This window comes from Streptomyces sp. NPDC059371 (genome assembly GCF_042751995.1).
Taxonomy (GTDB): domain Bacteria; phylum Actinomycetota; class Actinomycetes; order Streptomycetales; family Streptomycetaceae; genus Streptomyces.
The window spans coordinates 89,000-146,670 of record NZ_JBHYXD010000007.1 but is presented as its reverse complement, the minus strand read 5'-3'; the positions used below and the strand labels follow the sequence as shown (position 1 = coordinate 146,670).

Below are 57,671 nucleotides of genomic sequence, written 5' to 3'. Positions count from 1 at the left end.
TCGTCCGCATGGCGGGGGAGAGCTGCCGCCTGCTGCTCACCTTTCATCACATCGTCGCTGACGGCTGGTCGCTGCCCGTGCTGCACCGTGAGCTGATGGCGGGCTACGGGGACGCCCCCGCCCCGCTGCCCGAGGTCACCCCGTACGGCTCTTACCTGCGAAGTCTGGCCGGCGCCGACCGGGACGCCGCCCGTACGGCCTGGCGTGCGGCCCTCGCCGGGACCGAGGACGCGACCCGGCTGGTCGAGACCCCCGCCGACGGCGGCCCGATCGAGCCCGCACAGGTCCGCGTCGAACTGTCCGAGCGGGTCACCGCACGGCTCACCGCCCGCGCCCGGGAACTGGGCGTCACGCTCGGCACGGTCGTGCAGGGCGCCTGGGGCCTGCTCGTCGGCCGGCTGACCGCCCGCCAGGACGTGCTGTTCGGCACCACGGTCTCCGGCCGGGACGCCGAGGTCGAGGGCATCGAGTCGATGGTCGGTCTCTTCATCAACACCCTTCCCACCCGGCTGCGCTGGGAGCCCGCCGACACCCTCGCCGGGCTGCTAGGCCGCCTCCAGGACGAACAGGCCCGGCTGCTCGACCACCAGCACCTCGGCCTCGCCGAGATCCAGCGCGTCGCCGGACACGCCGGTGGCGGCGAACTCTTCGACACCCTGGTCGTCTTCGAGAACTACCCGGCCGCGAACGGCCTCGCCGACCCCACCGGCACCGTCCGCGTCACCGGACACGAATTCCACGACACCGTCCACTATCCGCTCGCCCTCGTCGTGAAGCCGGGCCGCCGGCTCGACCTGCGGCTCAAGCACCACACCCGGCGGATCGGCACCGAGGAGGCGCGGCGCCTCGCGGACCGGCTCACCCTGGTGCTGCGGGCCCTGGCCGACGACCCCGGGCAGCGTGCCGCCGACATCGGCCTGCTCACGGAGCCGGAGCAGGCCGGTGCCCACCTGGCGGGGGAGTCCGTCCCCGTCCCGGACACCACGCTCGCCGCCGCCTTCGAGGCCCAGGTGGCCCGTACCTCCGAGGCCGCCGCGGCGGTCGACGAGGGCGAGACCCTCAGCTACCGCGAACTCGACCTGCGGGCCGACCGGTTGGCGCGGCGGCTGCGCGCCCGCGGCGCCGGTCCCGGCACGGTCGTCGCGGTCGCCGTGCCGCGCTCGACGGACCTCCTCGTCGCCCTGCTCGGCGTGCTCAAGGCGGGGGCCGCCTATCTCCCGGTCGACATGGACTACCCCGCCGACCGGGTGACCCACATGCTGGCCGACTCCGGTGCCGCCACCGTCGTCACGACCACCGGGACCGCGCCCCGGCTGCCGTCGCTGCCGGGCCTGGTCCCCTTGCTGGTGGACGCCCCGTCCGAGCCCTCGGTCGCGAGCGCGCCGCCCCCCGCTCCGGCCGGCCCCGACGATCCGGCCTACCTGATCTACACCTCCGGCTCCACCGGCCGCCCCAAGGGCGTCGTCGTCACCCATCGCGCGATCGTCAACCGGCTCGCCTGGATGCAAGACCAGTACCGGCTGACCGCCGACGACCGGGTGCTCCAGAAGACCCCCGCCAGCTTCGACGTCAGCGTCTGGGAGTTCTTCTGGGCGCTGTGCGAGGGAGCCTGCGTCGTCCTCGCCCGCCCCGACGGACACCGGGACCCCGCCTACCTCGCCGGGCTCGTCCGCGAACAACGCGTCACCACCCTGCACTTCGTGCCCTCCATGCTGGAGGCCTTCCTCCGGTCCGAGGAGATCACCGCCGACCCCACCTGGTCGCGCTCCCTGCGCCGCGCCTTCAGCAGCGGCGAGGCCCTGCCCGGCTCGGCAGCGGCCGAATGGCACGAGCTCACCGGCGTGCCCCTGCACAACCTCTACGGCCCCACCGAGGCCGCCGTCGACGTCACCCACCACCCCTACGACGGCACCCCCGGCACGACCGTGCCCATCGGCCGCCCGGTCTGGAACACCGGCCTGCACGTCCTCGACGCCTGCTTGCGCCCGGTCCCCGAGGGCGTCCCCGGGGAGCTCTACCTGACCGGCGTCCAGCTCGCCCGCGGCTACCACGCCCGGCCCTCCCTGACCGCCGAGCGGTTCGTGGCCGACCCCTACGGCGGCCCCGGCGAACGGATGTACCGGACCGGCGACCTGGTGCGCCGCCGCGCCGACGGCGTCGTCGAGTACTTCGGGCGCACCGACCGCCAGGTCAAGATCCGCGGCAACCGGATCGAACTCGGCGAGATCGAGGCCGCGTTGGCGCGGCACCCCGCCGTCGCCCAGGCCGCCGTCACCGTCGCGGACGGCACCCTCGTCGCCTACGCCGTCCCCGCCCGCGGCGCGGCCCCCGAGCCGGCCGAACTGCTCGCCCGGCTCGCGCGGTCGCTGCCCGCACCCATGGTCCCCGGCGCCTGCGTGGTCCTGGACACCCTGCCCCTGACCCCGAGCGGCAAGCTCGACCGGGCGGCCCTGCCCGCCCCGACGACGGTCCGCGCCGAGCCGCGCGCCCCGCGCAGCGACCGCGAGCGGACCCTGACCGAGATCTTCGCGGCGGTGCTCAAGCTCGACGAGGTCGGGATCGACGACGACTTCTTCATGCTCGGCGGCGACAGCATCACCTCGATCGGCGTCTCCAGCCGCGCCCGCCGGGCCGGACTGGAGGTGAACCCCCGTGACGTCTTCGAGCACCGCACCCCGGCCGCCCTCGCGACCGCCGCCGTCCCCGGCGCCGGACCCGCCCGCGCCGCGCGTTCCGCCTTCGCCCTCACCCTCGAGGAGACCGAACGCGTCCACCGGCTCAGCCCCGGCCCGGTGGAGGACATCTGGCCGCTCGCCCCGCTCCAGGAAGGCCTGTTCTTCCACTCGACGTACGACAGCGGCGCCCTGGACGTCTACACGGTCCACGAGTCCTTCGACCTCGCCGTCCCGCTCGATGCGGACCGGCTGCGCGGGGCCGTCGCGGTCCTGCTGGAGCGCAACCCGGGCCTGCGCGCCGGATTCACCAGCGAAGGACTGCGCCAGCCGGTGCAGTTCATCGTCGCGGACCCGCCCGTCCCGCTCGAAGAGGTCGACCTGTCGGCCCTGACAGCCGGTCAACAGGACGCCAGGCTCGTCGAGTTGACCGAGGCCGAACGCGCCCGGCGCTTCGACCTGACCCGCCCGCTGCTCTTCCGTGTGCTCCTCGTGCGGCTCGGTGCCGGACGCGGCGACCGGCTGATCATCGGCCGCCATCTGCTGCTGTGGGACGGCTGGTCCGCCTGGACCTTCCTCGACCAGCTCTTCGCCCTGTACGAGTCCGGCGGCGACCCCGGATCGCTGCCCGCGCCCGGTTCGTACCGCGACTACCTGACCTGGCTGGAGGTGCAGGACGACGCCGTCGCGACCGGCGCCTGGCGGACCGCGCTCGCCGGCCTCGACGAACCCACCCTGCTCGCCGCCGCCGACCAGGGCCTCGAACCGGGCATCCCGGACCGCCTCGACGCGGTCCTCACGGCGGAACTCGGCGAACGGCTGCGCGGGCAGGCGCGCCGTCACGGCCTGACCCTCAACTCGGTGCTCACCGCCGCCTGGGGCCTGACCCTGGCCGCCGCGACCGGCCGCACCGACGTCGTCTTCGGCACCACCGTCGCCGGCCGGCCCAGCGAGGTGCCGGACATCGAGCACGTCATCGGCATGTTCCTCAACACCGTTCCCGCGCGCATCGCGTACGACCCGGCCGAGTCCGTCCTCGAACTGCTGCGCCGGGTGCAGGACGAGCGGCTGGCCGTGATGCCGTACGAGTACCTGGGCCTGGGCGTCCTCCAGGCCGAGACCGGTCACCGCAGGCTCTTCGACACCCTCTTCGTGCTGCGCAACAGCGACACCGAGGAGCGGCTCGCGGAGCTGGCGGAGCGGCACGGGGCCACCGCCGTCGCCAACGTCGACGCCACCCACTACCCGGTGAACCTGGTCGTCACCCCCGGCCGGTGCATCCAGGTCATGCTCACCCACCGCCCCGACGTCGTGCCGCGCCCGAGGGCCCAGGCACTCCTGGACCGCTTCACCCTGCTGCTGGAACGCCTGGCCGCCGATCCGGACGCTCCCGTGGGCCGCCTCGACCCGCTGCTGCCGGACGAGCAGGCCGCGCTGGCCGCCGAACACGCCACGAGCCGTGTTCCGGCCCCCGAGGACACCATCGCCGACCTGCTCGCCGTACAGGCCGCCGCGACCCCCGACGCCGTGGCCCTCGTCTTCGGCGACAGCACCCTCACGTACGCCGAACTGGACACCCGCATCAACCGGACGGCCGGGCTCCTGCTGGCCCGGGGTGCCGGGCCCGAGCGGGTCGTGGCACTCGGCCTGCCGCGCTCGCCCGACATGGTCGTCGCCCTGTTCGCCGTCCTGCGGACGGGCGCCGCCTATCTGCCGCTCGAACTGGACCACCCGGACGACCGGTTGGCGGCCATGCTCGACGACGCCCGCCCCGCCCTGATCCTGTCCACGGCCCCGGTCGCCGCTCGATTCCCTGGCGCGGCCGCCGGAACACCCCGCGTCCTGCTCGACGATCCGGCCGTCGAGGCCGAACTGGCCGCTCTCCCCGCCGACTTCACCAGGCGACGGTTCAGCCTGGAGCACCCCGCGTACGTCATCTACACCTCCGGCTCCACGGGACGGCCCAAGGGCGTCGTCACCCCGTACCGCGGTCTGACGAACATGCAGCTCAACCACCAGAGGGAGATCTTCACCCCGGCCATCGCCTCGGCCGGCGGACGGCGGCTGCGGATCGCGCACACCGTCTCGTTCGCCTTCGACATGTCGTGGGAGGAGCTGCTCTGGCTCGTCGAGGGCCACGAGGTGCACATCTGCGACGAGGAGCTGCGGCGCGACGCCGAGGCGCTGGTCGCGTACTGCGAGACGCACCGCGTCGACGTCGTGAACGTGACCCCCACCTACGCCCATCTCCTGATGGAGCAGGGCCTGTTGGAGGGGCATCGCCCCCCGCTCGTCCTGCTCGGCGGCGAAGCCGTCTCGGAGACGGTGTGGAACCGGCTCAGGGACACCGAGGGCACGTACGGCTACAACCTCTACGGACCCACCGAGTACACGATCAACACGCTCGGTGGCGGCACCCTCGACAGCGCCACTCCGACCGTGGGCCGCCCCATCCGCGGCACCCGTGCGCACATCCTGGACGCCTGGCTGCGGCCTCTGCCCGAGGGCGTGCCCGGTGAGCTGTACATCGCCGGGATCGGCCTGGCCCGCGGCTATCTCGACCGGCCGGGCCTGACCGCGGAGCGCTTCGTCGCCGACCCGTTCGGCGAACCCGGCGAACGCATGTACCGCACCGGCGACCTCGTCCGCCGCAACCCCGACGGCAACCTGGACTTCCTCGGCCGCACCGACGACCAGGTCAAGATCCGTGGCTACCGCGTGGAACCGGGCGAGATCGAGACCGCGCTCGCCCAGCACCCCACCGTCGCCCAGGCCGCCGTCATCGCCCGCGACGACGCGACCGCCCCCGGCACGCAGCGCCTGATCGGCTATGTGGTTCCCGCCGAACGCAGTGGCGAGGAACGGGACGGGGTGGCGCGCGAACACGTCGGTGAGTGGCAGGACGTCTACTCCGACGAGTACGAGCGGATCAGCACCGCCCTGTTCACCGAGGACTACGCGGGCTGGGACAGCAGTTACGACGGCCGGCCGATCCCCTTCGCCGAGATGAGCGAGTGGCGCGAGCGGACCGTCGAGCGCGTCCGGGAACTGAACCCGCGCCGCGTGCTGGAGATCGGCGTCGGCTCCGGTCTGCTGCTGTCACGGCTGGCTCCCGACACCGAGGCCTACTGGGCGACGGACTTCGCCGCCCCCGTGATCCGCAAGCTCGGCGAGGAACTGGGGCGCGACCCCGCGCTCGCCGCCAAGGTCGAACTGCGCTGCCGGCCCGCCCACGATCTGACGGGCCTGCCAGAGGGCTGGTTCGACACCGTCGTCATCAATTCCGTCGTCCAGTACTTCCCCGGCGTCGACTACCTCACCGAGGTCGTCGAAGGAGCCATGCGGCTGCTGCGGCCGGGTGGGGCGCTGTTCGTCGGTGACGTGCGCAACCCCCGCCTCGCCCCCGTCTTCCACACCGCCGTCCAGCTCACCCGGGCGGCCACCGACGCGGACCCCGAGGACGTCCGCAGGGCCGCCGGGCGCGGACTGCGCCTGGAGAAGGAACTCCTCGTCGACCCCGACTGGTTCACCACCCTCGGACACGACGTCGACCTGCGCACCAAGCGCGGCCATCACCACAACGAACTCTCCCGGCACCGCTACGACGCCGTCCTGTACCGCGAGGGCGCCGACCCGCTCGACCTGTCCCGAGTACCCGCCGTCCCGTGGTCCGCCGACCTCGTGACAAGGCTCGGCGAACAGCGGCCCGGACGGCTGCGCGTCACCGAGGTGCCCGACGCGCGCACCGCGGGGGAACGCGCGGCACTGCGCGCCCTGGAGGACGGCCGCGTCGTCGCGCCCGACGCCGTCGGCGGGGGAGTGGACCCGGAGGACCTGCACGCGCTCGGCGCCGCCCTCGGCTACCGGGTGCTCACCACCTGGTCGGCCGAACCCGGCTGCTACGAAGCCGTGTTCGTGCGGGCGGACGACGAGGAGCCGGCGGACGGAAAGGGCCCGGACCGAGGAGCCGCGGCCACCCGCCCGGCCCCCCGGCCCGTCACGGGGCTGTACCGGCCCGGCGGCGGCGAACCCCCGTACGCCAACGCGCCGACGGCCGCCCGTGACAGGGACGCCCTGATCCGGCGGGTGCGCGAGGACCTGAAGACACGGCTGCCCGACTACATGGTGCCCGCCGCCTTCGTCGTCCTCGACCGGCTGCCCATGAACGACAACGGCAAGCTCGACGTCCGCGCGCTGCCCGAGGCCGAACCCGCCGCCGCGCCCGGCACCGGCCGCGGCCCGCGCACCCCCCGCGAAGAAGTCCTCTGCCGCCTCTTCGCCGAGGTGCTCGGACTGCCGGAGGTGGGCGCCGAGGACGGGTTCTTCGACCTGGGCGGCCACTCCCTGCTCGCCACCCGGCTGATCAGCCGCGCCCGTACCGAGCTGGGCGCCGAACTGGCGATCCGCGACCTGTTCGAGGCACCCACACCGGAACTGCTCGCCGCCCGCGCCGACGGCGGACGGCCCGCCCGTCCCACCGTCACCGCCGTGGCCGGGCGCCCCGAACGCGTCCCGCTCTCCGCGGCCCAGCGCCGGCTCTGGCTGGTCGAGCGGATCACCGGTGGCGGCGCCGCCTACAACTTCCCGCTGGTCTTCCGGCTGCGCGGCGAACTCGATCCGGACGCCCTGCGCGAGGCCCTGCACGACGTGGTGGCGCGGCACGAATCGCTGCGCACGCTCGTCGGGGAGCACGACGGCGAGCCGTACCAGTGTGTCCTCGACGCGCGCGAGGCCACCGTCCCGTTCACCGTGACCGACCGCGCCGAGGCCGAACTGCCCGCGCTGATCGAGGCGGAACAGCGCCGGCCCTTCGACCTCGCCGCCGAACCGCCCCTGCGGGCCACGGTGTTCCGCCCCGTGCCGGGCGGCGGGAACGAAGGCTGCGTCGTCGCGATCGTGCTGCACCACATCGTCACCGACGAGTGGTCCGACCGGCCGTTCCTGGCCGACCTGGACACCGCCTACCGGGCACGGATCTCCGGCACCGCGCCGGCCCTCGCGCCCCTGGCGGTGCAGTACGCCGACTACACGCTCTGGCAGACGGAGCTCCTGGCTCAGGTGGGCGAGCACCAACTCGCTTACTGGACCGAGACCTTGCGCGCCCTGCCCGAGGAACTGACGCTCCCCCTGGACCGGCCGCGCCCGGCCGAGCCGAGCGGACGCGGCGCCACCCTGCGCCGCGAACTGCCCCGCGAGCTGGGTGAGGCGCTGCGCGAGCTGTCGGCCACGACCGGCACCAGCATGTTCATGCTGTTCCAGGCCGCCACGGCCGCCCTGCTGCACCGCCTGGGCGCGGGTGACGACATCCCGCTCGGAGCACCCATCGCCGGACGCACGGACAGCGCGCTCGACGACCTGGTCGGCTTCTTCGTCAACACCCTGGTGCTGCGCACGGACCTGTCCGGCCCCGACCTGTCGTTCCGTCAACTGCTGTCCAGGGTGAAGGAGTCGGACCTCGCCGCCTTCGAGCACCAGGACCTCCCCTTCGACCGTGTCGTCGAGGCCCTCAACCCGCCGCGCGTGGCGGGCCGCAACCCGCTGTTCCAGGTCATGCTCGGCTACCACCACCGCCCCGACGGCGACCCGGACCTGCTGGGCCTGCCCACCGAGTGGTACGACATGGACACCGGCACCGCCAAGTTCGACCTCGACCTCACCTTCGTCGACGAGGGCACCGGCGGCCGCGTCACCCTGCTCCTGGAGTACGCCACCGATCTCGTCGACCCGGCCACCGCCGGGCTCCTCGCCGAACGCCTCGTCCTGCTGCTGCGCCGCGCCTCCGGCACCCCGGACCTGCCCATCGCGGCGATCGACCTGCTCACGGACGCCGAGCGGACGGCCGCCGAGGACACCTGGAACGACACCGCCCACCCGGTGGAGACCCGGTCCGTGCCGGAGATCCTGGCCGCCGCGGCGGCCGCGTACCCCGGGCGGACCGCCCTGGTCACCGCCACCGGCAGCTACACCTTCGCCGAGCTGTCCGCCCGCGTCGACGCCGTCGCAGGACTGCTCCTGCGCCACGGAGCGGGTGAGGGCACGGTGGTGGCCCTGGCCCTGCCCCGGGACGCGATGGTGCCCGCCCTGCTCGGTGTGCTCCGCGCGGGCGCCGCCTACCTGCCCCTCGACCCCGCGTACCCGGCCCACCGGCTGGAGCACATGCTCACCGACGCGGCCCCGGTCTGCGTGCTCACCACCACCGAGCAGGCCGCCCGGCTGCCCGAACGGCCTGGCCCGCCAAGGCTGTTCCTGGACACCCCGCTCCCGGCGGCCCACCCGGCTCCGCCGCGCACCCACCACCCGCTGTCCGCCGCCTACACGATCTACACGTCCGGTTCCACCGGCACCCCCAAGGGTGTGACCGGCACCCACCGCGGACTGTCCAACCTGTTCGCCTCCCATCGGCGCGACCTGATCGCACCCGCGGTCCAGGACACCGGCCGGAGCGTCCTGCGGGCCCTCCACGCGGCCTCGTTCAGCTTCGACGGGTCCTGGGAACCCCTGCTGTGGCTGCTCGCCGGACACGAACTGCACGTCGTCGACGAGACCACCCTGCTCGACCCGGCCGCGCTGCTCGCCACCCTGGACGAGCGGGCCATCGACTTCGTCGACCTCACCCCGACCTATCTGCGCGAACTCCTCCACCACGGTTTCCTCGCCCCCGGCAGCCGTGCCCCGGCCGTCATCGCGGTCGGCGGCGAGGCCACCCCCGCCGCGCTGTGGCGGCGCCTGGACGCCCTGCCGGGCGTAGCCGCGCACGACCTGTACGGGCCCACCGAGTGCGCCGTCGACGCGTACGGCTGGCACGGCGGCGGCACCGGCCGCCCCGCCTGGGCGGCGCCGCTCGACAACATCCGCGCCCACGTCCTCGACGACCGACTGCGTACCGCGCCCGTGGGCGTCCCCGGCGAGCTGTACCTCGCCGGTGAGGGCCTGGCCCGCGGCTATCTGGGCCGGCCCGCCCTCACCGCGGAACGCTTCGTCGCCGACCCGCACAGCCCGTCCGGCGAGCGCATGTACCGCACCGGCGACCTCGTGCGGCGCCGCACGGACGGCACCCTCGAATTCCTCGGCCGCGCGGACGAGCAGGTCAAACTGCGTGGATTCCGTGTCGAACCCGGCGAGATCGAGACCGCCACGACCGCGCACCCGTCCGTCGCCGCGGCGGCCGTCGTCGTCCGCGAGGACACACCGGGAACCCGCCGGCTCGTCGCCTACGTCGTCCCCGCCACCCCCGACGGCACCGACCCGGCGACGCTGCGCGCGCACCTCGCGGCCGTCCTGCCCGAGCACATGGTCCCCGCCGTCTTCGTCCCGCTCGCCACTCTGCCCCGCACGGTCAGCGGCAAGCTGGACCGCGCGGCCCTTCCCGCACCCGACACGACGGCGGCCCCCGGAGGAAGGCTGCCGCGCACCGCCCGTGAGGAACTGCTGTGCGACCAGTTCGCCGCGGTGCTCGGCGTGGACCGCGTCGGCATCGACGACGACTTCTTCGCGCTCGGCGGCCACTCCCTGCTCGCCATGCGCCTGGTCAGCCGGGTACGCGCCGCGCTGGACGCCGAACTGTCCCTGCGTACGGTCTTCGACGCGCCCACCGTGGCCCGCCTCGCCGCCCACCTGGACGCGGCCCGCCTCGCCGCCCGCCCGGCCCTCACCGCCGGCCGGGCCCGCCCCGAACGGCTGCCCCTCTCCTCCGCCCAGCGCCGCCTGTGGCTGCTCCACCAGGTCGACGGCCCCACCCCCGCCTACAACATCCCCGCCGCCTGGCGGCTCACCGGCACCCTGGACCGCGCCGCCCTGGAAGCCGCGCTCGGCGACCTCGTCGCCCGGCACGCCACCCTGCGCACGGTCTTCCCGACCGGCCCCGACGGCCTGCCCCACCAGCACGTCCTGGAACCGGAACAGGCACGGATCACCCTCCGCACGGAACCCGCGGACCGGCTCGCCGAGGCCGCCGCGCACCCCTTCGACCTGTCCACCGAACCCCCGCTGCGCGTCACCCTGTGCGAGACCGGTCCGGACGAGCACATCCTGCTTCTGCTGCTCCACCACATCGCCACGGACGAGTGGTCGGACCGGCCGCTGCTCGCCGATCTCGGCACCGCCTACGCGGCCCGCGCCGCCGGTCACTCCCCCGACTGGGCCCCGCTCCCGGCCACGTACGCCGACTACACGCTCTGGCAGGAGGAAGTGCTCTCCGCCGACGGCGACGCACTGCTCGCCCACTGGACCCAGCGGCTGGCCGGCCTGCCCGAGGAACTGACCCTGCCCACCGACCGGCCGCGCCCCCGCGAGTCCGGCCACGCGGGCGGCACCGTCGGCTTCACCCTCTCCCCGGCCCTCGAACGGAGGCTGCGGGAACTGGCCCGCGCCGAGGGCGCCAGCATGTTCATGGTCGCGCAGGCCGCCGTGGCGGCCCTGCTCCACCGGCTCGGCGCCGGGGACGACATCCCCCTCGGGGCGCCGGTCTCCGGACGCGGCGACGAAGGACTGGAGAACCTGGTCGGGTTCTTCGTCAACTCCCTGGTCCTGCGCACGGATCTGTCCGGCGCCCCCGGATTCACCGACCTTGTGCGCCGGGTCCGCGAGACCGACCTCGCGGCCTACGACCACCAGGAACTGCCCTTCGAGCGGCTGGTCGAGGCACTCAACCCGCAACGCTCCCTCGCCCGGCACCCGTTGTTCCAGGTGATGGTCGTCCACCTGGGCGAGCCCGGCGGTGTTCCGGAACTGCCCGGCCTGAAGGCACGACGTGAACCGGTCGGTCCGCCGAGCGCCAAGTTCGACCTCAGCTTCGACTTCGTCGAACAGGGCGAAGGGGCGGGCATCCAGGGCTGGATCGAGTACAGCGCCGACCTGTTCGACGACAGCACCGTCCAGCGGATGGCGCACCGCCTCGTCACCCTGCTGGAGCAGGTGGCCGCCGACCCCGCCCGCCCCGTACGCGATCTCGACGTGCTCGACGAGGACGAGAGCCGCGACGCGGTCGAGCGGTGGAACGACACCGCGCACGAGGTGCCGGCCACGACCCTCGTGGAACTGTTCCGGGCCCAGGCCTCCCGGACGCCCGACGCGTTCGCACTGATCGCGGGTGAACAGCGGCTCACCTACGGCGAGTTGGAGTCCAAGGTCGAGCGGACCGCACGGGTCTTGGCCGGACTCGGCGCGGGACCCGAGCGCACGGTCGCGGTCGCGCTGCCCCGCTCGGCGGATCTCGTCGTCGCCCTGCTCGCGGTGCAGCGCACCGGAGCCGCCTATCTCCCGATCGACGCCGAACACCCGCCGGAGCGCAGCGCGTTCATGCTCGCGGATGCCCGTCCGGTGTACGTGCTCGACGGTCCGCCGCCGGACGGCCCCGAAGGCGAACTGCCCGCCTCCGTGGACCCGTCGAACCCGGCCTACGTCATCTACACCTCCGGCTCCACCGGCCGGCCGAAGGCGGTGCAGGTACCGCACCGGGGCATCGTCAACCGCCTGCTGTGGATGCAGGACACGTACGGCCTGACGGACAGCGACCGCGTCCTGCAGAAGACCCCCGCCGGATTCGACGTGTCCGTGTGGGAGTTCTTCTGGCCGCTGATCACCGGAGCGGCCCTGGTCCTCGCCCGCCCCGACGGACACCGGGACCCGGCCCATCTCGCCGAACTGATCCAGGAACAGGCCGTCACCACGGCCCACTTCGTGCCCTCGATGCTCCGCGCCTTCCTCGACGAACCCACCGCCACGCGCTGCACCGGACTGCGCCGCGTCCTGTGCAGCGGCGAGGCGCTGTCCGCCGACCTCGCCGCACGTTTCCACACGCTCCTGCCGGTCGAACTGCACAACCTGTACGGGCCGACCGAGGCGTCCGTGGACGTCACGGCCGCACGGATCCTGCCGGGAGCCGACCGCGTCCCGATCGGCCGGCCGGTCTGGAACACCCGCCTGTACGTCCTGGACCAGGCGCTGCGGCCGGTGCCGCCGGGTGTCGCGGGCGAGCTCCACCTCGCGGGCGTCCAACTCGCCAGGGGCTATCTCGACCGGCCCGGCCTGACGGCCGAACGCTTCGTCGCCGACCCGTACGGCCCGCCCGGTACCCGCATGTACCGCACCGGCGACCTCGCCCGCCTGACCGGCGACGGAGTCGTCGAATACCTCGGCCGCACCGACGACCAGGTCAAGATCCGCGGCTTCCGCGTCGAACCCGGAGAGATCGAGACCGTCCTCACCGGGCACGAGACGGTGGCCCACGCCGCCGTCGTGGCCCGCGAACAGCGTCTCGTCGCCTACGTCGTCCCCGCCCCCGGCCACGCCCCCGACCCCGCCGGCCTGCGCACGCACCTCGCCGCCCTGCTCCCCGACCACATGGTCCCGGCCGCCGTCATCACCCTCGACGCCCTGCCGCTCACCCCGAACGGCAAGCTGGACCGGAGGGCCCTGCCCGCACCCGACTTCGCGGCGGCCACCACCGGCACCCTGCCGCGCACCACGCGCGAGGCCGAACTGTGCGGCCTCTTCGCCGACGTCCTCGGCCTCGAACGGGTCGGCGTCGAGGACGACTTCTTCAGCCTCGGCGGGGACAGCATCGTCGCGATGCAACTCGTGGCCCGGGCCCGCGCCGCCGGACTCGCGATCAGCCCCCGCGACGTCTTCCGGCACAAGACGGCCGCCGCCCTGGCCGCCGTCGCCGGTGACCTGGCGGACATCGCCGGCCCCGTGCCCGACGGCGACCTGTTCACGGCGCTCACCGACGACGAGCGCGCCGAACTCTCGGAACTCGGTGCCGCCGAGAACCTGCCACTGTCACCCCTCCAGGCGGGGCTGCTGTTCCACGCCTCCTTCGACTCCGGCGACGACGGCCCCGACGTCTACACCGTGCAGGTCTCCTACGACCTCGACGGACCCCTTGACGGCGGCCGGCTGCGCCGCGCGGGCCAGGCACTGCTCGACCGGCACGGCAACCTCCGGGCCGGCTTCCGCTACCTGTCCTCCGGCCGCCCCGTCGCGCTCGTCCCCCGCACCGCCGTACTGCCCTGGCGCCAGGTCGACCTGTCGGACCTGGACGACACCGCCCGAGAGGCGCGGTGGACCCACTGCCTCGACCAGGAGCGGCGCCGGTTCGACTCCGCCGAGCCGCCGCTGCTGCGCCTGATGCTCGTCAAGGTCGGGCCGACGGCACACCGGCTGGTCCTGTCCCACCAGCACCTCCTCCTCGACGGCTGGTCCGTCCCGCGCCTGTTCGCCGAGCTGACCGAGCTGTACGCGGGCCGGGAACTGCCCGCCCCGGCTCCCTACCGCGACCACCTCGCCTGGCTCGGCCGCCAGGACGCCGAGGCCTCGGCCGCGGCCTGGGCGAACGCCCTGGTCGGCCTGGAGGAACCCACCCACCTCGTGGCCGCAGACCCCGGCCGCGCCCCGGCCGTGCCCGAGACCCTGACCACACGACTGACCCCGGAGCTGACCGACGCCCTCACCGGCCTCGCCCGCGCGCGCGGCCTGACCGTCAACACGCTGGTCCAGGGCGCCTGGAGCATGCTGCTCTCCCGGCTCACCGGACGTGCCGACGTCGTCTTCGGCGCCACCGTCTCGGGCCGCCCCCCGGAGCTGGCCGATGTCGAATCGATGATCGGCCTGTTCATCAACACCGTGCCCGTACGCGTCAGGATCGACGAACGGGAGAGCCTCGGCGCGTTCCTCGACCGCCTCCAGGACGAGCAGTCGCGGCTGATCGCGCACCAGCACATCGGACTGTCCGACATCCAACGCGGCGCGGGTCTGGGCGAGTTGTTCGACACCCTCGTCGTCTTCGAGTCCTACCCGGACGCCGGGGGGCCCGGCCTCGGAGCCGGCGACGGGCTGCGCGCCGACGTGCGCGACCACCAGGACGCGACGCACTACCCGTTCGCCTGGGCCGTCGAGCCCGGCGAACGGCTGACGCTCACCGCCGAGTACCGCACCGACCTGTTCGACCGGACCGCCGTCGAGCGGATCAGGGCCGCGATGGTCCGCCTCTTCGAGGCGATGACCGCCGACGCCGGACAGCCGCTCGCCCGGACCGACATCCTCGGCCCCGAGGACCGCCACACCATCCTGGAGACCTGGAACGACACCGCCCTGCCCGCAGCCCCGGGCGCGCCGGAGACCGTGCCCGCGCTCTTCGAGGCGCAGACCGCCGCCGGTCCGGACGAGATCGCCGTCGTCTCGGGCACGGTCACCTGGACGTTCGCGGAACTGAACCGGCGCGCCAACCGGCTGGCCGGCCTGCTGGCCGAGCACGGCGCCGGACCCGAGCGGATCGTCGCCCTGTCACTGCCGCGTACGGCGGACTTCATGGCCGCCGTGCTCGCGGTGATGAAGGCGGGCGCCGCCTACCTCCCCATCGACGCCGACCTGCCCGCCGAACGCGTCCGCACCCTTCTCGACGACGCCCGGCCCCGGCTCGTCCTCACCACCGAGGCCCTGGCGGACCGCATCCCGGACAGCGACGTACCGCTGCTGATCCTGGACTCGGAGGAGACCGCCGGACGGCTGGCCCGCCAGTCGGCCGAGAACCCGGAACCCGGACCCGATCCGTACCACCCGGCATACGTCATCCACACCTCCGGATCGTCCGGCCGCCCCAAGGGAGTCGTCGTCTGCCACCGCAGTGTGGTGAACCTCTTCCACAGCCACCGGAGCATGCTCCACGACCTCGCCAAGCGCACCACCGGCCGGCACCGCCTCCGCGTCGGACACGCCTGGTCGTTCTCCTTCGACGCCTCCTGGCAGCCCCAGCTGTGGCTGCTCGACGGGCACGCCCTGCACATCCTGGACGACGAGACCCGCCGCGACCCGGAGCTCACGGCCGAGGCGATCCGGACCGAGGGACTCGACTTCATCGAGGTCACCCCCTCCTTCCTCGCCCAGATGGCCGACAGCGGCCTGATCAGCGACGGGTCCTGCCCGCTCGCCGTGGTCGGTGTGGGCGGCGAGGCCGTGCCGGACGCGCTGTGGAACGAACTGGCGGCGCTGGAGTCCACCGCCGCCTTCAACCTCTACGGGCCGACCGAGGCCACGGTCGACGCCCTCGCCGCCCGCGTCGGCGAGAGCGCGCGCCCCCTGGTCGGCCGCCCGGTCGGCAACACCCGCGCCTATGTGCTCGACGCGGCCCTGCGGCCCGTACCGCCGGGCGTGACAGGGGAGTTGTACCTCGCCGGAGAGGGACTGGCCCGGGGATACCTCGGCCGGCCCGACCTGACCGCCGAGCGGTTCCTCGCCGATCCGTACGGCGCTCCCGGCACCCGGATGTACCGCACCGGCGACCTCGCCCGCTGGACCGAGGACGGCAGGATCGACTACCTCGGACGGGCGGACGACCAGGTCAAGATCCGCGGCTTCCGCGTCGAACTCGCCGAGATCGAGGCGGTACTGGACCGCCACGAGGACGTCGGCCAGGTCGTCGTGGTCGCCCGCGAGGACCGGCCCAGGGTCAGGCAACTCGCCGCGTACGTCGTCCCCGCCGAGGACGCCGGCACCCCCGACCCCGAGGCGCTGCGCGCCCATGTGGCCGCCGTCCTGCCGGACTACATGGTCCCGGCCGCCGTGACCGTCCTGGACGAACTGCCCCTGCTCTCCAACGGCAAGCTCGACCGCAAGGCGCTCCCGGCCCCCGAATTCACCCCCGCCACGGGTGGCCGGGAACCCGCCAACGACCGGGAACGCACCCTGTGCGCCCAGTTCGCCGACGTGCTCGGACTGCCCGGGATCGGCGCCGACGACGACTTCTTCGCCCTCGGCGGAGACAGCATCGTCGCCATGCAGCTCGTCAGCCGGGCACGCGCCGCAGGGCTGCGGGTCACCCCGCGCCAGGTCTTCCGGCACCGCACGGTCGCCGCGCTCGCCGCCGTAGCCGTCGAAATCGGCCCGGATGCCCCGCACTTGGCACACGACGACGGCTCGGGCACCGTGCCGCCGACCCCGATCATGCACGCTCTGCGCGAACTGGGCGGGCCGATCGCGGGCTACCACCAGGTGGCCCTCGTCCAGACACCCGCCTCCCTCGATCCGGCCTCACTGCTCGCCGTGCTGCAGGCCGTCATCGACCGGCACGACCTGCTCAGGGCGCGCCTGGAGCGGACCGGCGGCGCGGGCGAGGAACGATGGGCGCTCCAGGTGCCGCCGCCCGGCATCGTGGACGTGGCCTCGTGGCTGCGACGCGTCGACGTCACGGGCGCGGACACCACCGCCCTGCGCGCCGCCGTCGGCGAGCACGCCCGCGCGGCCCAGGACCGCCTCGACCCGGACGCCGGACGCATGGTCCAGTGCGTCTGGTTCGACGCGGGCCGCGAGACACCCGGACGCCTGCTCCTGCTCGTCCACCACCTCGTCGTCGACGGTGTGTCCTGGCGCGTCCTGCTGCCCGACCTCGCCGCCGCCTGGCAGGACGTCTCCGCGGGACGGACCCCGGACCTCGCCCCGGTCGACCTGTCGTTCCGCCGCTGGTCGCGCCGGCTCGCCGAGCGGGCCACCGATCCGGCACGCGAGGACGAACTCCCCCTGTGGACACGGATCCTGGCCGACGCGCCCGCTCTCCCCACCCTCCGCGGGCTCGACAGCCGCCTCGACGTCACGGCCACTTCGCGGAGTCTGTCCCGCACCCTGCCGCCCGATGTCACGGAGCCGCTGCTCGGCCGGGTGCCCAGCGTCCTCGGGGCGACCGTCAACGACGTACTCCTGACCGCCCTGGCCCTGGCCTTCGCCGACTGGCGCCGCCGACGGAGCCGGGGACCGGAGACCGGCGGCGGGGTCCTGGTCGACCTGGAGGGCCACGGCCGCGAGGAGGAACTCGCCGGCGACGCCGATCTGTCGCGTACGGTCGGCTGGTTCACCAGCGTCGTGCCCGTGCGCCTCGACCCCGGCGCGATCGACCTGGCCGACGCCTTCGCGGGCGGACCGGCGCTGGACACGGCGCTGACCCGGGTCCGCGACCACCTGGCCGCCCTCCCGGCCGCCGGCGTCGACCACGGCCTGCTGCGCCACCTCAATCCGGTCACCGGGCCGCTGCTCGCCCGACTCGGCGGCCCCCAGGTCGAGTTCAACTACATGGGCCGCTTCGGGGTCCCCGAGGCCACCGACTGGTCGTACGCTCCCGAGGACGACGCCGCCGACCTCGACGGAGACCCGGGGATGCCGCTGAGCCACGTCCTGACCGTCAACGCCCTGACCGAGGACCGGCCCACCGGTCCCGAGCTGTCCGCCCACTGGACCTTCGCCCCCGGCGTGCTGCCCGAGGAATCGGTCCAGGACCTGGCGGACACCTGGTTCCGGGCACTGCGGGCCCTGGTCGTCCGGGCCGATTCCCCGGACGCGGGCCCGCGGAGCCCCGGAACCGGCACCGGGACCCCCTGACCGCTGACGCCCAGCCGCACTTGACCTCTGACGTCCCCACCGCACCTGACCCCGACCTCCCCACCGCACCGCCCGACCGAGAGGAACGACAGATGACCAACCCGTTCGAGAACCCCGACGGCCTGTACCGCGTGCTCGTCAACGACGAGGGCCAGTACAGCCTTTGGCCGGACTTCGTCGACGTGCCCGCCGGCTGGACCGTCGTGCACGGCCCGGGCCCCCGGCAGCAGTGCCTGGACCACATCGAGACCAACTGGACCGACATGCGGCCCAAGAGCCTGGTGGAGAGCATGCGGCGGACGGGCTGACCCGGACGATGCTCTGTACCCGACTGACGAACGCGCGCTTCCTCACCATGGACCCCGACCGCCCCGTCGCCCGTGAACTCGGCGTGTGGCGGGGCCGGATCGTGGGCCTGGACGAGGAGGTGGCCGCCCTGCCCGCCCGCCGGGTGGTGGATCTCCAGGGTGCCACCGTGCTGCCCGGGTTCATCGACGCCCATGTCCATCTGGCCTGGACCGGGTTGAAGGCGGCCACGCCGAGCGTCGCCGGACGCCGGACCGTGGACGAGGTGCTCGCCTTCGTGGCGGACATCGCGGCCACGGTCCCGGAGGACGGCTGGGTGAACCTCGCGGGATACGACCAGCGGCCGCTGGGGCGCCACTTGACCGCCGTCGAGCTGGACAAGGCGAGCGGCGGACGCAAGGTCTTCCTGATGCACGACTCCGGACACGGCTGCGTCGTCAGCACCGCCGTCCTGGAACTGCTGCCCACGGGACTTCCGCACGAGGAGGGGTTCCTGGCCGAGGGGGCGATGGGCGTCGCCCGCGCGCTGCGGCTCCCGCACGCCCAGGAAGATCTCGCGGACGCCATCGCCCGCGCCGCCAGGGAATGTCTCGCGGAAGGCGTGACGGCCTGCGCGGAGGCGGGGATCGCGGGCGCCCTGTTCGGACACAGCCCGGTCGAACTCGGCGCGTACCAACTCGCCCGCGAGAGCGGCAGGTTGCCGCTGCGGGTGCAGCTCATGGTGGCGGCCGACCGGCTGAATCCCGTCACCGCGCACATGTCCGACGGCATCCCCCGCGCCCTCGACCTCGGCCTGCGCACCGGGTTCGGCGACGCATGGCTGTCCGTGGGAGCGCTCAAGATCTACACCGACGGCGGCATGATGGCCCGCACGGCCGCCCTCAGCAGCCCCTACGAAGGACTCGACCACGCCGGTCAGTTGCAGGACGACCCCGAAGCGCTCGCCGACACCGTCGTCGCCGGGCATCTCGCCGGCTGGCAGCTCGCCGTCCACGCGATCGGCGACCGGGCGGTCGACGTGGCCCTGGACGCCCTCGAACGGGCCCAGCGCCTCAGGCCACGCCCGGACGCACGGCACCGCATCGAGCACGCGGGGCTGGTCCGCCCGGACCAACTGGACCGCTTCGCGCGGCTCGGCGTGATCGCCGTCGTCCAGCCCAACTTCCTGCGCTCCTTCGGGGACGACTACGCGGCGATCATGGGAGCGGGGCGCGCACCCTGGCTGTACCGAGGGAGGGGCTTCCTGCGGCACGGCATCACGCTCGTCGGCAGTTCGGACCGCCCCGTGACGGACGGATCGCCGCTGCGCGCCGTGCAGTTCATGGTGGAGCGGGCCTCCTCGTCGGGCCGGACGATCGGACCGGACGAGGGCATCACGGTGGAGGAGGCGCTGCGCGCGTACACCGTGGGCGGGGCCTTCGCCTGCCGCTGGGAGAACAGCCTGGGAAGCCTCACCCCGGGCAAGTACGCGGACCTGGCGGTGCTTTCGGACGACCCGACGACGGTGGAGACCTCGCGCATCGGCGACATCGACGTGGTCGCGACATTCGTCGGCGGCCAGGAGACAGAGGAGGCCGCGCAGTGAGCGCTCGGGTGGACGGCGACGACCCGCTTACGGAGCCGGAAGTGGTGTCCCCGGACCCGCTCCGGTGGGTGATCTGGAACTCTCCCACCGGGGTGATGGTGTTCGACCGGGACACCAACGGCCCACTGCTCCTGGACGACGAGTCGGCCCTGGACGAGGTGCTGAGCAGGATGCGGGAGGCGGGCGTCCCGGAGAGCGACGACTACCCGGGGCACCCCTGCTCCTGACACCGCCCGGCCCGATCGACAGCCGGTTCCGGCTCTGCCAGGGTGAACGGATGCGGATACCGAGGCAGGCGGCGAGAGTCGCGGTGCTGGACCCGGCGGGCGCCGTCTTCATGTTCCGGTACGAGAACGAGGAGGTCGGTGTCCACTGGGCGCTGCCCGGCGGCGGAATGGATCCGGGGGAGACCCCGCTCCAAGCCGCCCTGCGCGAGGTGCGGGAGGAGACCGGCTGGACGGACATCGCGCCCGGCGGCACGGCGCTCTGCTTCTGGGAACACGACTTCACCCGCGCCGGTGTCCCCGTGCGGCAGTACGAGCACATCTTCCTCGCGTACGGCCCTCGCAGGCAGCCGGGCGGCGAGCTGGGCGCCTCGCACGCGGCGGACGGCATTCTCGGGGGCAGATGGTGGTCGCCGCGCGACCTCTCGGAGCCCACGGAGCCGCTGTGGCCGCCCCGGCTTCCGGAATTGCTGGCCGCCGTGCGACGCGACGGCCCGCCCATGACACCCGTCGACCTCGGCTTCATGCCCAACGGCGGCCCGGGGCCGGTCTGAAGCTCCGCAGCGTCGCCCAAGAGCCGTACGGCCGGGTCGACAGCTTGACCGCGAACGTCCCCGACTTGCCCTGCTGACACAGCGGAATCGCGCGTCAGTACACGTCGCGCACGTACCGCTTCTCGGCCGTGAGCTGCTTGACGTACGCGGCGGCGCCGTCCTGGCTGTGGCCGCCGTGGGTGACCGCGATGTCCCGCAGGGCCTGGTCGACGTCCTTGGCCATGCGGGAGGCGTCGCCGCACACGTACAAGTGCGCCCCGTCGCGGAGCCAGGACCACAGTTGGGGACCGCGCTCCCGCATCCGGTCCTGGACGTAGACCTTGGCCCGCTGGTCGCGGGAGAAGGCCGTGTCCAGGCGGCTGAGCGTGCCGTCGGCGAGGAACGCGTCCAGCTCGTCCTCGTAGTAGAAGTCGGTGGCCCGGTGCTGCTCGCCGAAGAACAGCCAGTTGGGCGCGCGGTGGCCGAGCGCGCGTCGCTCGTTCAGGAAACCCATGAACGGCGCGATCCCGGTGCCGGGGCCCACCATCACCATGGGGGTGCCGGGGTCGGCCGGCGGCCGGAACCTCGGGGAAGGCTGGACGAAGACCGGCACCGGTGTGCCGAGGGGCGCGTCGGCGAGAAACGGCGAGCAGACGCCCTGGCGCGGCCGCCCGCCGGGGTTCTCGTAGCGGACGACGGAGACCGTGAGCGAGACGAGGTGGGGGTCGGTCAAGGGGCTGGAGGATATGGAGTACAGCCGGGGCTGGAGCGGCTTGAGCACCTCGGCCCACTCCTGGGCGTCGGCCCGTACCGGGTGTTCGGCGATGAGGTCGACGGCCTGACGGCCCCAGGACCACCGGGCCAGTTCGTCCTTGTTGTCGGGGCGCAGCAGCTTCTTCAGAACCCGGTCGTGGGTGCGTTCGGCGACGAAGCGCAGCAGGCCGGGAGTCATCCGGGTGATGTCCAGATGCCGGTGCAGCGCTTCGCGGAAGGGGATCTCCCCGGCGCCTTCCAGGCGCACGACGGCGTCCGGCGCGAGTCCGGTGGTGGCCAGCCATTCCGTGACCAGATCGGGGGAGTTGACGGGGCGTACGCCGAGGGCGTCGCCGGCCTGGTAGACGAGCGGGGTCTCGCTGTCGCGGGTGTCGAAGGTGAAGCGCCGGACATCCTTGCCCGCGCCCGGCAGACTGAGGAGCTGATTTCCGGCGAGCCGGGCCGTGACGGGGTCCGGCTTCCTCGGCGGTGCGGCGGACGGCGGTGCCGGGGGAACGGGCGCCCCCGCCACCCCCGCCGCCCCCGCGACCCCCGGTGCGGCCGGCGTGGCCGGTTCGGTGGCGTCGGTCAGGGAGGCGAGGACCTGGTCGAGCCAGGCCGTGGCCGAGGGCCCGTAGTCGGGTTCGCAGTCCGTGCGCGGGGCGAGGCGTACGGCCCCGAGTTCGTCGAGGCGCTGGTCGAGGCGTCGGCCGTGTCCGCAGAAGTCGTCGTAGGAGGAGTCGCCGAACGCGAGGACGGCGTAGCGCAGGCCGTCCAGGCGGGGCGTGTCGGGGGCGGCCAGGGCGTCCCAGAACCCCGAGCCGTTGTCGGGCGCGTCACCGTCCCCGAAGGTGCTGGTGATCAGGAGGACGTCGGCGCCGGCAGGCAGTTCTCCCGGGTGGGCGTCGTCCATGTCGACCAGCGTGGCCCTGTGCCCCGTCGTGGTGAGCCGGTCGGCGGCGGCCGTGGCGAACTCCTCCGCGTTGCCGGTCTGCGAGGCCCACAGGACGACGACCTCCCGGACGGGTCCGGAGGGCGCCGGGGCCGGGGCCGGTGTTCCCGGAGCGGCCCGTGAGTACATGCCGGCGAGCACGCCGTTCACCCACAGGGCGTGCTCGGGACTGAACGGGGCGCCCGGAGGCAGTACCGGCACGCCGGGAGCGCCCGATTCGAGACCGGCGAGGAAGCCGATCAGGTACTGCCGCTCATGCCCGGCCAGGACCGGCGGTGGGGCGGGCGCCAGCCCGAAGACACCGGCGGGGCCGGCGGGCAGGACAGGTCCCCCGGACAGGGTGGCCACCGCGACGGCCGGGAGCGCTTCGGTCCCGGTCCCGCGCACCGCTGTCGCCGTGATCGTCGCTGTCGCCGCGACCGAGGCCATGTGCGGCGCCGTCACCGACACCGGAGTCGCCACCTTGGCCAGTGACACCGCGCACACCTTGAACTCCGGCTGGAAGGACAGCGGGTCCACGGCGTCGCTGGTTACGGCGTTGACACTCAGGTACTCACCGAACAGGTCGTTCCAGTGGAAGGGCGCGAAACAGCAGCCGGGCCGGACCCGGTCGGTCACCACCGCGGGCAGCACCGCCCGGCCGCGCCGCGACGCGACCTCCACCGAGTCGCCCTCGGTGACCCCGAGCACGGCGGCGTCCTCCGGGTGCAGCTCCACGAAGGGCCCGGGGTTGAGTTTGTTGAGCTTGGCAACCCGGCCCGTCTTGGTGAGGGTGTGCCACTGGTGCTGCACCCGGCCGGTGTTCAGGACGTACGGGTAGTCGTGGTCCGGCATCTCGGCGGGAGGCAGATGCGGGCGGGCGTGGAACACCGCGCGGCCGCTCGCCGTCGGGAAGACCGGACCCCCGCCGTGCCCGTCCACGTAGCGGATGGGGTTGCGGTCGGGGCCGTCCTCCCGCGCGGCGGGCCACTGCACCGGGGTGGACCGCAGCCGCTCGTAGCTGACGCCCCGCAGGTCGTAGCCGGTCTTCGGGTTGTGGGCGCGCTTGATCTCCTCGAAGACCTCTTCCGCGCTGTCGTAGGTGAAACCCCGCTCGTAGCCCATCGCGCGGGCGACGGCGGCGATGATCCTCCAGTCCGCCGTGGCCTCCCCGGGGGGATCCGCCGCGGGCCGGGCGAGGGTCACATTGCGTTCGCTGTTGACGAGGACACCCTCGGTCTCGGTCCACAGCGCTCCCGGCAGGACGACGTCGGCGTACGCGTTGGTCTCCGTCTCGGCGAAGACGTCCTGGGCGACGACGAACTCCGCCCGCTCCAGACCCTCGATGACGGTCCTGCGGTTGGCCACGGAGGCGACCGGGTTCGTGCAGATGATCCAGCAGGCCTTGATGTCCCCGTCGGCCATTCTCCGGAACATGTCGACCGTGCCCTGGCCGGACCCGTCCTCGCGGAGTGTGCCGCGGGCCAGCTCCCACAGCTCCTCGACGAAGGCCCGGTCCTCCTCGACCAGCACCGACCGCTGGCCGGGCAGTCCCGGACCCATGTACCCCATCTCCCGGCCGCCCATGGCGTTGGGCTGGCCGGTCAGCGAGAAGGGGCCGCTGCCGGGCCGGCAGATCGCGCCCGTCGCGAGGTGCAGATTCACCAGCGCGTTGGTGTTCCAGGTGCCGTGCGTGGACTGGTTGAGGCCCATGGTCCAGCAGCTCGTCCACTCCCCGGCCTCACCGATGAGCCGGGCCGCCTCGCGGATGTCGTCCTCCGGCACACCCGTGATCCCGGCGACGGTGGCGGGCGGGTAGTCGGCCAGGAACTCCGGCATCGCCTCCCACCCCTCGGTGTGCGCGGCGATGAACGCGGGGTCGGTGTGTCCGTTCTCGTACAGCAGGTGCAGCAGACCGTTGAGGAGCGCCAGGTCCGTTCCGGGCCGCACCGGCAGGAACAGGTGCGCCTTGTCGGCGGTCGCGGTGCGCCGGGGGTCGACGACGATCAGCCTGGCGCCGCCCGACTTGACCCGCTCCATCATGCGAAGGAACAGGATCGGATGGCAGTCGGCCATGTTGGAGCCGATCACGAGGAAGACGTCGGCGTGCTCGAAGTCCTGGTACGAGCCGGGCGGGCCGTCCGCGCCCAGCGACAGCTTGTATCCGGTGCCCGCGCTGGCCATGCACAGCCGGGAGTTCGACTCGATCTGGTTGGTCCCGACGAACCCCTTGGCCAGCTTGTTCGCCAGGTACTGGGCCTCCAGGCTCATCTGTCCGGACACGTAGAACGCGAAGGCGTCCGGGCCGTGCTCGTCGATCAGCGCCCGGAGCCGGCGGGCCGTCTCGGCGATCGCGGTGTCCAGCGGGGCGGGCTCGGCCTCCGCTCCCCGCTCGGTCCGTACGAGGGCCGTGGTCAGCCGTCCGCGGGCGGCGAGCATGTCGGCCGTCGTCGCGCCCTTGGTGCACAGGCGCCCGAAGTTGGCGGGGTGCGCCTTGTCGCCGGACGCCTTCAGGACCGTACGCCGTCCGTCGGGACCCATCGCGACGTCGAGAACCATCCCGCAGCCGACACCGCAGTACGAGCAGACCGTCCGCACCTGCTGGGTGGTCGTGGTCACGAGCGGACCTCCGTGTGATCGGTACCTTGCTCCACCGACGCTACGAAGGCCCCATTACGCGGTTGTCACACGGCTCGATCACCAGCGGTTACACGCTCCACACACCGCCACCACGGGGCTTGTGAGGTGCTCCCCCGGGGGCATGGCCTGCGGCGATGACAGGGCGCCCGGTCCTGTGCCGGGCGCCCCGCCATCGCCTCAGTAGCCGAAGCCCGATGTGGTGTACGCACACTCCGTGTAGATGTAGCCCGGCGACAGCTTGGCGGTGTCCGAGGCGGGGGACTTGCCCGTGGCGCTATGGGACTTGTGCACGAAGTAAGTGGTGCCGACGGGCAGCCGGATGGTCCGCTGCGGGTAGTGCTTGCCGCTGTCGCTGCACGGCTTGAAGCCGATCCCCAGGGTGCTGCCCAGCGAGTACGAGGTGCAGTTCCCACAGGCCTTGAGGTTGAAGCTCCCCGTCACAGGTCCCGTGTACAGGACCGTGATCTCGTCGGGGCTGTCGTTCTTGACCGTGACGGCGATGCTCCCGCCCGACGCGGTGGTCGGCAGACGCTTGCCGGCCGCGGGCACGGTCTGCGCGACCTCCGCGGCGATGGCGATCTTCTGGGCCCGCGCCCGGTTCTTGTGGTGCGGGTTGTTCTTGGCGAAGTCGTTCATGGTGGTGACGGCCTCGCTGAAGCTCTTGTCCTTGTACTGGTCCACGCCGCAGGCGTAGGCGCCCGTACGCGCGCTGCCCGAGGCCCGGTCGGCGTCCTTGCCGAGGGTGTCGGACAGACCGGCCTCGTCCCCGGGCAGTCCCCGGACCTGGGTGGCGAGGCCGTCGAGCTGCTTCACGGCGGTACAGGGGTCGTCGCCGCCCACCGAGCCGACCGCTTCGTCGACCGCGCTCTTCACGGCGGGTTCGACCTTCGCGGACTGCGCGGACTTGGGGAAGGTCGACAGAAGCTCGCCGAACTGCGCGGTCCAGCCCGCCTCCCCGCCGCGCAGGGACGCCGCCGCGCACTCGTAGAGCGACGTCGCCAGCCGGTCGTCGGGCCAGTCGGCGAGACCTCCCAGTGCCTTCTTGTCCATGGTGCCCGGCACCGTACGGAGGTACTTCAAGGGCTGTACGGCGGCGCAGTAGTCCTTGCGTGCGAACGGGGCGCCGACGGTGGCGTAGTAGGTCTTGAGCCGGCCGGGCACGCGCCGGGCCGCGCGAGAGTCCGGGTGGTCGTCACGCAGCGCGCCGTAGGCGGCCAGGGCACGGCGATAGCCGGCCTCGCCGCTCGCGAAGTCCGACTTCCCGGACCGGACGACCAACTTGTCGGCCCGGTCGAGCCGGTCGAGGAGCATCTGCTCCGTCGCCTCGTCGCGCGCTCCGTCGTACAGGACGACGCCGGTGGCGGGCACGGCCAGCAGGACGAGGCCGAGCACCGCCGCGATCAAGGCGCTCGGCAGCAGTGCCAGACGGCTCCGCAGGCCCACGGACGCGCCGTGCGCGGCGGCCAGCACCAGGAAGACGAGGTAGAGCACGACGGCCGTACCGGGGACCCCGTCGGGGTCCGCGGGCAGCGCCACCAGAAGCAGGATCCCCGTCGCGACCCAGCACACGGCCATGAGCGCCCAGCGGCGCACGACGGCATAACCGAGCCCGAGCCCGCTGAGGTTCAGCAACGCCACCGCGACGGCCCGCCACGGATGAGCCGGACCGGGCGGTGGCGCGGTCGGCATCGGCGGCACAACAAAGCCGTCACCAGCACCTTGATGATCCCAGGACATGACGGTTCCCCCCGTCGATCACGCCTGAAGCTACCTGACTTGTCAGCGTACGGACAGTCAGTTACTCGCGACAGAGCCCGCATCGAGCCTGTACGACCCATCCACCACACCGGTCGACAGCCGTCCCCCACGTCACGCCACCCGCCCGGCACGTCGCGCCACCTGCCCCTCACCGCGCCGGCCGGCGCCATCGACGTCTCGGTCGGGGCTTTCGCGTCGTGTTCTGCGTCACGTGGGCCCGACATGGCCGGTGCTCCCTTTCGGCGCCGACCTGACGGGTGGTTCGTGACCCTGGGCCATGGGCCGGCCGCGTTCCGACGTCGCCGATGACCGCGGCCGTGCGCGGGTATCGAGCCTCGATGGGGCGTGTGTGGCTGTAGTGGCGCTCCACCTGACGGCCCTCGCTCTCTGGTGAGAGGCGCTTTCGCCGTGTAACGTCGCCGGCAGATGTCGTGGTTCGCAGTACCTGCCCGCGCCGTGGTGCGGGCGTTTTGCTGTGCAGTGCCCGAGGACCAGGACGACTACCTCCGGGTCCGCGCGGTGCGGACCCGTCATCGAGTGAGAGGCACTGGCATGGCCAGCGGAACTGTCAAGTGGTTCAACGCCGAAAAGGGTTTCGGTTTCATCGCGCAGGACGGCGGCGGCCCCGACGTCTTCGCGCACTACTCCAACATCAACGCCAGTGGCTTCCGTGAGCTCCAGGAAGGCCAGGCCGTGACGTTCGACATCACGCAGGGCCAGAAGGGCCCGCAGGCGGAGAACATCACCCCCGCCTGACCCCGCGTCACGCCGCGCGGCGCCTCGTCGGACATTCACGATCGAGGCGCCGTGCGGACGGCGAAGGCCCGCCGTTCTCCCCAAGAGGGGCGGCCGGGCCGCGTACTGACACAGCGGCAGCGTGCGACACGCCCGTGGGCGGACACGTAACCGCCCTTTCCGGCGCCTCCGGCGCCGATGCTCCGACGGCCCCCGTGGCGGCTGTCCGCCCTCGTCAGCGCCCCAGCACCTCGCGCGGGTCGTGCCGAGGCGCACGACCTCTTGCGGTCCGGCCGCCGACGACGGTCCCGCCGATGCCCGCTCGTCGCGGCGATGATTCCCTCACCGGATCCACGGTGTCTCCGCTTCCCGGGCCTCCGCCCCGCGGACCCGGATCCCGGATTCCGCTCTCCCAACTCCCGCTCTTCCGGGGTGCTCCTGAGGCCGTCACAGAGGCCGATCCGCACCGGAACGACGTTACTCACTTTCGAGTGACCGCCCGCTGTGCTGCGTTGACGTGGAGGACGACCGGCTATGCCCTAAATGCTGTAGGAGTACGGGAGTTGGCGATGACGAGCCATCACTCATCGGCTTTCGGCAGTTAAAGGGCCGATACAAGTATCTGTAACCGACATGTCCGTAATTCGTAACAGCGGTCGGGTGTCGCCCGTCTTGGACGTGGATGTGCAGCAAGTTATGAGTCCTCGGCCACCGGGCCGGGACTCGCACAGGGTCGCACCGTGCGGGTTCCCCGAAAGGGGCGCCCGCACGGGGTGTGCCGGCTCTCGAACCTTGAGGAGCATTCATGTCCGTTTCCACGTCTGTCAGTGCCCGTCGGATGGTGGCCGCCGCTCTGGCGGCCGGCGCTCTGGTCGGCTCGGCGTCCGTGTCGGCCTCGGCCGCCGATCCGCGCTTCGACCGCTCGCACGTCGCCATCAGCAGGGTGCAGAGCGACGCGCCGGGCTTTGATGACCGCTCCGCTCGTTCTCTGAACGCGGAGTGGGTGGAAATCACCAACTCGGGGCGCCGTGGCATCAACCTGGACGGCTGGACGCTGTCGGACCGTGACGGCAACCACTACACCTTCAACCACTACCGTCTGGGCGGTCGTACCACCGTCCGCGTTCACACCGGCTACGGCCGTGACACCAGCCGTGACCTCTACCAGGACCGCCGCAACGAGGTCTGGGACAACCGTTCCGACGCCGCCACGCTGCGCACCGAGCGCGGCCGCTTCGTCGACAGTGTCTCCTGGGGCCGGCACCACGACCGCGACGACAACCGAGGTCACGGCCGTGACGACCACCGCGGCCACGGTGACCACCGCGGCCACGGTGACGACCGAGGTCACGGCCGTGACGACCACCGCGGTCACGGCGGCGACGACCACCGCGGTCACGGCGGCCACTGAACAACCCCTGACGGCACGCCCGTTCAGGGCCGGATGATGGTGGATGACCGGCCGATGGCCGGACGCCGCCACACCCCGTGATCACTCGGCCCGCCGGACGGCTTCGCTGAGGAAGGCCCGCACCCCACGGTGCGGGTCTTCCGCGTGTCCGGGTGTCTCAGACGGGCCCCATCCCGGTGCCGCCGAGCAGCAGGCTCACATCCACCGCCGCCACGACGACCGCCGTCGCGAACGCCAGCCGCTCCCGGCGCCGTCCCAGCACCGTCCCCGTCACCGCCACCAGGAGGACCAGGGCCAGGGCCGTCACCTCGCGTCGGCCGGGCGGTCCCGGGGGCCCCAGGGCGAGCAGCGCCGACGCGATCACCAGCGGCACCGGAAGCAGCAGCCGCGCACGGTCCGGTCCGAGGCGCTGCGGCCACCCCTGCACCCCCGTCGCCAGATCGTCCCGGATGTCCGGAAGTACATCGCCCAGATGCGCTCCGATCCCCAGCAGTGCCCCGGCGCCGAGCACCCACCACGGCGGCCACGGATGGCCGGGCAGCCCGAGCCTCACGAAGGCGGGCAGCGCGGCGAACCCCAGCGCGTAGGGTGCCCAGGACCAACGGGTGCTCTTGAGCCGCAGGTTGTACGCCCACGCCGCACCGACCGCCCCCAGGTGCACGGCCCCCGCCCAGAGGCCGCAGAAGAGCGAGAGGGGTACGCACAGGGCCAGCGCCGCGTACGCGGCGGCCCACACCCGGCCCACGCCGATGGCGCCGTCCGCGACGGGCTTGTCAAGGCGGCCGGCCGCGATGTCCCGCCGCGCGTCGAACGCGTCGTTGCACCAGCCGACGGACAGCTGACCCGCGAGCACCGCGGCCCACACCAGCACGCAACCCCCGGGGCCGCGGCCGCTGATCACGGCCAGGGCCGCCGTCAGCGTGGTGACGGCCACGACGGCGCCCGGGTGGCACGCCCGGGCCAGACCGGCCGGCAGGCCGCTCCCGCGCCGCGCGCTGTCACCGGCCGTCGTGTGCTCGGGAGTACCCACCCGCCGATGGTAGGAGGCCGCGTCCAGGCGCCCGGGGCGCGCCACGGGAGGAACGGCCGGACGGGCGATCCCTGGTGGCGCGGCGCCGGTCCGGGGAAGGCCTGTTGGGCAGCCCACCCCAGCCGGTTCGGACGGGAGCCCAATGACGCGGATCGCCGCTGTTCACGGAACCCTCGCGCCGCACCGCTACGACCAGTCCGAGATCACCGACATGGTGGCCCGCAGATGTCTGCGCGACGGAGCAGACCGCCACGCGCTCGACCGGCTGCACCGCGCCGCGAAGGTCCGCGGCCGCCACATGACACTCCCGCTCGAAGAGTACGAGGCACTGAACGGATTCGGCGCCGCGAACGACGTCTACATCCAGGCCGCTACGGACATGGGCGCCAAGGCCGTCCGGGGGGCACTGCGTCTGGCCGGTCTGTCCGCGGCCGACGTGGACCTGCTGGTCTTCACCTCCGTCACGGGCATCGCCGCGCCCTCCGTCGACGCCCGGGTGGCGGGCCGGCTCGGAATGAGGCCGGACGTCAGGCGCGTGCCGATGTTCGGCCTGGGCTGCGCCGGCGGCGCCGCGGGTCTGGCCCGGATGCACGACTGTCTGCTGGGCCGCCCCGAACAGGTGGCGGTGCTGCTGTCGGTGGAGCTGTGCTCGCTGACCTTCCAGCGCGACGACGCCTCCCTGGCCAACCTGGTCGCCACCGGTCTGTTCGGTGACGGCGCCGCCGCGGTGGTGGCGTGCGGTTCCCGTCGTACGGGCGAAGCCGGGGGCCCCACGATCGTGGACACACGCAGCCGGCTGTATCCCGACACCAGCCGCATCCTGGGCTGGGAGGTCAAGGATTCGGGCTTCCAGGTCGTTCTGGACGCCGAGATCCCCGACGTGGTGCGCCGTCATCTCGCCGACGACGTCCAGGGGTTCCTGGACGACCACGGTCTGAAGACGAAGGACGTGAGCGCGTGGGTGTGCCACCCGGGCGGGCCGCAGATCCTGGAGGCCGTCGCCGAAGCACTCGAACTGCCGCACGGCGCACTGGATGTGACGTGGCGTCACTTGGCCGATGTGGGCAACCTCTCCTCGTCGTCCGTGCTGCACGTCCTGCGCGACACCCTGGCCACCCGCCGCCCGCCCGCCGGCACCCCGGGTCTGCTGCTGGCGATGGGACCCGGCTTCGCCTGCGAGATGGTGCTGCTGCGCTGGTAGGCCGCCCGGCGCACGACATGGAACGGTGGGACACGGACACATGGACTGGTACGCACTGCTGGTGGCCGCCGTCGCCGCCGAACGGGTCGGCGAACTCGTCGTCGCCCGTCGCAACGAGCGCTGGAGCAGAGCGCGCGGCGCGATCGAGGCGGGCCGGGGCCACTACCCGGCGATGGTCGCCCTGCACACCGCCCTGCTGCTCGGCTGCCCGGCCGAGGTGTGGCTGGCCGACCGGCCCTTCGTCCCGGCGCTCGGCTGGTCCATGCTGGCCGTACTCATGGGCGCTCAGGCCCTGCGCTGGTGGTGCATCGCCACCCTGGGGTTCCGCTGGAACACCCGGGTGATCGTCGTGCCCGGTCTGCCGCTCGTGGCCCGTGGCCCCTACCGGCTGCTGCGGCATCCGAACTACGTCGCGGTCGTCGCGGAGGGAGTGGCCCTTCCGCTGGTGCACACCGTCTGGGTCACGGCGGTCGTCTTCACGCTGGCCAACGCCGCCGTGCTCACGGTACGCATCCGGTGCGAGAACCGGGCTCTGGCCGGTGTGGCTCCCTCGTTCGAGTCCGTTCCGGCGTGATCGACGTCCTGGTGGCCGGGGGCGGCCCCGCCGGTCTGGCCGCCGCGATCCACAGCGCGCTGGCCGGCCTGGAGGCGGTGGTCGTCGAGCCGCGGACCGCCCCCGTGGACAAGGCCTGTGGGGAGGGCGTCATGCCGAGCGGTGTCGCCGGGCTGAGGGCGCTGGGCGTCCAGCCGGCGGGGAGGGAGCTGCGCGGAATCCGGTACGTGGCCGGCACCGCTCGCGCCGAGGCGTCCTTCCACGGCCCGGGTGGCCGGGGCATCCGCCGTACCGAGCTGCACCGCGCGCTGCACGAGCGCGCGCTCAGCCTCGGGGTACGGATCGTGCCGGGCAGGGTGGGGGAGGTGCGCCAGAGCGCGGACTCGGTCAGCGCCGCGGGTCTCACGGCGCGCTGGCTGATCGCCGCCGACGGTCTGCACTCCACCGTCCGCCGCGGCCTGGGGCTGGAACTGCCCGGTGGCGCGCACCGGCGCTACGGGCTGCGCCGGCACTACCGCGTCGAGCCCTGGACCGACTTCGTCGAGGTCCACTGGTCCGGCGTCGGCGAGGCTTACGTGACCCCGGTCGCCGACGACCTGGTCGGCGTCGCGGTCCTCAGCCGGGTCCGGCGCGGATACGACGAGCACCTGCGCGACTTTCCGGATCTCACCGCGTCGTTGCGCGCGGCCGGGGCCGGGGCCGGGGCCGGGGCGGTAGCCGGAGCCGGGGCAGGAGCCACGGGCGTGCGAGGTGCCGGGCCGCTGCTCCAGCGGGTGCGCCGCAGGGTCGCCGGACGCGTCCTGCTGGTCGGCGACGCGGCGGGCTATGTCGACGCCCTCACCGGAGAGGGGATCGCCCTCGGCCTGGCGACGGCCGGTGCCGCCGTCCGCTGCCTCGCGGCGGGGCGGGTACGGGAGTACGAGCGGGCGTGGGCCCTGCTCACCCGGCGCCACCGCCTGCTGACCGGAGCCCTCCTGGCCGCGAGCCGCCACCCCGGCACCGCCCGCCTGGTCGTCCCGGCGGCGTCCCGCCTTCCCCCACTCTTCACCGCCGCGGTCCGCGCGCTGCAGTAGCAGGCGAAGCGCCCGTACCCGCCGCTCCGGGTTCGGGCTCCCGGGGGAGGGATTCCCACGCGGTCTGCGCCGCAGGCACCGCCTCGGGCCGGGCTCTGGTCTGGCTCTGGTCTGGCTCTGGTCTGGCTATGGTCCGGCTCTGGTCTGTGCCGGAGGTACCTGGCCGCGACCCGCGCTGGAGCGCCTGCCTGCGGCCACGGGCTCAGGGCCGGGCATCCGCTGGTGCCGTGCGCGCGGGCCCTTCCAACGCGCGGGACTCCCGGCGCCGGGTCTGACGCGGGACGGTCAGGCGATCGCCTGCATCATCAGGAACGAGAGGGGTACTTGCGCGTCACGCCACACCCGTACAAGGAAATGAGGACGCCGTGAGCGAGCCCCGCCCGCAAGGCCCAGGGACCGGTGAGGGGCCGATGCCGAAGCCCATACCGAGGGACCTTCCCGATCAGCAGGCGGCACCCGACGAGGACCCCTTGGACATCGTCGGCGTACCCCGGCAGCCGAGCGAGAGCCGCCGGTTCGGGACGGAGCGCGGCCGCGCGGAAGGCGAAGCCGAGGGCTCGCAGAAGCCCGACACGGAGGTCCCCGACACGGACGAGGCGGGCACCGGCCGCAGGGGCGCCCCGCACTCGGGCAGCTCCCGTCCCGAGCACCCGGTCCCGGACGAGCCGTCCGGCTGACGCCCTCGCGCGCCGCGAGCGCCCTGGCGGGTGACGTGGGGAGCGAGGCCCGCGACGGCCGACCGAACCCGGCTGCCGGAAAGGAGTCACCGGCAGATCTACGTCAAGGACGACAAGGTCGTCCAGATCGAGTGGTCGAGACCCGGCGCCGCATCTGGGAGTGGGAGAAGGACGGGCCGCGCACCGCCCGCACGCTCGGCATCGGCGGTATCGGCGGCATCGCCGGTATCGCCGGCCTCGGCGGCGCGAACCTCGACGACGAGGAGAACTGCCTGATCAAGAAGCTGTTCACCGGGCTCGGCGTCCTCGCGGCGGGGATCGCCTCGGCAAGACCCCCAATACACCGTCGTACCCCAGCGGAAAGGAGAGTGACCCGTGGTCACCGTTTCCCTCACCGGAACGTCCAGGGAGGACGCCGCCAGCGTCATCGACGTGCTGCGAACGGCGTTCCCCACCGACCGGCCCCTGGACGTCCCCGAGGACCCGCCGGGCTCGCGTCCCGCGGTGTGGACCGCGGAGATCGCGCCCGCCGACGACCGCATCCCGACCGGTCCGACCCCGCTGGAAGGCCCGGTCAGCGCGACGCTGCAGGGCGGCTGTCTCGCCGTGGACCTGCTGCGCGAGGCACTGAACGGCGCGTTCGCCGTGCAGGAGCGGGGCACCGCGTCCGGGGACCGGCAGAAGGAGGTCGACCTGCGGCTCGGGGCCAAACGGTAGCCGGGCCGAAGAACGCGGGGCCGACGCGGGGCCGGAGAACCCTGGGCGCCGTCGTACGCCGGCTCGGCGCCGCCGTACGCGGACGTTCACCGCCCCGCGCCGAACGTTCCGCCACCCGTCCCACGGAGGAGAAGAGCGGCATGGTGCAGATCGGGTACACGATGATGACCGAGCAGGCCGGCCCGCGCGAACTCGTCGACCAAGTGGTGCGCGCCGAACGAGCCGGATTCGACTTCTCCGTCACGTCCGACCACTGCTTCCCCTGGCTGGGCTCCCAGGACACGCGCCGTACGCGTGGAGCGTGCTCGGCACGGCCGCGCAGGCAAACAGACGCATCCCGCTCATGACATAAGGAGGCGGGTGCCGGGGCGGTCCACCGTGATGTCGCGGACCTCCTCGACCACCTGGACACCGGCGTCTTCGCCGACCGGGAATGACCGGACCTGCCCTGGACGGCCGGGTTCGGGGTACCCGGTGTCTCAGCGACGGCCGGAGCACGCCGCAGTGCCCCGGCCCGAATCGAAATCGGACAGGAGGTGATCACCGTGTCGGATGTACGGGCGCGGAGCGACGGAACAGCCGAGGGGACACGAGGGAACGGATCGGAGCCGGTGGGTGAGCTGGTCCAGCGGGCCTCGCAGCAGCTCACCGAACTGGTGCGGGGCGAACTCCGTCTGGCACAGACGGAGATGAAGGAGAAGGGCAGGCGCTACGGAAAGAGCGGCGGTCTGTTCGGCGGCGCGGGAGTGGTCGGCTTCCTGACCCTTCAGGCCCTCGTGGCCACCGCGATCGCCGCGCTGGCCGTACCGCTGCCGGTGTGGGCGGCGGCCCTGATCGTCACCGCCGTGCTGGGCGCCGTCGCCACCGCCATGGCGCTGACCGGGAAGAAGCAGGCCGGCCGGGCGGCACCGCCCAAGCCGGAGCAGGCGATCGAGAACGTGAAGGCCGACGTCGCCGAGATCAAGAGGAGTGCCCACCGATGAGCGAACCGTCCGACGGCAAGCAGACGGCCACGACACCCCGCGAGGTGCGTGAACAGGTCGAGCGGACCCGTGCCGAGCTGGGAGAGACGGTCCAGGCACTGGCCGACAAGGCCGATGTCAAGGCCCGTGCGAAGGACAAGGGCGTCGAGGTCAAGGAGAGGACCGTGGAGGTGGCCGGGCAGGCCAAGGAGAAGACCGCCGAGGTGGCAGGGCAGGCCGCGGCCAAGGCCGGCGAGCTGAGGGCCAGGGCGTCCAAGGCCGCGCACGCCGTCCAGGACAAGGTGCCCGACCCGGTCAGGGACCGGGCGGCCCAGGCGGCGAACCAGGTGCGGGACACGGCCGCGAAGGCCGGTGGCGTGTGGCAGGAGAAGGCCCCGGAACCGCTGCGGCAGCAGACGGCCCAGGGGGTGCGGCTGGCACGCGAGAACCAGGCGCTGATCCTGACGGCCGCGAGCGCCGCCGTCCTCGTATGGCTGGCCGTCCGCCACCGGAAGGGGTGAACGGACGGCCGCGCGGAACACCGTCCGGTGCGAAGCGCGGTGCTTCCGTCCGCCGGTGTCCCCTGTCGCAGGGAAGTCCCCGTGCCCTCACGGCGCGGGGACTTCCCCCGTTCCCGGAGATCCGCGACTCCCCTGGAGTCGCCAGGTCCCGTTTGGCCGGTTTGCCGCCGGGAACCCGTTCTGTCGAACGAGGAGTGGTGCTCCCGTTCCCGCTTGACCTGTGATCCCGCGGACCATCGCGGGTACTCGATGTCCGCGTACATGCCACCCACGGACAGGCCGCGTCCAGGAAGAAGGTGCACCATGCCAGCAGGATCGAACAGCAAGCGCGAGCGGCAGTACGAACACATCAAGGAGAGCGCGCGGGAGCGCGGGGAGTCCACGAGGCGTGCCGAGGAGATCGCGGCCCGCACGGTCAACAAGGAACGGGCCAGGGCGGGCGAGTCCGAGACGGCGAGCAAGGCGTCGCTGCGCGACCCCAAGTCGGCGTCGCAGCGGGGCGGCGAGCGTTCGCACTCCGGCGCGCAGGGCCCCACCAGGGATCAGCTGTACGAAGAGGCCAGGAAACGCGACGTCCACGGGCGCTCGTCCATGAGTAAGCAGCAGCTCAAGAACGCACTGGGCCGCTGAGGGACATAAAGCGGCACCGAACACTGAGGAGGGAGACCGCCGATGAAGGGTGACGTACAAACGGACGGGCGCGACGAGTCGCCCGAGGAGCGGGCCGACCGTAAGTGGGTCGACCTGCTCCAGGAGATCCGCGTGGCCCAGACCGGCGTGCAGATCCTGTTCGGCTTCCTGCTGACCGTGGTGTTCCAGCCGTCCTACCGGCGGCTGTCCGACGCGGACCAGACGCTGTACATGGTGACGATCGTCCTCGGCGCCACGGCCGTGGGCGCGCTGGTCGCCCCGGTGGCGTTCCACCGCATCGTGACGGGCCGCTTCATCAAGCCGGAGGCCGTCGTGTGGGCGTCCAGGCTGACCCTGCTCGGCCTGCTGCTCCTGCTGCTGACCATGACCGCCGCCCTGCTGCTGGTGCTGCGCACGGCCACCGACGACGACGGGTACGTGCCCTGGATCGTCGCGGGCGTGGCGGGGCTGTACATCCTCTGGTGGCTCGTCATCCCAACGGTTCTCCGGATACGCCTGGGGCGCCGCGCGCCCGACGGCTCCGGCGCCGACGACGGTGGGACGGACTGAACCGGCCGAACCGACCCCGGCACATGCCCCGGATGGGACGGCCGCTCCGGCCGTCCCACCCGGCGGCCGCCGGGTCCGCGCCGTCCGATCGCGCGCCGGCCGGAGCCGCGCGGGGCGTCTCGGTGTCAGCGGTTGCGGATGGCGCTGGTGGTGAAGAACCCGGTGGCGGCTGCGGCGACGAGAGCACAGACAGAAAACAGCATGGTTCGACGCACGGGACGTCCTCTCTGACGGAGCGTGAGTTGGCATCCTGCACAACGCCCGTCATGCCGTCAGGGGCTCGCCGCCGCCCCATACGCCACCCGCATGGACGCGATACCGGTCCGCGTCGCACGGAACGCCGGGGGCGCGGCACCTCCGCCGTCCCCCGGTACCGTTCAGCGATCCGCCGCCCCGTGCCGTTCAGCGAACGCGGGCCACCGCCGTGTAGATGCCGCTGTCCTCCGGCGCCGGTGCCGGTATCTTGCCCGACTGGGCCCACTGCGTCGCCGTCACCAGGCCGGGGGAGACGAGGTCGAGGCCCTCGAAGAAGCGCTCCACCTCGGCCCGGGTACGGAAGCCGAGCTGGATGCCGCCCTTCGCGTACTCGGCGGTGACCTGGGCGGAGAGCTCGGGGAACACGTCGGAGGAGGCGTGCGACAACACCAGGTAACTGCCCGACGGCAGCGTGTCGACCAGGTTGCGGACGATGGAGTGGGCGTCCTGCTCGTCGGGGATGAAGTGCATCAGCGCGATCAGCGACAGCGCGATCGGACGGCTGAAGTCCAGTACGTGGCGGGCGTGTTGGACGATTTCGTCAGGTCGCCGCACATCGGCCTGTATGTAGTCGGTGACGCCCTCGGGCCGACTGACCAGGAGCGCCTCGGCGTGACGCAGCACGATCGGGTCGTAGTCGGTGTAGACGACCTTCGCCGACGGCGTGATGTTCTGGACGATCTGGTGCAGGTTCGGCTGGGTGGGAATGCCGGTGCCGATGTCCAGGAACTGGTCGATGCCCTGGCCGGCGAGCCAGGCGGACGCCCGGTGCATGAACTCGCGGTTCTGTCGGGCGGCGTCCCTGGCCTCGGGCGGAAGCTTCTCTCCCACCGCCTCGTCGACCGGGTAGTTGTCCTTGCCGCCCAACAGCCAGTCGTAGACCCGCGCGGGATGCGCCTTGCTGGTGTCGAGCGGCGGAAACGACTGTCGGTCGATCGTCATGCTAGCTCCCATCGCACCACGGAAACGCGGCAGGCCAAGTGTTCGATCATCCTACTCGGAACCAGCCATGTGGTCGGCACGGTAAGGGAGTTGGGAGGGTGCCGAGGGGCCGGCGCGGTACGGGCCGGGCGGCGTGCGGAGGGGCCTGCGAGCGCCCGCACGCCAGCTGGAGGGGTGACCCGCCGGGGACGGTCGTCGTGAGCGGAACCGCCGGCGCGTCCCGTCCGATTCGTGCGGGCGAGAGCCTCCCGAGTCGGGTTTTGAATCGCGCTTTACACATCCACTGCAACCGTGGAGCCGTACTCGTAGTCCAAAAGAGCAGTGAGGCAGGCACGATTGTGAGCCGGGGTAAAAGTGAAGCGACGTAGCGGGATAACGACGGCACTCGTCATGGTTGCGGTGCTGGCGGGAGCCAGCGCCTGCGGCGGGGGTACGCCGAAGGCGAGTTCAGACGACGGAAAGGCCGGGGCGAAGAAGCCGACTGCCGGCGCGAAGCCGTCTCCATCGAAGCCCGCCGGGCCGCCGATGCTGCTGGAGACGATCACGCCGCAGACCGGGGCCACGGTCGGCGTCGCGATGCCGGTCTCGGTCATCTTCACCAATCCGGTGGCCCAGAAGGCCCGCGCCGGCATCGAGAAGCACATGAAGGTCACCAGCTCCCAGCCGATGACGGGCGCGTGGCACTGGTTCGGGAACCGGCGCGCCGACTGGCGGCCCAAGTCGTACTGGGCGAGCGGTACGAAGGTGAAGGTCACCGCCGACCTGAAGGGTGTCGCGAACGGCAACGGCCGCTACGGCACGCGTTCCTACGTCCACGACTTCACGGTCGGCGACGACGTCCGCGCGGATGTCTCCGTCACCGGTCACACGATGAAGGTCACCAAGAACGGCGCAGCGGTCCGGACCCTCTCGATCAACGCGGGCAGCGCCGAATACCCCACGTGGAACGGCGTGATGGCGGTGATCGACAAGCAGGAGAAGGTCCACATGACCTCCTGCAGCGTCGGCATCAGCTGCAACAAGGGCGACGCGAACTACTACGACCTGACCCTTCCCTGGGACGTCCACCTGACCCAGTCCGGGACCTACGTCCACTACTCGACCGGTGACCCGAACCCGGGCAGCGGCAGCGCCCGGGGCTCGCACGGCTGCGTCCACCTCTCCATCGGCGACGCCAAGTGGTTCTACGGCCAGGTCAAGCAGGGCGACCCGGTGTCCGTCACCGGCTCCCCGCGAGCGAAGGCCCCGGCCGACAACGGCTTCGCCTCGTTCAACCTGAGCTGGGACCAGTGGCTGGCGGGCAGCGCGGCCGGAGAGACCACCGCGGGCTGACGAAGGGCGGTGTGCCCGGGCCAGGATGATCAGAAGAGCATCGCCAGATCACCCGGCCGTACCCGGGCCGTGACGGGGAGGGTGGCCTCGACCTCCCCGTCGGCGCCGTAGGGCACGGGCCGGTCCGCCTCTATGTGGATCTCCCGGCCCCGCAGGATCACCACTTCCGGCCGCGCGGTGTGCGCGCCGGTCTTGAGTTCGTTCATGAGGGTGAAGAACAGCCGGCGCGGCGCCTGGCGGATCATCACGATGTCCAGCAGGCCGTCGTCCGTCAGTGCCGCCGGGGCGATGATGCGCCCGGAGCCGTAGTAGGCGGAGTTGGCGGCCACGACGGTGTAGCCGCGGTGGAAGTGTTCCTCCCCGTCGACGGTGACGCGGTACGACACCGGACGCCACCCGGTGACCGCGCGCAGACCGCCGGCGTAGTACGAGGCGGCCCCGCGCAGCACGCGTGCCTGGTTGGCGTGCTGATTGGCCAGCGCGTCGACGCCCGCGTACACACTGCCGAGAACCACGGTGCGCGGGTGCACCGCGGACTCCACCTCGATGGTGTCGACGCGCCGGGGCTCGCTGTGCAGCAGGACGCGCGCCAGGTCCTCGGGCGCGGTGGGCAGGCGCAGCGCGCGGGCGAAGTCGTTTCCGCGCCCGGCCGGGACCAGGCCCAGCACGGTGTCCGTCCCGCTCAGCGCGCCGCCGATCCCGCCCGCGATCCCGTCGCCGCCCACGGCGAGCACGACCCGGCCCTGTTCCCCGGCGCGCAGCGCGAGCTCCCGCGCGTGGGCCAGACTGCGGCTGTACTCGGTCTCCAGGCCGGCTCCGGCCTCCCGCAGCAGGCGGGCGACCGGGAGCAGCGCCGCCGCCCCGGTGGAGCCGCCCGCGGTGGGATTGACGACCGCGGTGAACTGTCGCATCGGTGTGCCTCCGGGCAGTGACGGGTGGAACGGAGCGGGCAGAGGGTGAAGCGGTGCACGGCGTCGGGGTGGCCGGCGGGAGCGGAGGATCCGGCGGCGGCCCCCGGCCGCCGCCGGATCATCGCGGCGGCCGTCAGTCGAGCGGCAGCAGGATCCCGGGGTTGAGAACGCCGTCGGGGTCCAGCCGTTCCTTGACGGCCCGCAGGGCCTCGACGCCCAGCGGTCCCGCCTCCCGGAGATACCAGTCACGGTGGTCCGTTCCCACCCCGTGGTGGTGGCTTATGGTCCCGCCGGCGCTCAGCACGGCCTCGTTCGCGGCTTCCTTGGCCGGTGCCCAGTGGGCGACGGCGTCCTCGCCCTGCGCGGAGACCACCGTGAAGTAGAGCGAGGCGCCGTTCTCGTACACGTGCGAGATGTGGCACATGACCAGGGGCGGGGTGCCCGCGGCGGAGAGCGTCTCGGTCAGGGCGCCACGCACGGCGGCGTAGAGCTCGGGAACGCGTGACCAGAAGGTCGCGGTCTCCAGGGTCTCGGCGAAGGCCCCGGCGTCGAGCAGCGCGTCGCGCAGATACGGCGCCGAATAGCGGCCGTGCGCCCAGCGTTCGCCGGGTTCGGCACCGAGGTAGGTGCCTCCGGCCGCGCGCAGGACCACCGCGGCTTCCTCGCGGCGGCGCGCGGTCTCCTCCTCGGTCCCCTCGAACCCGGCGATCGCCGTGCAGCCCGCGATCGTGGGCCCGTCGGCCGAACCGATGGCATCGGGCTGGGCGAGTCCGACGAAGGTCTCGGTCTCGTCGGACAGCCGCAGCACCGTGGGACGCGGTCCGTCCTGGGCGAGCCGGCGCAGAGCGGTGGCGCCCTCCTCGAACGAGGCGAACCGCCACCCCTCGTACACGCGGGTCTGTGGCACCGGCCTGATCCGTACGGTGACGGAGGTGATGACCCCGAAGGCGCCCTCGGAGCCGAGGATGAGCTGGCGCAGATCGGGGCCGGCCGCCGAACGCGGGGCGCGGCCCGTGTCCAGGGTGCCTTCCGGGGTGGCGAGGGTGAGCCCGAGGACCATCTCGTCGAAGCGGCCGTAGCCGGCTGAGGCCTGGCCGCTGGACCGGGCGGCGGCGAACCCGCCGATCGTCGCCCACTCGTAGGACTGGGGGAAGTGCCCGAGCGTGAAGCCGTATTCGGCCAGGAGTGCCTCCGCGTCGGGAGCGCGCAGGCCCGGCTGGAGCGTGGCGGTCCGCGACACGGGGTCGATGCCGAGCATCGCGTTCATACGGCGCAGGTCGAGGGCGACGAAGGCGTTCCGCTCCGGGGCGAGGCCGCCGACGACGGAGGTGCCCCCGCCGAACGGGACGACGGCGAGGCCGTGTTCGGCGCACACGCGCAGCACGGCGAGCACCTCGTCGTGGGTGGCGGGCAGCACGACGGCCGCGGGGGCGTTCCCGGCGTCGCCCGCGCGGATCTTCAGCAGATCGGGCGTGGACTTCCCGCGGGTGTGCCTGATCCGGGTCTCCGCGTCCGTACGCACCTGCTCCGCGCCGCCGACGGCGGCCGCCAGGGCGTCCAGCATCGCGGCCGGCGGGGGCTCGGGGACGGAGATCTCCTCGAGGGCGTGCGGGGCGGTGTCCCGCGGCTTGACGCCGAGCAGATCCCGCAGCAGGCCGGTCACCGAGTCGGGCAAAGGCGCCGCCTTGGCGGGGTCGCCCCAGCCACTCCACAGCATGTCCATGAACTAGTCCTCATCGGTCGGTCGGGACGTGCCGTCTCCCGGACGGCCGCACAGGGCGTTACACTGTTACACATGACGCCTATTCGTCACAAGCATTCGGACGGCGACCCCGTCCTCGACGCCGTACGCGACTGCGTCCTGGCGGTCGGAGTCCGGCGTACGACCCTCACCGACGTGGCCCGCCGCGCCGGTGTCTCGCGCATGACGCTCTACCGGCGCTGGCCCGATGTGCGCACGCTGGTCGGCGACCTGATGACCCGTGAGTGGATCGACGTGGCGACCCGCGCCATGCCCGAGCCCCACCCGGACAAGCCGACGCGGGCCCAGATCGTGGACGGTCTCGTGGCCGGCGTCGAGGGCTTCCGGGCCCACCCGCTCTTCCGCAAGATCATCGACGTCGACCCCGAACTCCTGCTCCCTTACGTACTGGACCGCCGCGGAGCCAGTCAGGAAGCCCTCCTGGAACTCCTCGCCGACGCCCTGGCGGAGGGGCACGCCGACGGCTCGGTGCGGCTCGCCCCCACGAGAAGGCAGGCCCGCGCCGTGCTGCTCGTGGTCCAGTCCTTCACCCTGTCGCTGCGGACCATGACCGACGAGGACGACCCCGAACTGACCAGCACGGCCTTTCTCGACGAACTGCGCACCCTTCTGGAGAGGACCCTCACGCCATGAGTCCCACGAGCAGTCCGTCCGGCCCGGCGGCCCCGGCGCCCGGATCCTCGCTCTCCGCCGCCCGCCGCCGCCGTGAACTGGCCGAGGCCGTGGGCGGCGACATCGTGGACGTCCTGGTGGTCGGACTCGGCGCCACCGGCGCCGGAGTCGCCCTGGACGCGGCCGCGCGCGGCCTGAGCGTCGTCGCCGTCGACGCCCACGACCTCGCCTTCGGCACCTCGCGGTGGAGCTCCAAACTCATCCACGGCGGACTGCGGTACCTGGCCTCCGGGCAGCTCGACGTCGCCCACGAGAGCGCGGTCGAACGCGGTGTCCTCATGGAGCGCACCGCCCCCCACCTCGTACGCGCCCAGCCCTTCGTCCTGCCCCTGACGCCGTTGGTGTCACGCGGTCAGGCCTCCCTCGCCTGGGCCGGGTTCCGGGCGGGGGACACCCTGCGCCTCGCGGCCCGCACCTCCCGCGCCACCCTGCCCGCGCCGCGCCGCCTCTCCGCGGTGGAGGCCCGTCACCTGGCGCCGTCGGTGCGTCCCGCGGGCCTGCGCGGCGGTCTGCTGTCCTGGGACGGCAAGGTAACCGACGACGCCCGGCTCGTCACGGCGCTCGCCCGCACCGCCGCCGCCCACGGCGCGAAGATCCTCACCCGCGTCAGGGTTCTGGAGACCGGCGGGACCGTCGCCCGCGTCCGCGACGAACTGACGGGGGAGGAGGGTGAGATCAGGGCCCGCGCGGTCGTCAACGCGTCCGGCGTCTGGGCGGGCGACCTCGTCGACGGCATCCGTATCCGCCCGTCGCGGGGAACCCATCTGGTGCTGCGCGCCGACCTGTTCGGACCGCTGCCCGCCGGGCTGCACATCCCCATCCCGGGCGAGACCAACCGGTTCGTCCTCGTCCTGCCGCAGGACGACGGCCGCGTGTATGTCGGACTGACCGACGAACCCGTCGACGGGGACCTCCCGGACGTGCCCGACGTACCGGAGTCGGACATCGGCTTCCTGCTCGACGTCGTCGGCTCCGCCATGGACACCCCGGTGCGGCGCGACGACGTCGTCGGCGCCTTCGCGGGGCTGCGCCCCCTGCTCGACACCGCGCCCGGAGGCTCGGGAGGGGCCGCCCGCACCTCCGACATCTCGCGCCGGCACGCCGTCCTCACCTCCGACGACGGGGTGACCACCGTGGTCGGCGGCAAGCTCACCACCTACCGGCGCATGGCCCAGGACGCCGTCGACGCGGCGGTCGTGGCCCGGGGGCTGCGCGCCGGCCCCTCGACGACCGCCTCCCTGCCGCTGGTCGGCGCGGCGGCCCCGCACCGGCTCGGATCGCTGGCCGCCCCCGGCCATCTGATCCGTCGCTACGGCACCGAGGCGCCCGCCGTCCACGCCCTCGCCGCCCGGGACCCCCGGCTCGGCGCGGCCGTGGTGCCCGGACACCCCGTCACGCGGGCCGCGCTGCTGTGGGCCGTGCTGCACGAGGGCGCCCTGGACGAGGCCGACCTCCTGGACCGCCGCACCCGCATCGGCCTGATCCCCCAGGACCGGGCGGCCGCCGAGACCGCGGCCCGCGAGGCCCTCGCCGAGGCCGCCGTCCGGTCCGCCTGACACGGGCCGGGGACCGCATCGCGCCGACGGGTCCCGGCGCGCCGTCGCTCGATGGTGAATGGGTCGGCGTGCGGGACCCCTGCCGCCTGCCGCGACGTCGATCGTGTTCGGGTCGGCGTGCCGGATCCCTGTTGGCGCAACATGGCTCAACTCCCTCTGAATCAAGGGCTGTTGTAACGAGAACCACATGAGCTACCGCCGGTAACACCTGCAGGGAGCCCTCGGGGCATCCTGGGCCGGTACCCCGTGCACATGTCTCGCGTACCTCCGGCATCCCTTGACGAAAGGCCGGCCATGGAGCATTCCAGAGGAGTCTCCGCACCAAGCCGTGGGAACGAAGCCGAGCCCGGGACGGGCATCACCCGTCGCCGCGCCCTCACCGTCACCGGCGGGATGATCGCCGGAGCCGCGCTCGCCGCCCAGGCCTTCCCGGCCTTCGGAGCCGAGTCGCAGGACGCGGACGCGATCGTGGTCGGCCACGGACTGGCCGGCCTGGTCGCGACCGCCGAACTCGCCGCGGCAGGGCGGAAGGTGCTCCTCCTCGACCAGGAGCCGGAAGCCGGCCTGGGAGGCCAGGCGTTCTGGTCCTTCGGCGGACTGTTCTTCGTCGACTCCGACGAGCAGCGGCTGATGGGCGTCAAGGACTCCCGCGATCTCGCCTGGCAGGACTGGCTCGGCAGCGCCGGCTTCGACCGGGGCGTCGGCGACCCGACGGGCCAGGACCACTGGGCGTACAAGTGGGCCGAAGCGTATGTGGACTTCGCCGCCGGGGAGAAACGCTCGTGGTTGTCCGGGCTCGGGGTGCAGTGGTTCCCGATCGTCGGCTGGGCCGAACGGGGCGGCGGTCTCGCGGACGGACACGGCAACTCGGTGCCCCGATTCCACGTCACCTGGGGCACTGGTCCGGCCGTGGTCGAGCCGTTCGAGAAGAAGGTGCGCGCCGCGGTGGCGGCGGGCAAGGTCACCTTCAAGTTCCGGCACCGGGTCGACGGGATCGTGACGACCGGCGGCGTCGTCACGGGCGTCCGCGGCGCGGTCCTGGAACCCAGCGGCGCGGCGCGCGGAAAGCCCAGTTCCCGCACCGTGGTGGGCGACTTCGAGCTGCGCGCCCCGGTCGTGGTCGTCACGTCCGGAGGCATCGGAGCCAACCATGAACTCGTGCGGCAGAACTGGCCGGAGAGGCTGGGCACCCCGCCCAAGTTCATGGTCACCGGGGTGCCCGCGCACGTGGACGGCCGCATGCTGGCGATCACCGAGCAGGCCGGCGGCCGGATCGTGAACCCGGACCGGATGTGGCACTACACCGAGGGTCTGCGCAACTACGACCCGATCTGGCCCGGTCACGGCATCCGTATCCTGCCCGGCCCGTCGTCGATGTGGTTCGACGCGCGGGGCCGCCGCTTCGGCAGCCCCGACATACCGGGCTACGACACCCTGCACACCCTCAAGTCGATCACGGGCTCCGGCTACGACTACTCCTGGTTCGTCACCACCCAGAAGATCCTCGCCAAGGAGTTCGCGCTCTCCGGGTCGGAACAGAACCCCGACCTCACCAACAAAGACGTGTGGAAACTGCTCTCACGGATCTGGCAGAGCCCGGAGCCGATCGAGAAGTTCAAGAAGAACGGCGCCGACTTCGTGGTCGCCACCACGCTCGCCGACCTCGTCACGGGGATGAACAAGCTCACCGGCGACAACCTCATCGATCGCGCCGACCTCCAGCGACAGATCGAGGCCCGCGACCGCGAGATGGACAACCCGTACACCAAGGACGCCCAGGTGATGGGCATCCGCAACGCGCTGGCCTACGTCGGCGACTCGCTCAGCCGCACGGCCCCCGCCCACAAGATCCTGGATTCCGGTGCCGGGCCGCTCATCGCCGTACGACTCAACATCCTGACGCGCAAGACGCTCGGCGGCCTCCAGACCGACCTCTCGGGCCGGGTCCTGAACGCTTCCGGCAGCCCGGTCCCGGGTCTGTACGCGGCCGGTGAGGTCGCCGGCTTCGGAGGCGGCGGCGTCCACGGCTACCGCTCCCTGGAAGGCAACTTCCTGGGCGGCTGCCTCTTCTCCGGCCGCCAGGCGGGCCGCGCGGCGGCGGCCGCCACCGCGACCTGACGACCGACGACGCCCTCGGGGAGGGACCGACCGGCCCCTCCCCGACACCACACCTGGCGTGCCCTGCGCCGGACTTGTTGAGGTCCCTCCCACTACTGAGGCAGTGGTGAGGCGGGCGAAGCCGCGGCCGCCTCACATTGAGCGGAAGGCCTCCGAACCAGCTACGCGGGTCTTCCGTCCAGGGCGAGGCGCTGCCGAGGTGACACGGCGATCTCTGAGGGGGCGTCTGCTCAGCTGCGAACCGGTCCACTCGGCCGTGCGGGGCCGCGTACCCGGGTCGTCGAGAGAACCGTGTCCTGGCTCGCCAGACGCCGACACCCGCACCGCCGCTACGCGCGCAAGGCCGAGCACCTCCTCGCTTTCGTCGGCACAGTCGCCGCTCCCATCGGCTACCGCCGACTCAGCAGCCGAGCCGGCCCAAGCCTGCTCTGTCGGTGGCAACCCATAGGGTGCGCGCAACGTCTCAAAGGAGGAGGTCCCGTGGGATTTTCGGGTCACCTGGTCTTTGCCGGTAGCGAGCGTCCGCTGCTGGAAGCCCCCGTGTTCGACAGCATCGATCAGGAGCTGAAGGACACCGTGCATGCGTGGTGGCCGCGACCGGGCGGTTGGCAGACCCTCCAGTTCGATCATGGACTATGGGAGGACGACTACCTGTCCGCCCTGGTCGGATGGACCGGCGGACCAGCCTGCGTCGCAGACGTCTCTGGCAGCGACATCGCCCTCGTGACCGGGCTGGGAACCAACGGGCAGCGTTGGCAGGCGTGGCTCAATCTGGACAACGCTGCGGCACTCCTCACCGAGGAGCCGGAGGACCTGGACGACGTGAGCCTGTGGGTGGGCACAGCCGAGTTCAACGAGGCTGTGAGGCGCAAGCACGCGGAGCTCGACATGGATGTTCCGGCCGACGCTGAAGGCGCCCTCGTTTGGGCCGCAGCGGCCGGCATCCCAGCCACAACGCAGCAGTCCCGGATCGAAGAGCTACTACGCTCGCAGGAGACCTTCGCGGAGGACCTCTTCAGCGCACTGCTGGACGAGTTGGGCTTTCCCCGGGCCGCCCAGCCCTCACCAGAGCCATAAGAAGCGGCGTTTTGGCTTCCCAAGTTGAAGGGCTCCGGCGGTCGTCACGGGGTGGCGTGGCCGGTTGCTCTGCTCGACGACGAACCCGGACAGCGTGGCCGAGACCGGTGAGGGCGCGACGAGGCACACGCGTGCGTGATCGGTCGGCGCACCCGCCGCCGTGGCTGGCTGCCGTCGGCTGGGGTCCGTGCCACCGCCGTGCCGGATACAGGGGTCAGCCATGGTCAACGCGGTTGTCTCGCGGTCGAGTTCTCGGCCGCCTGACCAGGTACCGAAGCCCCAGCTCAGCGGCACGATCACCGCACCGCTCTCCTGAAGCGGGTGTCGGGAGAATCCTGCCGAGGGCTGCGGCGAAGGGCCGGTTCAAAGGGAAGCAAGGCAGGCAGCACACGGCGTTAGAGGGCTGGCACGGCCTCCCCGCGGCGGGGTGCGCGGCGTTGGTCCAGCCAGAAGGTGTAGCCGCGCAGATATGGCTGCAGTCCGTTGTCGATGTAGGCGACGAAGTCCAGGTGGCCTTGGGCGGCGTCGAGATAGTGCCCCCGGAATTGGGCGGACCCGTTGCTGCCCCAGCCGGGGTGGGTGCCGGCGCCCCAGGCGGCCGCGATGGCCAGCGTTCACTCGCGAACGCGGCCTCGGTCGCGCCACCATGCGCGGACAGTGTCAGGGGTCCAGTGGTCGTCGCCGTCCCAGCCGTAACCGCTGTACAACTCCAGGCAGGCAGCCGAAACCACTGTCTCGGTCTCCATTTCGCTCACGGGCTGGCGGTGGACGAACTCCGTTCCGAAGCCGCCCCCGTAGTCGTCGTCGTAGGCAATATGGTGCGGTGCGGCCAGCCGGCCAATGGCCATGGAGTCGGTGGCCGCACCATAGAACGGGCCTGGGACGTTGCGCCAATTCCGTTCCGCCCAGACGCCTGAGAAGACTTCCCTCGTCGGTTCCGCAGCGATGACGAGTTGCCGTGCGGTGGGCAGCGGATCCCAGTAACCGTGCAAGTCAGACCTCCTCGATCGAGCACCCGGACGAGGTCATCTTCCCCACCGGTGGACATGATCCGGCTGAGCTGCCGTGCTATGCAGCACGGAAGTACAGCAACCGCCTCGGCCGTCATCGACCCTCCGTACGCCTAGGGCACCGGGTGAGTGGCTCGGTAGACCTCAGCGACCGTCGCGCCCATAGTTCGCATCGAGAGGGTGCCGACCGGTCGAAGTGGCTCAGTCATCTAGACTCCGCCGACCACCGCTGAACAGCGCGGTCAAAGGGGAGATACATGAATGATCAAAACCTGCTGCGGGAGCCGCTCACGGCAGCGGACCGTCTGCTGATCTCCCTCCAGATCATCACGGCAGTGATCATCTTGCCGCTTGCGCTCATGGGAGTCGCGGCCCTGCTGTTCTACGTACTGGTCTACGCGGCATAGTTCAGCACGTAACACTCACGCTCGGGCCGTCCCTGCTGGCCCCGCTCCGGGCGCAAGGCAGTGCCTCCAAGCCGTGTGCCGGCTATCGCCGTCCCACCGGTACCCGCGACTCGGAGGACCTGGCGCCGCGCGCTAGTGAGGGGCGCCGAGGGCGTGGAACTTGAATGCCCCGATCCCCAGAACGATGATCTGCACCGCACTGGGGATTCGCCATCGAAAGGCCAGAAGACCCCCACCCGTAACCACGGCGCCGACGGCCAGGCACCACGTAGTCCGCCAGGCGAACATCTGCGCCTCGACTGTGTCGCTCCCGTCGTCGGACCATCCCGCGAATCCATAGCCGAACAGCAGCCCGACGATGACGACGATGTCGCTGACGAGCAATGCCGCGCCTATCACCATCTGTCGGCCGGTTGACGGCTCCTTCCCGCGCTTCATACCCACCCCGCTCTGTTCGCGGTCGCCGAGCTGCCGATTGTCTGCGGCCCAGCCTGCCGAGCCAGCACATGCCACGCGTGAGTACACATACTCAAAGGTGCCGACGTAGTCAGCCAGTTGCCTGCGGTTGACAGTCCTTTGTCGACCTTGGAGTCTCCGTGGCTCATGCCGCTCTCACCGAACCGGATCGGCTGTGGTCGGCGCAGGAGGTCATAGGCGCCCAAGCCCGACGCCAGCGGTGGCCAAGGTCCAAGGCTGGCACTCCTGCCGCACCACAAGCGCACCAGATCAGGCGGGGAAAGACGAGGAACCACGGCAAAAGGGCCAACGCTGACGAGGCCGTGTCGCGTGCGTTCGCCCAGCTCAGCGCTCGAACCCACCGTAAATGACCTCAGCTTCCCAAGTTGATGTCCCTGGCAGCCCCCTGTGCCCTGGGCCATAGGGTCGACTTCAAAGGGGGAGAGTTGAAGTCACTATCGATCACGTGGACGCTGCACAGTCACGGCTGGGCCTTTATCAAGGTGGCCGACGAGCACGGCGAGGTAGAGGTCATGGCCTCGTACGTCACTGACGGGCCCGAGCAGTTCTTGTATGCCATTGCCCGGCTGGTCCTGGGCGGAAACGACACACGCGCAGAGTTGGAGGGGGAACCGGAGGTTTATCGATGTCTCTTCCATCGAGACGGACCCGACGTCGACATTCGCCTGCTCAGGGCTGACGACTACCAGGCACCAGACAGCTCAGGGGTCGTTCTCTGGTCTGCTCGGCATACCGTCATGGCTCTGGCGCGATCAGCTGTGCGCGCCTTCGATCGACTCACTCACGAGGTGGGAGAGGCGGCCTACGAGTCTCAGTGGGGCCGGCCGTTTCCCCAAACAGAACTCGAAGCCCTGCGCGCCGCAGTGCGGCTCCACCTGCAGAGCACACCGGCTCGTGACATCACCAAGTGACATCAACGACAACGGACATAGGCAGCCTCACCCGCCAAGGCCTCCTCACCCGACCCGGACGAGGCCGTTACCAGAAACGGACTTAACTGGTCCGGTCTGGTTTGCCACCGCCGGAATCAACTTACATGCACGGCGCGAGAGCGGACCCATGCCGCGAATTTGTCAGCGTTTGCCTTCTGAGCCGGGATGGCGATCGTTGTCGCGCGATCCAGGAGCTCGTCCAAACGGGTACTCGGTCCGTCCTCGGCGATAAACAGAGCTTCGGCTCGTGCGAAGAACACGTCGAAGCGGCCGGACTTCATGTGCCCAAGATCGCCCGCGCGGATCGAGCCGAGTAGTGCCTGCCGGTCCAGTAGCCGGGTAAGCGTTGGTCAGCCATGATCGGCGAGCTGCACGACCATGTCAGCCGCAGCGGCGCGGGCATCGCGTTCGTTACTGATCTCCCACCACCAGTCGCGTCCTGCGGGCGTGCCATTCGGATGAAGCCGTGCGCGGTACAACCCAAGCGATTCATTGATCGACTTCGGCAGCGATCCGAGCGACTCTCTCATCCAGTCCAGCCACGGGACGGGCGCCACAGCCAGGTTGATGACGCAGCGCACGGACCGAGACGTGCTCGACGAGGACGACTGCACGTTCACGACCGCCCAGTCGCCCTGCGAGTTGGTCAATCGCCAGGTTGACCCCGAACCCTTAAACCCTGCGGTGCGCGCCGCTGGTCCAACGATGTCCCTGAGCGCCGCCTTGAGGGCCGCCTGCGCTGTCATGCGGCCACCTTGCCAGATTGAGGTGATCACAACCACGAGCGAGCGGGTCGCCTGGGGAGGGATTCGACCCCGAGGTCTACCAGCGACCGTAGCGAACCCCGGGCCGTGTCGAATGCGTGTCGATGCCTGGCCGACAGGGCGCCACGGTGGGGTAGTGGTACAGGTCAGAGAGGGTGCTGCGCGCGACGCGCCAGGCGCCTTCTAAGCACCTGGCCAACGACTGCGGGGCCGCAACCGACCGAGGGCTCACGTGCCAGGTGCGTGCCAGATCGTGCGGGGAACCACGGGGAACAGCGGGGATCGACTCCTCGGGCAACCCGCAGGTCACGGCAGCCGGTGATCAGTTGTCGGCGTACTGATCGCGCCCGCCGCCTACGGCCCGCCGTCGAAGAAGCCGGACTTCAGGTTCCCGATGATGGCGTCGAGTGGATGCCCACTGACGATGAACGGTCCGCTCCAGGGCGCGCTGAGTGCGAAGAGCAACGCCAGGCTCAGCCCGACCACACTCGCAACACCTACGATCAGCAGTGACGTTCGCAGGCTGCTGCGGAAGACCAGCGCGCCGGAGTTCACGATCAAGGCCAGTCCGCTGACCACAAGCGTGACGACGTAGAGCGCGGGAACATCGCGCGAGGCGGCCGCAACGCGGGCGCGACGACTACTGGTGACACCGTCCATGGAAGCCACCAGCTCCGTGCCTGTCGGGGTTCCCACCTCGGGCCGGGCCGCCTCGGCGCGCACACTCCGCTCCAGCCGTGCGATCGCGCGAGCGGTGGCGGGGTCGTCACCGGATGCCGCTGCTGGAGCCTCCCACTCCCTGGCACGCGTGTTCTGCAAGTAGTCCAGCAGTGCCGCATGGATCGGCTCCGACTGGACTCGCGGACTTGTCGCCGCCCATGCCAGGCGGGAGGCCGCGGCCGCCTCGTCGCTCACCAGCCCCTCGGCTGCGCGCAGGTAGCCGGCCTCGCTGGCCAGTGTGAGTGCCGCGAAGATCGCGAAGGCGGCGCCGAGTGTCGGCATCAGGGGCGTGGCGATCTGCGGCACCCGATCCCGTTCCTCGACCGGTACGAGCGCCCGGACGCCGACCCGCGCCACGGCCGCGACCAGTAAGGAAAGTAGGAGCCCGCCCACAACCAGCACCACCGCCGGCAGCGAGGTCAACCAGTTCACCACATCACCTACAGCGCGTTACCGCGAACGCCACACGGCAGCGGCACATCGGCCCCCGCGACCTGGAGCTCCTTGGCGATCACTTTTAATGAACGCTCCATGATCACAGGTCGAAGACCTGTGACGCTCGCGACGCGCGGCACGGCATCTCGTTTCTTTGGCCAAACAGCCGAATACGGCCCAGTACGAGGCAGTACTGACAACGACCGCCGTGCCCGCCTCACTTTCCGTCTCATTCATCAGTTCGGGTTCCAACAAGTGAATCCCCCGTTCCGCGAGTGGCTGCCGCCGTGACAGCGGTAAGGCCATTGCAGACCGGACAAGCGACGGGCGGGAAACATCCCTATGCCGAAGTTCCTCATCCAGGCCACCTACACACCCGAGGGCACAGGGGCTGCTCAAGGAACGCGTCAGCGGCCGCCGCGCCGCCGTCGACCATGTCGTCACCGACCTCGGCGGGCAGGTCGAGGCCATGTACTTCGCCTTCGGGGAGGACGACATCGTGCTCATCGTCGACTTCCCCGACCCGGTCTCCATGGCCGCCGTCATCAACGCGCGGGTCGATGCGGTGCACGACCTGGATGTGCTGCCGCTCGGTGAACCGGTGCTCGCACAGTTCGGGCACCGGTCGGGCCGCGCCGGCGATGAAGGCCCGGCGAACAGCCCGCCCCTACGCACCCCGACCGCGCGCCTCGGCACACCGTCCATTGGCGGCACGGTCGGCGCGTGTCGGCCCGGGGACCTCGGCTGTGAAGTCGCCGTTGCCGAGACTGTCCGGATGAGTGAAGAATCCGCACCGCGACCGTCCGCCGAACAACGCGAACGCCAACGGACCGTCGTCATGGCGACCCTCACCGTCCTGGCGGGCGCCGCCGACGCGGTCAGCTTCCTGACCATGGGGCACGTCTTCACCGCTCTGGCCACGGGCAACGTGCTGTTCCTGTCCTTCGCCGTCGCCGGTGAGGGACAGGTGCCGGTGGCCCGCCCAGCGATCGCTCTGATCGCCTTCATCCTGGGAGCCCTGGCCGGTGCCCTGGCCACCAAGGGTCTCGTCGCACACCACCGGCACTGGTTCGCTGCCGCGCTGGCGGTGGAGGGGGTACTGCTGGCGCTCGCCGGCGCGACAGCGCTGTGGCGGCACGGCTCCGGCTCGCTCACCGATCACCCGGACAACCTGGTCATCGCCATCGTCGGCTTCGCCATGGGACTGCGCGCCGACACCGCACTGCGCGCGGCCGTTCCCGGCATGCCCACCCTGCTCGTCCAGGTGTCGCTGGTCCGCCTCATCCACGGCCTCAGCGGGGCCGTCCCCGCGACTCCGGAGCGGCACACGATCCGTCCCCGGCTCATCGCCACCGTCGTCGGCATCTTCGCGGGCGGCGCCCTCGGCACACTCATCACGCCGTGGGGGACCGGCCGCGCGTTGCTCGCCATCGCCGCCGCGGTCCTGATCATCGCGGCGCTCAACGTGCTCCTGGTGCGGTATCACCGGCTCACGCCGGAACTGATCGGCTGACCTCTCTCCCCGTACAGCATCTGTGCAGGTCACGGCCGTGCATCGGTTCAGGGGGCGGTATCTCTGCCGAAGATCGACAGCGGCTATTCTCCGCCTATGTCCCCAACCCCCGCGCAGCGTCGGCTGCGTGACGACCCGCGCACCGCCGAGGTGGCCGCCCGCGAAGTCGCCCTTCCGCTCCCCAAGGCGGAGGCCCTGCTCCGTACGCTCCGGTCCGGGGAGTCGGTGCTGGCCCTCTACCACCAGGGGCTGGGGTACGCCGCTCTCACCGATCGCGCTCTCATCCTGCTGAGCGGCGAGGAGCCCTCGCGGATCGCGAGGCCCCTGGTGGTTCTGCGCCCCGCCTACGGGGCCGCGTCGCGCGTGGACCTGTCCGTGAATGGACGACGGATCACCGTGTGGGGGTCGCGGATCGACGCGTCCGGCGCATTCGTGCAGGGGACCGACCGCGAGACCCCCGGTTCTCTCGCCGACGATCCCCGCCTGGCCGCGGTCGTCTCCGGCGAGAAGCTGTCGCTGCCCGACGACCACAGGAAGGCGCTGCTCGCGGAACTCGGACCCGGCGAATCCGTCCGGGCCCTCTACCACTGCGGCTGGGGCTATGCCGCGCTCACCGACAGCGGACTCGTCCTTCTCCGCGGTCTCATATCCCCCAAGGCGGCACGGGTCGCCGAACCCCTGTCCATCCTTCGCCGCGAGCACGGCATCCTCGACTCCACCCTGATCGTCGTCGACGGCAAGGAGTACGGGCTTCACGGGTCCCGGCTCGATCCCGAGGGAGAACTCCTCGCGGCGCGGGGTGAACTCCTGCCCGCCGCCGGCTCCTTCGCCCGCCCGCGCGGCGGAGCGCGTGTGTTGGCATGGGCCCACAGACGCCCCGTCCTCGCCTGCATGCTCGTGGCCACGATGCTCTCCGCCGCCTGGGGCGTGGGACACGGCACATCGGCTCCCGCCCGCGCCGACCGCTCAGTGGTGGTGCGGGACTTCAAGGGAACGGCCCTCACCACGGCCGTCGCGGACGCACGACGCCAGTCCTGGATGTCGGTCACTACGGCCGACGCCTCCTCGTCCTTTCGGCCGGTGAAGGACTCGGAGCCCGGCTGGAAGGTCTGCTTCCAGACGCCTTCTCGAAAGGAAGAGGTCCGCCCGGCCGTCCGCGCTCTGACGCTCTACGCGGTCCCCGAGAGGGAGGTGTGCCCGACGAGCCTCCTCGCCCCCCGACGGGTGGTCATGCCGGACCTCAGGGGAGAGAGTTACGGCGCGGCCTCAGGCACCCTGGACGACCTGGGGTTCACGTACACCGCCGCCTGGCACGCGCACACGGGCGAGCGGCTCGGCGGCAGTACCCGGGACCTGGAGGACTGGCGGGTGTGCCGCCAGCAGCCGGAACCCGACCGCGAGGTCACGCTGTCGACGCGGGCCGACCTGTGGCTGATCGGTCCGGGCGACCCCTGCGCCAAGCCAAGCCCGAAGCCCAGTCCGAAGCCGAAGCCCACTCCCAAGCCCAAGCCCGAGCCGAAACCCGAGCCGAAGCCGCGCACCGGGGGCACGAGCGGCTCCACCACGGCGGGCGGAACGTCTGGAGGCAGCAGCGCCGGCGGTGGTTCCACGGGCGGTTCCTCCGGCGGTTCCTCGGGCACCTCGGGCGGAAGCACCGGCGGCACGGGCAGCGGGTCCGGCATCGGGTTCGGGCAGTACTGCTCTCCCGTGGGTGCCACCGCGACCACGGCCGACGGGCGCCCCGCGAAGTGCTTCATGGGCAGGGACGGCCACGCCCGCTGGGGTTACAACTCCGGCTGATCGGGGCGCCGGTCGGGCCGCGGCCGCCGCCGGTCGGGTCCGGCCCGGCCCGCACCCTCGATCTTGCCGGGATCCGGCAGTTCAGCCCGGGGCCGACGCTTCCGGAACCTGCCGTGTCGGTCGACCGGACGCGTGTGACCCAATGCTCCGGAACGAAGGAGACACAGCAGTGGCTGCGCAGACGAGGGACCGGTGGCTCTCGGCACGGATCCGGCAGGAGTGGTGGCACGCGGCAGCGTGGACCCTGCTCGGACTGGTCCTGTCGGCGGTGGCGGTGGGGCCGAGCCTCTACGTCCCCGGAAAGGTCGCCACGGAAGCCGCCTTCCGGGACGCCCGGCCGTGTGCCGGTGAAGCCGGGGTGCGGGACGACGGCACGAGTTGCCTGCGCACGATCAGCGGCACGGTCCTCTCCGCCCGGACGGTCAGGAGCGGCAAGTCGAAGGCCTTCCGCCTATGGCTGCGACCACCGGTTCCCGCCCCCGCCGATCAGCCCATCGACCTCGGCGCGCACGACGACCTCTCCGAACTCATCCAGCCGGGGGAGCGGGTGGACGTCACCACATGGCGGAACGACGTGGTCTCCGTCAACCAGGGCGGAGTGCGCGAGCGCCCCGCGGGACTGCCGGACGAGGGCCCCATCACCTTCATCGGGGCCGCCTTGGTCGTCGTCTGGTCGGCGGCCCTGGCCTTCGTCGCAGCTTTCGGCAGCGCCCGCCGGGCCCGCTTCCTCGCCACCGGCCGCCCTGTCGTTCCCCGGGTCCCGTTGGGCTGGGCTACGCCTGTGGGCGTGATAGCCCTGCCGTTTGTCGCGGCGATCTGCGCCGGGCATTTCTGGGACACCTGGACGGCTGTCGTCATGACCGTGGTCGTCTGGGCCCTGATCGCGGTACCGGCCACGATCCTCGTCCTGCGCTGGGACCGTGAGCCGTCCGCGGCACCCCCGCCGGGCAAGGAGGTCACCGTTCCGGCCGGCGCGCCCAACTGACTTGGCGGGAGCCGGAGTTCGAGGAGCGGCCGCCCGGACTCACCGCCTGCGATGCCGGGCCCGGCGCAGGAGGCTCTCCGTCGCGGTGGTGATCTCCTCGTGCGTCAGCCGCCCCAGCAACGCGCCGCCGAAGACGACGACGCCGACACCGACCAGCCAGGACTGCACGACGAGGACGGTGCCGAAAGGGCCGTAGGAGACGGTGCTGGAGGCGATCAGGGGCGAGAAGACAAAACGCGAGAAGACCCGGAGCCCCAGCAGGCCGAGAGCCGTCAGCACCGCGCCGGGCAGCAGGGCCCAGGCGGCGATCCTGCCGCCGAGCAGCATCCACTGCGACCACCAGAAGAACAGGACGACGCTCAGGCCCGCGGCCAGCGTTCCGGCGGCCGAGTGGCGCCACAGCGTGGTCGTCGCGGTCACGTAGATCGATCCGATGAGCACGGCCAGCCAGAGGACCTGGCGCCATCTCGCGTGCCAGCGGGCCGCGGGCAGCTCCCAGACCTTCTCGTAGCCGGTCTGCACCGCGGCGCCGAAGCTCAGGCCGAAGACGGCGAGGGCGGCGAGACCGAAGGCCGTCGTGGTCTGCCGTACCTGCGCGGGCCCGGCGAACAGCCGCGCGACCTCGTCCCGGGCGGCACTCGACACGCCGAGGCCGTCCCCCAGCCACTCGGCGAACCCCTGCCTGTGCGCCGGATCGGCGGCGGAGACGACGATCAGGAGCGGCACCAGGGTGAGGAAACCGAGGGCCGCGAAGCCCAGCGACCTTTGACCCAGTTCGATGTCCTTGCCGTGCCGCCATCCCCGGCCGACCGGGGAGTCGCGCAGCGCCGCACGCATCCGTGACCGCGCGGTGGGCGGCCGGTCCTGGTCGTCGGCGTCCGGTGGAGCCTTTTTGGGCATGCAGATCGATTACCACAGACGGCGGCGGCGCCGACAGCGTCACGGTCGGCCGACACGCGGTCCACCCCGGCGGACGCGACGCGGCGCGACAGGACATGGTCACGGGCGGGTCATCTGTGACCCTGGGACGGGCGGGCCATCCGTGCCCTGGGACGGGGTGGGCCATCCGTGCCCCGGGACGGGGCGGGGCGGGGGGGCGGGGGGGGGGGGGCGGGGCGCGGGGGGGGGGGGGGGGGGCGCCCCCGGGGCGCAAGTTGG

At 72.1% G+C, this 57,671-nt stretch carries 37 protein-coding genes and 2 pseudogenes (1 of these 39 cut by a window edge); 28 read left to right on the top strand and 11 right to left on the bottom strand.

The window, feature by feature from the left end:
• The 5 genes from ACFXGX_RS06805 to ACFXGX_RS06785 form a co-directional block, all read left to right on the top strand.
• Positions 1-18,035: the 3' portion of a non-ribosomal peptide synthase/polyketide synthase gene (locus tag ACFXGX_RS06805; RefSeq protein ID WP_384785640.1), read on the top strand. 4,342 nt of this gene lie to the left of the window's left edge; the window shows 18,035 of its 22,377 coding nt (coding positions 4,343-22,377); the start codon falls outside the window, past its left edge; it ends in the stop codon at positions 18,033-18,035.
• Between the two features lie 92 nt (positions 18,036-18,127).
• Positions 18,128-18,343, top strand: a complete 216-nt coding sequence (locus ACFXGX_RS06800) for an MbtH family protein (protein ID WP_384785637.1) — start codon at positions 18,128-18,130, stop codon at positions 18,341-18,343.
• Between the two features lie 8 nt (positions 18,344-18,351).
• Positions 18,352-19,926, top strand: a complete 1,575-nt coding sequence (locus tag ACFXGX_RS06795; protein WP_384785634.1) for an amidohydrolase — start codon at positions 18,352-18,354, stop codon at positions 19,924-19,926.
• Positions 19,923-20,153 carry a hypothetical protein gene (locus tag ACFXGX_RS06790; protein ID WP_384785631.1) on the top strand — a complete coding sequence of 77 codons (231 nt, stop codon included), beginning with the start codon at positions 19,923-19,925 and terminating at the stop codon, positions 20,151-20,153. The genes ACFXGX_RS06795 and ACFXGX_RS06790 overlap by 4 nt, the downstream gene beginning before the upstream one ends.
• Before the next feature lie 50 nt (positions 20,154-20,203).
• Positions 20,204-20,704, top strand: a complete 501-nt coding sequence (locus ACFXGX_RS06785; protein WP_384785628.1) for an NUDIX hydrolase — start codon at positions 20,204-20,206, stop codon at positions 20,702-20,704.
• A 94-nt stretch (positions 20,705-20,798) separates the two neighbouring features.
• Here the strand turns inward: ACFXGX_RS06785 and ACFXGX_RS06780 are convergent, their stop codons facing one another.
• Together ACFXGX_RS06780 and ACFXGX_RS06775 are read right to left on the bottom strand one after the other, a co-directional pair.
• Positions 20,799-24,926, bottom strand: coding sequence for a molybdopterin-dependent oxidoreductase (locus ACFXGX_RS06780; protein WP_384785729.1), 4,128 nt, complete (start codon positions 24,924-24,926; stop codon positions 20,799-20,801).
• A gap of 258 nt (positions 24,927-25,184) precedes the next feature.
• A complete protein-coding gene (locus ACFXGX_RS06775) occupies positions 25,185-26,696 on the bottom strand; it encodes a hypothetical protein (protein WP_384785625.1) in 1,512 nt (503 codons plus the stop codon).
• 621 nt (positions 26,697-27,317) lie between these two features.
• Between ACFXGX_RS06775 and ACFXGX_RS06770 the strand changes: the two genes are divergently transcribed.
• Both ACFXGX_RS06770 and ACFXGX_RS06765 read left to right on the top strand, forming a co-directional pair.
• Complete coding sequence (locus tag ACFXGX_RS06770) at positions 27,318-27,521, top strand: cold-shock protein (RefSeq protein ID WP_037751662.1); 204 nt, start codon at positions 27,318-27,320, stop codon at positions 27,519-27,521.
• Positions 27,522-28,305: 784 nt separating this feature from the next.
• The gene (locus ACFXGX_RS06765) at positions 28,306-28,911 is read left to right on the top strand and encodes a lamin tail domain-containing protein (protein WP_384785621.1); all 606 of its coding nucleotides are present in this window, start codon (positions 28,306-28,308) and stop codon (positions 28,909-28,911) included.
• Between the two features lie 157 nt (positions 28,912-29,068).
• Here the strand turns inward: ACFXGX_RS06765 and ACFXGX_RS06760 are convergent, their stop codons facing one another.
• Positions 29,069-29,941, bottom strand: coding sequence for a UbiA family prenyltransferase (locus ACFXGX_RS06760; RefSeq protein ID WP_384785618.1), 873 nt, complete (start codon positions 29,939-29,941; stop codon positions 29,069-29,071).
• 142 nt (positions 29,942-30,083) lie between these two features.
• Here ACFXGX_RS06760 and ACFXGX_RS06755 point away from each other — a divergent pair, with 142 nt between their 5' ends.
• From ACFXGX_RS06755 to ACFXGX_RS06705, 11 genes and pseudogenes are all read left to right on the top strand, one after another.
• Entirely contained in the window at positions 30,084-31,142 is a 1,059-nt protein-coding gene (locus ACFXGX_RS06755; protein ID WP_384785615.1) for a type III polyketide synthase, read from the top strand.
• 40 nt (positions 31,143-31,182) lie between these two features.
• On the top strand, positions 31,183-31,716 hold the full coding sequence (locus tag ACFXGX_RS06750) for an isoprenylcysteine carboxyl methyltransferase family protein (RefSeq protein WP_384785612.1): 534 nt from the start codon (positions 31,183-31,185) through the stop codon (positions 31,714-31,716).
• The gene (locus ACFXGX_RS06745; RefSeq protein ID WP_384785609.1) at positions 31,713-32,768 is read left to right on the top strand and encodes an NAD(P)/FAD-dependent oxidoreductase; all 1,056 of its coding nucleotides are present in this window, start codon (positions 31,713-31,715) and stop codon (positions 32,766-32,768) included. Before ACFXGX_RS06750 ends, ACFXGX_RS06745 begins: the two co-directional genes overlap by 4 nt.
• 410 nt (positions 32,769-33,178) lie before the next feature.
• Complete coding sequence (locus ACFXGX_RS06740) at positions 33,179-33,445, top strand: hypothetical protein (RefSeq protein ID WP_384785606.1); 267 nt, start codon at positions 33,179-33,181, stop codon at positions 33,443-33,445.
• A gap of 89 nt (positions 33,446-33,534) precedes the next feature.
• A pseudogene (locus tag ACFXGX_RS06735) lies at positions 33,535-33,753 on the top strand (hypothetical protein); the annotation flags it as partial.
• Positions 33,754-33,820: 67 nt separating this feature from the next.
• Positions 33,821-34,162 (top strand): hypothetical protein, encoded by a 342-nt coding sequence (locus ACFXGX_RS06730; protein WP_384785603.1) that lies wholly within the window; start codon positions 33,821-33,823, stop codon positions 34,160-34,162.
• 140 nt (positions 34,163-34,302) lie between these two features.
• Positions 34,303-34,511, top strand: a pseudogene (locus ACFXGX_RS06725) (LLM class flavin-dependent oxidoreductase); the annotation flags it as partial.
• Between the two features lie 262 nt (positions 34,512-34,773).
• Positions 34,774-35,145, top strand: coding sequence for a phage holin family protein (locus tag ACFXGX_RS06720; protein ID WP_384785600.1), 372 nt, complete (start codon positions 34,774-34,776; stop codon positions 35,143-35,145).
• The gene (locus tag ACFXGX_RS06715; protein ID WP_384785597.1) at positions 35,142-35,645 is read left to right on the top strand and encodes a DUF3618 domain-containing protein; all 504 of its coding nucleotides are present in this window, start codon (positions 35,142-35,144) and stop codon (positions 35,643-35,645) included. Before ACFXGX_RS06720 ends, ACFXGX_RS06715 begins: the two co-directional genes overlap by 4 nt.
• 303 nt (positions 35,646-35,948) lie before the next feature.
• Positions 35,949-36,275, top strand: a complete 327-nt coding sequence (locus ACFXGX_RS06710; RefSeq protein ID WP_384785594.1) for a plasmid stabilization protein — start codon at positions 35,949-35,951, stop codon at positions 36,273-36,275.
• A gap of 42 nt (positions 36,276-36,317) precedes the next feature.
• Positions 36,318-36,845 carry a DUF6328 family protein gene (locus ACFXGX_RS06705; RefSeq protein WP_384785590.1) on the top strand — a complete coding sequence of 176 codons (528 nt, stop codon included), beginning with the start codon at positions 36,318-36,320 and terminating at the stop codon, positions 36,843-36,845.
• Positions 36,846-37,247: 402 nt separating this feature from the next.
• Here ACFXGX_RS06705 and ACFXGX_RS06700 read toward each other — a convergent pair whose 3' ends face one another.
• A complete protein-coding gene (locus tag ACFXGX_RS06700) occupies positions 37,248-38,042 on the bottom strand; it encodes an SAM-dependent methyltransferase (RefSeq protein ID WP_384785587.1) in 795 nt (264 codons plus the stop codon).
• A gap of 390 nt (positions 38,043-38,432) precedes the next feature.
• Here ACFXGX_RS06700 and ACFXGX_RS06695 point away from each other — a divergent pair, with 390 nt between their 5' ends.
• Positions 38,433-39,374: an Ig-like domain-containing protein gene (locus ACFXGX_RS06695; RefSeq protein WP_384785584.1), complete on the top strand. Its 942-nt coding sequence runs from the start codon at positions 38,433-38,435 to the stop codon at positions 39,372-39,374.
• A gap of 29 nt (positions 39,375-39,403) precedes the next feature.
• Here ACFXGX_RS06695 and ACFXGX_RS06690 read toward each other — a convergent pair whose 3' ends face one another.
• Positions 39,404-40,285, bottom strand: coding sequence for a diacylglycerol kinase family protein (locus ACFXGX_RS06690; protein WP_384785581.1), 882 nt, complete (start codon positions 40,283-40,285; stop codon positions 39,404-39,406).
• Positions 40,286-40,418: 133 nt separating this feature from the next.
• Positions 40,419-42,008 (bottom strand): FAD-binding oxidoreductase, encoded by a 1,590-nt coding sequence (locus ACFXGX_RS06685; RefSeq protein ID WP_384785578.1) that lies wholly within the window; start codon positions 42,006-42,008, stop codon positions 40,419-40,421.
• A 72-nt stretch (positions 42,009-42,080) separates the two neighbouring features.
• Between ACFXGX_RS06685 and ACFXGX_RS06680 the strand changes: the two genes are divergently transcribed.
• The 4 genes from ACFXGX_RS06680 (at position 42,081) to ACFXGX_RS06665 (ending at position 47,470) form a co-directional block, all read left to right on the top strand.
• On the top strand, positions 42,081-42,680 hold the full coding sequence (locus ACFXGX_RS06680) for a TetR/AcrR family transcriptional regulator (RefSeq protein WP_384785575.1): 600 nt from the start codon (positions 42,081-42,083) through the stop codon (positions 42,678-42,680).
• The gene (locus tag ACFXGX_RS06675) at positions 42,677-44,275 is read left to right on the top strand and encodes a glycerol-3-phosphate dehydrogenase/oxidase (protein WP_384785572.1); all 1,599 of its coding nucleotides are present in this window, start codon (positions 42,677-42,679) and stop codon (positions 44,273-44,275) included. The genes ACFXGX_RS06680 and ACFXGX_RS06675 overlap by 4 nt, the downstream gene beginning before the upstream one ends.
• Positions 44,276-44,569: 294 nt before the next feature.
• Positions 44,570-46,393, top strand: a complete 1,824-nt coding sequence (locus tag ACFXGX_RS06670; protein WP_384785569.1) for an FAD-binding dehydrogenase — start codon at positions 44,570-44,572, stop codon at positions 46,391-46,393.
• A gap of 480 nt (positions 46,394-46,873) precedes the next feature.
• Complete coding sequence (locus ACFXGX_RS06665) at positions 46,874-47,470, top strand: hypothetical protein (RefSeq protein ID WP_384785566.1); 597 nt, start codon at positions 46,874-46,876, stop codon at positions 47,468-47,470.
• 614 nt (positions 47,471-48,084) lie between these two features.
• On the opposite strand, the gene ACFXGX_RS06660 is transcribed toward ACFXGX_RS06665, so the two are convergent.
• Entirely contained in the window at positions 48,085-48,462 is a 378-nt protein-coding gene (locus ACFXGX_RS06660; protein WP_384785563.1) for a hypothetical protein, read from the bottom strand.
• Positions 48,463-48,737: 275 nt separating this feature from the next.
• Between ACFXGX_RS06660 and ACFXGX_RS06655 the strand changes: the two genes are divergently transcribed.
• Positions 48,738-48,887 carry a hypothetical protein gene (locus ACFXGX_RS06655; RefSeq protein WP_384785560.1) on the top strand — a complete coding sequence of 50 codons (150 nt, stop codon included), beginning with the start codon at positions 48,738-48,740 and terminating at the stop codon, positions 48,885-48,887.
• A 132-nt stretch (positions 48,888-49,019) separates the two neighbouring features.
• Here the strand turns inward: ACFXGX_RS06655 and ACFXGX_RS06650 are convergent, their stop codons facing one another.
• Positions 49,020-49,325: a hypothetical protein gene (locus ACFXGX_RS06650; protein WP_384785557.1), complete on the bottom strand. Its 306-nt coding sequence runs from the start codon at positions 49,323-49,325 to the stop codon at positions 49,020-49,022.
• Between the two features lie 464 nt (positions 49,326-49,789).
• Between ACFXGX_RS06650 and ACFXGX_RS06645 the strand changes: the two genes are divergently transcribed.
• Positions 49,790-50,275, top strand: coding sequence for a hypothetical protein (locus tag ACFXGX_RS06645; protein WP_384785554.1), 486 nt, complete (start codon positions 49,790-49,792; stop codon positions 50,273-50,275).
• 371 nt (positions 50,276-50,646) lie between these two features.
• Here the strand turns inward: ACFXGX_RS06645 and ACFXGX_RS06640 are convergent, their stop codons facing one another.
• Positions 50,647-51,042 carry a DUF4304 domain-containing protein gene (locus ACFXGX_RS06640; RefSeq protein WP_384785551.1) on the bottom strand — a complete coding sequence of 132 codons (396 nt, stop codon included), beginning with the start codon at positions 51,040-51,042 and terminating at the stop codon, positions 50,647-50,649.
• A gap of 372 nt (positions 51,043-51,414) precedes the next feature.
• Positions 51,415-52,212: a hypothetical protein gene (locus tag ACFXGX_RS06635; protein ID WP_384785548.1), complete on the bottom strand. Its 798-nt coding sequence runs from the start codon at positions 52,210-52,212 to the stop codon at positions 51,415-51,417.
• A 262-nt stretch (positions 52,213-52,474) separates the two neighbouring features.
• On the opposite strand from ACFXGX_RS06635, the gene ACFXGX_RS06630 reads away from it, so the two are divergent.
• From ACFXGX_RS06630 to ACFXGX_RS06620, 3 genes are all read left to right on the top strand, one after another.
• Complete coding sequence (locus ACFXGX_RS06630) at positions 52,475-53,728, top strand: DUF1275 family protein (protein WP_384785726.1); 1,254 nt, start codon at positions 52,475-52,477, stop codon at positions 53,726-53,728.
• Positions 53,729-53,824: 96 nt separating this feature from the next.
• Positions 53,825-55,528, top strand: coding sequence for a hypothetical protein (locus tag ACFXGX_RS06625; RefSeq protein ID WP_384785545.1), 1,704 nt, complete (start codon positions 53,825-53,827; stop codon positions 55,526-55,528).
• A 169-nt stretch (positions 55,529-55,697) separates the two neighbouring features.
• The gene (locus ACFXGX_RS06620; protein WP_384785542.1) at positions 55,698-56,513 is read left to right on the top strand and encodes a hypothetical protein; all 816 of its coding nucleotides are present in this window, start codon (positions 55,698-55,700) and stop codon (positions 56,511-56,513) included.
• A 39-nt stretch (positions 56,514-56,552) separates the two neighbouring features.
• On the opposite strand, the gene ACFXGX_RS06615 is transcribed toward ACFXGX_RS06620, so the two are convergent.
• Positions 56,553-57,413 (bottom strand): ribonuclease BN, encoded by an 861-nt coding sequence (locus ACFXGX_RS06615; RefSeq protein WP_384785539.1) that lies wholly within the window; start codon positions 57,411-57,413, stop codon positions 56,553-56,555.
• Positions 57,414-57,671: the final 258 nt, after the last annotated feature.

Excerpts from the sequence above, each read along its gene's own strand:
- ACFXGX_RS06800 (WP_384785637.1), top strand. The coding sequence starts at position 18,128 with ATGACCAACCCGTTCGAGAACCCCGACGGCCTGTACCGCGTGCTCGTC.
- ACFXGX_RS06795 (WP_384785634.1), top strand. The coding sequence starts at position 18,352 with ATGCTCTGTACCCGACTGACGAACGCGCGCTTCCTCACCATGGACCCC.
- ACFXGX_RS06785 (WP_384785628.1), top strand. The coding sequence starts at position 20,204 with ATGCGGATACCGAGGCAGGCGGCGAGAGTCGCGGTGCTGGACCCGGCG.
- ACFXGX_RS06780 (WP_384785729.1), bottom strand. The coding sequence starts at position 24,926 with ATGGTTCTCGACGTCGCGATGGGTCCCGACGGACGGCGTACGGTCCTG.
- ACFXGX_RS06775 (WP_384785625.1), bottom strand. The coding sequence starts at position 26,696 with ATGCCGACCGCGCCACCGCCCGGTCCGGCTCATCCGTGGCGGGCCGTC.
- ACFXGX_RS06770 (WP_037751662.1), top strand. The coding sequence starts at position 27,318 with ATGGCCAGCGGAACTGTCAAGTGGTTCAACGCCGAAAAGGGTTTCGGT.
- ACFXGX_RS06765 (WP_384785621.1), top strand. The coding sequence starts at position 28,306 with ATGTCCGTTTCCACGTCTGTCAGTGCCCGTCGGATGGTGGCCGCCGCT.
- ACFXGX_RS06755 (WP_384785615.1), top strand. The coding sequence starts at position 30,084 with ATGACGCGGATCGCCGCTGTTCACGGAACCCTCGCGCCGCACCGCTAC.
- ACFXGX_RS06750 (WP_384785612.1), top strand. The coding sequence starts at position 31,183 with ATGGACTGGTACGCACTGCTGGTGGCCGCCGTCGCCGCCGAACGGGTC.
- ACFXGX_RS06740 (WP_384785606.1), top strand. The coding sequence starts at position 33,179 with ATGCCGAAGCCCATACCGAGGGACCTTCCCGATCAGCAGGCGGCACCC.
- ACFXGX_RS06715 (WP_384785597.1), top strand. The coding sequence starts at position 35,142 with ATGAGCGAACCGTCCGACGGCAAGCAGACGGCCACGACACCCCGCGAG.
- ACFXGX_RS06710 (WP_384785594.1), top strand. The coding sequence starts at position 35,949 with ATGCCAGCAGGATCGAACAGCAAGCGCGAGCGGCAGTACGAACACATC.
- ACFXGX_RS06705 (WP_384785590.1), top strand. The coding sequence starts at position 36,318 with ATGAAGGGTGACGTACAAACGGACGGGCGCGACGAGTCGCCCGAGGAG.
- ACFXGX_RS06700 (WP_384785587.1), bottom strand. The coding sequence starts at position 38,042 with ATGACGATCGACCGACAGTCGTTTCCGCCGCTCGACACCAGCAAGGCG.
- ACFXGX_RS06695 (WP_384785584.1), top strand. The coding sequence starts at position 38,433 with ATGGTTGCGGTGCTGGCGGGAGCCAGCGCCTGCGGCGGGGGTACGCCG.
- ACFXGX_RS06690 (WP_384785581.1), bottom strand. The coding sequence starts at position 40,285 with ATGCGACAGTTCACCGCGGTCGTCAATCCCACCGCGGGCGGCTCCACC.
- ACFXGX_RS06685 (WP_384785578.1), bottom strand. The coding sequence starts at position 42,008 with ATGGACATGCTGTGGAGTGGCTGGGGCGACCCCGCCAAGGCGGCGCCT.
- ACFXGX_RS06680 (WP_384785575.1), top strand. The coding sequence starts at position 42,081 with ATGACGCCTATTCGTCACAAGCATTCGGACGGCGACCCCGTCCTCGAC.
- ACFXGX_RS06675 (WP_384785572.1), top strand. The coding sequence starts at position 42,677 with ATGAGTCCCACGAGCAGTCCGTCCGGCCCGGCGGCCCCGGCGCCCGGA.
- ACFXGX_RS06670 (WP_384785569.1), top strand. The coding sequence starts at position 44,570 with ATGGAGCATTCCAGAGGAGTCTCCGCACCAAGCCGTGGGAACGAAGCC.
- ACFXGX_RS06655 (WP_384785560.1), top strand. The coding sequence starts at position 48,738 with ATGAATGATCAAAACCTGCTGCGGGAGCCGCTCACGGCAGCGGACCGT.
- ACFXGX_RS06650 (WP_384785557.1), bottom strand. The coding sequence starts at position 49,325 with ATGAAGCGCGGGAAGGAGCCGTCAACCGGCCGACAGATGGTGATAGGC.
- ACFXGX_RS06640 (WP_384785551.1), bottom strand. The coding sequence starts at position 51,042 with ATGACAGCGCAGGCGGCCCTCAAGGCGGCGCTCAGGGACATCGTTGGA.
- ACFXGX_RS06625 (WP_384785545.1), top strand. The coding sequence starts at position 53,825 with ATGTCCCCAACCCCCGCGCAGCGTCGGCTGCGTGACGACCCGCGCACC.
- ACFXGX_RS06615 (WP_384785539.1), bottom strand. The coding sequence starts at position 57,413 with ATGCCCAAAAAGGCTCCACCGGACGCCGACGACCAGGACCGGCCGCCC.